Consider the following 55,607-nt stretch of genomic DNA (forward strand, 5'->3'; position numbering starts at 1 on the left):
CGGTGACCGAAGCAACTGTTATGGCTGAAGGTTTGGCTTTTTGGCGGACACTGATGGACACGGTGGACAAATAGCCGACCGCCCGCCAGACAAAAACAAAAAGGGGCGATGCATTCGCATCGCCCCCTCTTTATCGGTGTCGGCTTTTGAAACTTTAGGCGAAAGATACTTTGGCAAAGCGGCGCTTGCCTACCTGGATGATGTACTCGCCGCCGCAGGCAATCTCCAGGTTCTCATCGGAGATCTTCTCACCGTTGACTTTGACACCACCGCCCTGAATGGAACGACGCCCTTCGCTGTTGGACTTCACAAGCTGCGCCTCTGCCAGAACCTTGCAGAGCAGAACCTTCTCCCCCTCAGCCTTGAGACTGAACTCTGGCATCTCATCAGGGGTCTCGTTGTTCTTGAAGCGTTTGACGAAATTCTCATCTGCCTGAGTTGCCGCCTCGGCCCCATGGTAACGGGTGACCATCTCACGCGCCAACTGCTTCTTGGCTTCCATCGGATGCACCGCCCCGCTCTTCAGGTCGGCTTTCAGCTTCTCGAAGTCGGCCATAGTGAGGTCGCTCAGGAGCTCGTAGTAACGAATCATCAGTTCATCGGAGATGGACATTACCTTGCCATAGATCTCGTCGGCAGGCTCGTTGATGCCGATGTAGTTGCCAAGCGACTTGCTCATCTTGTTGACGCCGTCGAGACCTTCAAGCAGCGGAACGGTGATGACACACTGCGGCGCCTGCCCCCACTCCCTCTGCAGTTCACGTCCAACTAGGAGATTGAACTTCTGGTCGGTGCCACCCAACTCGACGTCGGCCTTCAGTGCCACGGAATCGTAGCCCTGTACCAGCGGGTACATGAACTCGTGGATGCTTATCGGCAACTGGTTCGAGAAGCGGTTGCTGAAGTCTTCGCGCTCGAGCATACGGGCAACGGTGTACTTGGAGGCAAGACCGATCATGTCCGATGCAGTCATTTTCCCAAGCCACTCCGAGTTAAAGACTACCTTGGTGAGCTTCGGATCGAGAACTTTGAAGACCTGCTCCTTGTAGGTCTCGGCGTTCTTGAGTACGTCTTCACGGGTGAGAACCTTGCGGGTCTCGGACTTGCCGGTGGGGTCCCCGATCATGCCGGTGAAGTCGCCGATGAGAAAGTACACCTCGTGGCCGAGCTTCTGGAATTGACGCATCTTGTGCAGCAGCACGGTGTGCCCCAGATGCAGGTCGGGCGCGGTAGGATCGAAACCGGCCTTGATCTTGAGCGGCACGCCGGTCTTGGCGGATTTCTCGAGCTTCTCGACCAGCTCCTTCTCCACCAGGATTTCTACCGCGCCCCTCTTGATGATTTCCATCTGCTCTGCAACAGTCATCACTTTCCCTCCAGATTGTATTTCACCCACCTTCGCACAAGGCTACGGTGGGCAAGCTCCACCAGGGCATAGGCTATGATGGGGCAGTCATTCCAATATCACTTTCAGCCTAGCCGCAGGCTATGTTGATGCGCTCGATGTTCAGCGCGAGCCCGGTCCTTTCGTCGACCTCGATGGCAACGGCATTGATCCGGATGTCTTTCTTCGCCACCTCGAACTTAGAGGGACGTTGGGTGACGAATTTGAGGATCGCCTCTTCCTTCTTCACACCGATGACGGAATCGAAAGAGCCAGTCATGCCGGCATCGGTCATGTAGGCTGTGCCGGCGGTCAGGATACGCTCGTCGGCGGTCTGCACGTGGGTGTGGGTTCCAATGACCGCGGCAACCCTCCCGTCCAGGTACCACCCCAGCGAGACCTTCTCGCTGGTGGCCTCGGCGTGGAAGTCGACGAAGATGATAGGCGTCTCTTCCTTGAGCTTGGCGATCTCTTTGTCGGCGCAGCGGAAAGGACAGTCGAGGTTGTTCATGAAAACCCGCCCTTCCAGATTGAGGATACCGACCTTGACCCCGCCGGGGGTCTTGACGATGGTCGTCCCCTTGCCGGGAGTGCCGTCCGGATAGTTGGCCGGACGCACGATGCGGTCCTCGCGCTTGATGTACTCCAGCGCGTCCTTCTTGTCCCAGATGTGGTTGCCGGAAGTAATCATCTGGACGCCACACTTGAAGAGATCCTGCGCGGTCTCCTCAGTCAGGCCGAAACCGCCTGCGGCGTTTTCGCCGTTGGCTATCACGAGATCGACCATATGTCGATCGACGATCCGGTGCAGTTCACGGGAGAGCGCCTCACGACCGGGCTTGCCGATCACATCTCCTATGAAGAGAAGCTTAACGGGCATATTCGGTGGCCCTGGTTTCCCTGATCACGTTGACCTTGATCTGCCCCGGGTAGGTCATCTCGGTCTCGATCTTCTTGGCAATGTCCTTGGCGAGGACCAAGGCACGGTCATCGGTCACCTGGTCGCTGGAAACCATGACGCGGATCTCGCGACCGGCCTGGATGGCGAAGGAGGTCACGACGCCGTCGAACGAGGTGGCGATCCTCTCCAGATCATCCAGACGCTTCACGTAGGTTTCCATCATCTCGCGGCGCGCACCGGGGCGCGCACCGGAAAGAGCGTCCGCGGCCTGAACCAGGACGGCAAGAACGGTGGCCGGCTTTTCGTCCTCGTGGTGCGCCATGATGGCGTGGACGATCTTGGGCGACTCGCCGTACTTCTTGGCGATGTCGGCGCCGATGACGGCGTGGGAGCCCTCGATCTCGTGGTCAACGGCCTTGCCGAGGTCATGCAGCAGCCCCGCCCTTTTCGCCTGCTTCACGTTGATGCCGAGTTCGGCAGCCATGATGCCGCAGAGGAAGGCGACTTCCAGCGAGTGCTGATAAACGTTCTGGCTGTAGGAAGTGCGGTATTTCAGGCGCCCGATGAGCTTCAGGATCTCCGGATGGATACCGTGCACGCCCAGATCGAAGGCAGCCTGCTCCCCTGCCTCCTTCATGGCCTGCTCGATCTCTTCCTGGGATTTCGCTACGACTTCCTCGATGCGGCCGGGGTGAATCCTGCCGTCGGCGATGAGTTTCTGCAGCGACAGCTTGGCAACTTCCCTCCTGACCGGGTTGAAGCCGGAAAGGATGACCGCTTCGGGGGTGTCGTCGATGATGAGGTCGATGCCGGTGGCGGCTTCGAGGGCCCTGATGTTGCGCCCCTCGCGGCCGATAATGCGTCCTTTCATCTCGTCGGAAGGCAGGGTTACAACGGAGACGCTGCGCTCGGCGACGTACTCGCCCGCGTAACGCTGCATCGCCAGGGCCAGGACTTCCTTGGCCTTCTTGTCGGCGGTCTCCCTGGCCTCCTCTTCCATCGCCTTGATCAGCTTAGCGACGTCGAGCTTTGCCTCGTCTTCCATGGAGTCCATCAGGAACTTCTTGGCCTCGGCAGCGGTCATGCCGGCGATCTGCTCCAGCTTCGCCTTCTGCTCGCCCACGAGGGCGTCCAGCTTCTCTTCCTTCTGGGTCAGCCCCTGCTCCTTGTTGGACAGGGACTGCTCGCGCTGCGCGAGACCCTGTTCCCTCTTTAAGAAGTCGGCATCACGCTGGTCGAAAAGGTTGGTCTTCTTGTCGAGGTTCTCTTCTTTTTGCTGCAGCCTCTTCTCGAGGGTCTGCAGGTCGCGACGCTTCTCGCGGCTTTCTTGTTCAAATTGCCTTTCCAGTTCTTCCTTTGCCTGGTACACCACGTCCTTCGCCTGGACGGCGGCCTCCATGGCCACAACCTCGGCCTGGCGCTTGGCATCCTCGATCATCTTGGCAGCCAGCGTTTCCGCATTGGTTACCAACGAATCCGAGAGTTTCTTGCGCAGGATGTTGCCTATCACGTACCCGATGGCGGCCGCGACAAGCACCAGCAAAATGGCAATAGTTATGTCGACTTTCACTGTTGCTCCCCCTCACATATATGTTTATTAACGCGAACTACCCGACTTTCGGTGACGATCAAGTCCATCGTCACATCGTGCGGTTCGCCGGCTATCTCCTGAAGCAGTTGGAAGTCGTAGCAAAACGCCACCAGCTTCCCGCTCCCTTCCAGACGGTGCAAGGACCGGTCATAGTACCCCTTGCCGTAACCTATGCGGCGTCCGCACAGGTCGAAAGCAACTCCGGGCACCACGATGAGGTCCGCTTCCGCCGGATCGCACCCCTCGCCTTCGGGCTCGTGGATGCCGTACCTGCCTGGGGCGAGCTCGCTGAGAGCGGCCACCTTGCAGAACTTCAAATCGTCGCCCACCACGGCCGGATAGAGCAGTCGCTTCCCTGAGGCCAAGGCCGCAGCGGCAACCGTTTCCGTATCCACTTCGTGGTGGATCGGCGCATACAGCACCAGCGTCCTGGCAGCCTGATACTCGGGCAGATCGAGGAAACGCTGTTGCAGGGCCAAGCTCAACGACGCCACCTGATGCTTGGACAGCTCCCGGCGTCGGGCAAGGGTCGCGGCTCTATGGGCACGCTTGGGCATAACGCTTTAATTCCGTGTTGGTTCAGAAGGTGGACGGCAGGGCCGCCCGTCGAGACAGATGCTCTGGTGGGGGAGTGCTAATGGGTGTGGCGGGTGCCGCGTTGACAGGTTTTGATAGAGTGGGCCGCGTTCAAATGAAGCGCCAAATTTGAACTTTATGTAAATGCAGCCATTAACCCCTGGACATGCTGCTTAACGTCTTTAGGCTACTATCAGCAAACGCGGAGCAACCAACTCTCCACGCAGGTTCTGGCAAAGCTTTGCAACCGTACAACCAACCAGCTATATGTTGAATCTCCCGCAAGAGACCTGAAACTCTAAAACTGTTGCCGGTCCAGCCGTTCAATGAGCCCCGCGACCCGCTCGCTGCAGGTGCGCTGCTCTTCTGCCAATTGCTTCCGGGCATCCAGGCAGGCTTCTGCCAAATTCATCAACGCCAGGATTACTACCAGTTGGGTATCGCCACCGCTGACCTTGGCTTCCGCCTCCGCCAGCTTTTCGTTGACCAGAGCCTCGACTTGAGCCACGTGCTCAGGTGTCGCAACACTCTTCACCTGGAGTTCTCGCCCCAGGACCCTGATGCTGTGCGTGGCGATCAAGCGGTCAGACCCCTTCCAACTTTTTCAGTATCGCATCTATCCGGGCCTTGAAACCGACCCGTTCTTCATGAAGCCGGGAATTCTCTTTTCTCAGCCGGTCGTTCTCGAGTTTCAACTCGCTCACGACATTAATTAGAGAATTAAGCCGCCCTTCTAGTTCATTAAACAGCTCATCACTCATTATTCCACCTTTTGCGGCAAAATCATATGCGATAAGTACCGAAAAGTCAAGGCTATCATTGGAAAAGAGCGTCTACGAACTGGATCGGATCGAAGGCCCGCAGGTCCTCTACGGACTCCCCCACGCCAATGAATCTAACCGGAAGGGCGTATTCATGACTAACCGCTACGACGATACCCCCTTTGGCACTACCGTCGAGCTTGGTCAGTACGACGCCGGTGACGTCCGCGGCCTCCTTGAACAGCTTAGCCTGGGAGAGCGCGTTCTGACCAGTAGCGGCATCCAGAACCAGCAGCGTTTCGTGCGGCCCGTCCGGAATTTCGCGGGTCAGCACCCGGCGGATCTTCTTCATCTCCTCCATGAGGTTGACCTTGGTGTGCATCCGGCCGGCGGTGTCGATGATAAGGACATCGGTGCCACGTGCGATGGCAGCCTTGCAAGCATCGAAAACGACCGCCGAGGGGTCGGCCCCTTCCTTGTGGCGCACGATGTCGGCGCCCACGCGCTTGGCCCAGGTTTCCAACTGTTCAGCGGCGGCGGCGCGGAAGGTGTCGGCGGCGGCCAGCAAGACCTTCTTGCCTTCCCCGGCGTAGCGTGCGGCCAGCTTGCCGATGGTTGTGGTTTTGCCGACGCCGTTCACCCCGATCACCATGATGACGAAGGGTTTCTTGTCCGTTACCACCAGCGGTGCATGGTGCTCCAAGAGGCGCAACTGGATCTCTTCCTTCAGCGCCCTCTTGAGGGCGGCGCCGTCCTGCAGTTCGTCGCGCTTGAGGCGCTGCTCCAGGGTGCGGACCAGGTCGACCGTAGTCTTGACGCCCAAGTCCGCGGTGATCAGGATCTCCTCCAATTCCTCGAGGGTATCGGTATCAATCTGCTTCTTGCCCAGCAACAGGGTGTCGACCCGCCCGATGATGGTCTCGTGGGTCTTGCTCAAACTGCGCTTGAGGCGATCGAAGAAGCTCGGTTTGGACTGTTCGACGGGTTCGGATACCGGGGCGGGCGCCGGAGCGGTGGGCTCGGTCCAAACTTGGCGCGGGGCCGGGGCGGAAGGTTCGGGGACAGAGGGGGTGGGGACTACAGGCTGGGCCGACTGTGCCTGTGCCGGAGGCGCAGAAACGGGGGGCTGCGGAGGGGTTGCTGCCTCCTGCTGCTCCTGCTCTTCAACAGATTGCTCGCCGGCGGTGTCGGCAGGCTCCTCGGCGCCGAGACCGAGCTTTTTGAAAAGACCTTTGAAAAATCCTTTATTTTCTTCGGCCATCAGTAAATCTCCTTATGCAAAAGCTGCGCGGTGTCCCGGAACTTCTTCAGGGCCAGCAGCGGAAGGGCATTGCGGTCCATGGTCATCACCAAGGCATAGTCCTCACCTATGGCGCCCACGATGACATATTGCTCGTCCGTGCTGATGACGGTTTCCTGCACGGCACCGGTGGTGAACTTCTCGTGCAATCCCTTGAGCTGGGTTAGCAGGATGCCCCAGTGCGCAGCCGTCACCTTCATCTCGAAGGGATCGCCATGGGAAAATTGCTCGACGGCCTCCCCTTCCCAGTCAGCTAGGATGGCACCATTGCCACCAGGCACGGATTCAACCAGTGTAGTCAACAGTCTCTTGAAGGGCACGTCAAGCTCCTACGGCAGAAAATGTGTCTTTAGTCTTGCCCCTCCCTTGCATCTCCACAGCAAGGACGGGAGCATGTGCTGGGCGAATGATTATTCGCCCCTACGGTGAGCCGCGTTCCTATTAACGGTTCAGGCGCACCGATACCAGTTTGGAAACGCCGGGCTCTTCCATGGTGACGCCGTACAGTGTGTCGGCGACGGCCATGGTGGCTCGGTTGTGGGTGATGATGATGAACTGGGAGTTGGCACTCATCTCCCGCACCATGTCGTTGAACCGACCGATGTTGGCGTCGTCGAGCGGCGCGTCGACCTCGTCCAGCAGACAGAAGGGCGATGGCTTGATCAGGAAGATGGAGAAGATGAGCGCAACGGCTGTCAGCGCCTTCTCGCCACCGGACAACAGCGACACGTTCTGCAGCTTCTTACCCGGGGGCTGCACCACGATCTCAAGACCCGTGTTGAGCAGGTCCTCTTCGTCGGTCAGGCGCAGTTCGGCATGACCGCCGCAGAACAGCCGCGGGAAGATCTGCTGGAACTTCTCGTTCACCATCTGGAAGGTCTCCAGGAAGCGCTTTCTCGTGGTGCGGTTGATGCGCTGGATCGCCTTCTGCAAGGCGTTCATCGACTCCTCGAGATCGTCCTTCTGGCTTGAGAGGAAGGAGAAACGCTCCTCCATCTCCTTGAACTCTTCGATGGCCATGAGGTTCACTTCGCCCATTTCGTTGATGGTCTTCTGCAGCTCGGCCTGGCGTTTCGTGCTTTCGACCTCGTCCCACTCCACCTTGGAATAGTTGAGCAGGGCGTCGGCGATCTCCATGCGGTGCTTTTCCTTGAGAGTTTCCTCCAGATGGGCGAGCCGCATGCTCACCTCGGTGAGACGAAGACTTTTCGCGTTCAGTTGCTCCCTTACAGCGACGGCATCGGCACGCAGTCCTTTCAGCAGCGCCTCTTCTTCCTGAACCTTGGCGGCTTCGGCTTCGTAGCGATCCTTCACCTGCAGGAGGGCCTGCTCGCTGGCCAGCTGCCGCTTGACCACCGCGCGCAGCGCCTCTTCACCTTCCGCAATGGCAGCCAGGAGGCGGGTACGCTCGTCGCCCGAACCTTCCAATTCGTTGGTGCGCGAGGCAATGCGGTTGGCGAGGTCGGTGCAGAGCCCTTCGACGCGGCGCAGCGCCCGCTCGGTGGACTCCCCTTTCTCCCTCAGCGCGGCGACACGCACCTTCATGGAGGTGACCATTTCGCGCGCCTCTTCCATCTCGAAGCGGGAGCCTTCCAGGCGCCCCTGCAGCGCTTCGACAGTCTTTTCCAAGGCGGTCTTGCGCTCCTCGGCTTGAACCCTTTTGGCATCGGCCTGGGCTAGTTCCCCGGAAACCAGGGCCTGCTCCTCGGCCAACTGTTCTTCCTCCGCCTCGCGCACCGCCCCGTTTTCCTCGATGCGATGACACTCGGACAGCGCGGTCTGCAGATCCTTTTCCGCGTTCACGATCCGGATATCGAGACGATGCAGGGTCTGGCGCAGCTCGACGCGGTGCGCCTCAGCCTCGGCGATCTCCCCTCTCCTCTTCTCGCGCGCGGTGCCCAGCTCCTGCACCTCAGCTTCCAGGCGCTCGACTTCTGCCCCCAGCGCCTTGATCTCACGTTTCTTATGGATGATCCCCTGCTGGGCGGGCTCGGCCGAACCACCGTTGACGATACCGCCGCCGTGGGCCAAATCGCCTTCCAGGGTGACAAAGGTGGAGGCAGGAAAGGACGCGGCCAAGTCGAGGGCGTGATTCAGGTCGCGGGCAAGGTAGGCACCCGAAAGAAGCGGCTCCACCAGGTGGGCGTGCTGCTTCGGTACGGTGACCCGCTCCCAAAGCGGCGCGGCACCCGGCGGCGTTTCCTTGGCCGTTTGCCTCCAGGGGGGTGCGGTCACGAAGCTGCAGCGACCGCCGGCGCTCCCTTTGAGGTGCGCAACCGCGTCCAGCGCAGTGGCGGAAGATTCGCACAGCAGGTACTGCAAGCGGTCACCAAGCACAGCTTCCAGGGCAACCTCGAACTCCTCCTCGACCTCGAGCGCATCAGCGATCATGGTGAGGGAGGCGTTTTTGAAAGGCTCGGCAAGGAGCAGGTTACGCACGCCCTGGCCGTACCCGGCGAACTGCGCCTCCAATTCCTGGAGCGACTTCAGGCGGGAAGCAGCGGCCGAAAGTTGGTCGCGACTCTGCTGCAGCAGCTTATCCCCCGCCTCCTGGGCGTGCTTGAGTTCGGCTTCGCGGCTCCCAGCCATAGTCAGTTCTTCGTCCGCCTGTGCCTTATCCCGGGCAAGTTGCTCGCGCTCCTGCTTGAGGGCATCTACCTTGGCGTTGGCCTCGAACAGTCGCTCACCCAGAAGGACGCGCTCTCTCTGACTTGCCTGGAGGCGATCGGCGAGGCCGGTCAAGCGCTTTTGCGCAGCGGCGTGCTGGTTAGCGGCCTGCGCACCTTCGGAGAGGGCGGCAAACATGGCGCGTCGGGTCTCGTCCAACTCCCGGGTTACGCCAGCCTCGCCGGCAGCCATCTCCTCAAGCAGCGACTCGCGGTATTCGAGCGACTCGCTCTCGCGGGCCAGGTCCTCTTGCAGTGATACGCGCTGCGCCTGCAGGGTCCCAATTTCTTTCTCTGAGTTTGCCAGCTGGTCGCGCAGCCCCTGAAGTTCCTCTTCGAAGCGGGCACCGTGGCGCTCCAAGTTGACCAGTTCCTTGCGCTGGAATTCGAGGCGGTTTTCGCCCCCCTGCAGTTCGCTCTTCCAGCGGAAGATCTCCTCCTGGGCGGCGGTGAGCTGGCGCTCGGTTTCCAACAGGGCAAGCCGCTTCTCCTCGACGGAGAGTTCGGCATCGTTGAGCTTAGCGGTCACATCCACGAGCTTCGATTCGAGCTCGGTGATCTCACGCTCCAGTCCGTTGCGCTCTTTCTCCACCCCCGCGTATCCCTTGGCGGCGAAGAGGAGTTCGATCTCCTTGAGCTCCTGCCTGACTTCGCGGAAACGTTCCGCCTTCTTGGCCTGGCGCTGCAGGCCGTTCATCTGCCGTTTAATCTCGGAGATGATGTCGCCGATGCGCAGCAGGTTCTGGCGGGTCGCCTCCATCTTCTTCATGGCGACGACCTTGCGCGCCTTGAACTTGGTGACCCCGGCGGCCTCTTCGATCAGGAAGCGGCGCTCCTCGGGCTTGGCGTGCAGGATCATGCCGATCTTGCCCTGCTCTATGATCGAGTAGGCCTTGGCGCCGATGCCGGTGTCCATGAACAACTCGGCGATGTCGAGCAGACGGCAGGGGGTCTTGTTCAGGAGGTAGTCGCTCTCGCCGTCGCGGTAAAGGCGGCGGGTGACCTGGATCTCGGAGAAGTTGAGGTATTTCGCGGGGACGCGGCCGTCCTCGGTGGAGAAAAAGAGGGAAACTTCGGCCATACCGAGCGGTTTGCGGAACTCGGTGCCGTTGAAGATGATGTCTTCCATCGACTTGCCGCGCAGGTTCTTGGCGGACTGCTCCCCCATGACCCAGCGGATCGCGTCGACCACGTTGGACTTGCCGCAACCGTTGGGACCAACTACGCCGGTGATGGGCTGGTTGAAGTCCAGAACGGCCTTATCTTGAAAGGATTTGAATCCGTGGATTTCGAGTCTTTTGATTTTCATGAGCAGCGCATCTTATCAGAGAGGGGGTTTTAATGTAAAGGGGAAAGGCGGGAGGGACGGCAAGGGGGAAAGCCCCCTCCCTGTCCCTCCCCCTCCGGGGGCGGGGACGCTTCGGTCATGGACGGAGGAGTGGACGGAGGCGATGGCCCAAGCGCGAACAAAAAAAGGGACACGGTTTCCCGTGTCCCTCTTTCACTCTGTGCAACCGGAAGCAATTACGCCTCGGTTTTCTCCTCGGCGGCCTCGGCTGCCGGCGCTTCTGCTACCGGTGCTTCTTCCACAACCGCGGCTTCTTCAGCAGCCGGAGCTGCCTCGACTGCCGGAGCAGCCTTCGGAGCTTTGGCGGCTTTGGGAGCCTTGGCAGCCGGCTTAGCGGCTTTCTTCGGAGTCATTTCAGCTTCAACCAGCTCGATCACGGACACCGGAGCGGTGTCGCCCGGACGGATGCCGAGCTTGATGATCCTGGTGTAGCCGCCGGGACGCTCTGCGTAACGCGGTGCGATCTCGGTGAAAAGCTTGGTCACGACTTTCTTGTCGCGGATGTAGGCCGCTGCCTGCCTGGTGGCGTGAAGGTCGCCCTTCTTGCCCAGGGTGATCATCTTCTCGGCGATGGAGCGAAGCTCTTTTGCCTTGGCATCGGTCGTGGTGATCTTTTCATGCTGGAGAAAGGAAGTCACCATGTTCCTGAACATAGCGATCCTATGGCTTGTGGTCCTACCTAATCTTCTACCCGCGCTGTTGTGACGCATATCTTTTCACTTCCTTTCGATCTATAAATGAAGTCGTATGGACTATTCTTCTTTCTGCTCGCCGCGCAGACGCCTCATGATCTCGGGATCCGGGAAGTTCTCCAGTTTCATGCCGAGGGTGAGGCCCATGTCGACCAGGATGTCCTTGATTTCGTTCAGCGATTTCCTGCCAAAGTTCTGGGTCTTCAGCATCTCTGCCTCGGTCCTGGAGACCAGTTCACCGATCAGCTTGATACCGGCGTTCTTCAGGCAGTTGGCGGAGCGAACCGAGAGCTCCAGCTCGTCGACCGAGCGGTAGAGGTTCTCGTTGAAGCGCTCGCGCTCTTCTTCCGGCTCCGCCTCCTCCTGGGGCTCCACGTCCTCATCGAAGTTGATGAAGATGGAGAGCTGGTCCTTGAGGATCTTGGAAGCGTAGGCCACCGCGTCCTGCGGTTTCACGCTGCCGTCGGTCCAGACTTCGATAGTAAGCTTGTCGTAGTCGGTGATCTGACCCACGCGAGCGTTGGTGACGGTGAAGTTCACCTTGTGAATCGGGGAGAAGATCGCGTCGATCGGGATGGTCCCGACCGGTGCCTTCTCGTCACGGTTGCGGTCAGCCGGGACGTAACCCTTGCCGACTTTCACCATGAGGTCCATCTCCAGGTTGGCGTCCTTGGAGCAGGTTGCGATGTGATGTTCCGGGTTCAGGATCTCGACGTTGTTGTCGGTGATGATATCCTTCGCCTTGACCACCCCTTCACCCTTCTGCACGATCCGGATCATCCGGGACTCGTTGCCGTGCACCTTGAGGCGCACCCCTTTCAGGTTGAGGATGATATCCGTCATGTCCTCGGTAACGCCCGGGACAGCGGAGAATTCGTGCAGCACGCCCTTGGCCTTGACGGAGACGATGGCCGCCCCCTGCAGGCTGGAGATGAGGACCCTACGCAGCCCCGTTCCCAGGGTGGTACCGAACCCCCTTTCGAAAGGCTCGGCGTAGAACTTGCCGTATGTATTAGTCAGCGATTCTGTCTCAACCTGAAGCTTCTTCGGCCTGATCAGATCGCGCCAATTTCTATACATTTAGATCCCCCTGTATCGGTTGTTGGTCAGCCTTTACTTGGAGTAGAGCTCGACGATCAACTGCTCCTGAATCGGCATGGTGATGTCTTCGCGCACCGGGCTGGTCTTGACGGTGCCTTTGAAGGCGTCCTTGTCCAGCTCGAGCCACTGCGGGATACCGCGGCGAACCACGGCCTCGAGGGACTCGGTGATGACAGCGATCTTGCGGCTCTTCTCGCGCAGCTGGATCACATCGCCCGCCTTCACCTGGATGGAGGGGATGTTAGCCTTACGCCCGTTGAGGGTGAAGTGGCTGTGACGCACCAGCTGACGTGCCTCGTCGCGCGAAGCGGCGAAACCGAGACGGTAGACGACGTTGTCGAGCCTTCTCTCCAGGAGGAAGAGGAGGTTTTCGCCGGTGACACCTTTCATCCGGTCTGCGGTCTCGAAGTACCCGCGGAACTGGTTCTCAAGGATGCCGTAGATACGACGTACCTTCTGTTTTTCGCGCAGCTGAACACCGTAATCAGAAACTTTTATGCGACCCTGCCCGTGCTGTCCCGGCGGATAGCTCCTTCTCTTGATGGCGCATTTGTCGGTGTAGCAACGCTCGCCTTTAAGAAAAAGTTCCGATCCTTCGCGCCTGCACAGCCTGCATGAGGGCCCTGTATACCTAGCCAATGAAGACCTCCTATGATCCTAACTGATAGTTCCGTAACGCCAGGTCCGTCGATACGGTCCTAGACTCTTCTTCTCTTCGGGGGACGGCAGCCGTTGTGCGGAATCGGCGTTACGTCGCGGATGAAGCTGACGGCGAAGCCGGCAGCCTGCAGTGCGCGCAGCGCGGACTCGCGGCCGGAGCCGGGGCCCTTCACGTACACTTCGATGGTGCGCATGCCATGCTCCTGGGCCTTCTTGGCGGCATCCTCGGCAGCCATCTGGGCTGCGAACGGGGTGCTCTTCCTGGAGCCTTTGAAGCCCTTGGCACCGGAGGTGCACCAGGCAACCACGTTACCGACCGGGTCGGTGATGGTGATCATGGTATTGTTGAACGTAGCCTGGATGTGCGCCACGCCAGTGGGAATATTCTTTCTCTCTTTTTTCTTCTTAACGACCTTCTTAGCCGGGCTCGCCATTATCCCTCCAGAATCTTATTTCTTCTTGCCAGCGACCGTACGAGCCGGCCCTTTCCTGGTGCGTGCATTGGTCTTGGTACGCTGCCCGCGGCAGGGAAGACCTTTCCTGTGACGAAGACCACGGTAGCAGCCGAGATCCATGAGACGCTTGATGCTCATGGAGATGTCGCGGCGCAGGTCGCCTTCGACCTTCACGTTCTTATCGATATACTCCCTGATCTTCGAGACTTCCGCCTCGGTCAGGTTGTCGCAACGGGTGTTCATGTCCACGCCGGTTGCCGTAAGAATTTCCTGGGAGAGAGACCTGCCGATGCCGTAGATGTAGGTCAGTGCGATCTCTATTCTCTTATTCCTGGGTAAATCTACCCCTGCGATACGTGCCAATGCCAGCTCCTCCTATTAGCCCTGTCTCTGTGAATGCTTGGGGGTCTCGCAGATGACGCGGACTATGCCCTTGCGCTTGACAATCTTGCACTTTACACAGATCTTCTTAACCGATGCCCGAACCTTCATAGTTCACTTCCTTTTGAAGACGTTTTGCCAATCTAGATTTTCGTAAGTATCAGCGGACCGTTGTCCGTTATTGCTACCGTGTGCTCGAAGTGCGCCGAGAGTCCGCCGTCGACGGTCACCGCCGTCCAGCCATCCTCCAGCACCTTCACGTCGTAACCCTTCTCGTTGATCATCGGCTCGATGGCGAGCACCATGCCGCTTTTCAGTTTGGGTCCCTTGCCCGCCACGCCGAAGTTCGGGATCTGGGGCCCCTCGTGCAGTTCCTTGCCGATGCCGTGCCCCACGAAGTCGCGCACTACCGAAAAGCCGCGCGCCTCGACGTGAGACTGAACCGCGTGGGCGATGTCGGACAACCGGTGCGCGGTGTCGGCGACCTCGATGGCACGGTAGAGCGACTCCTCGGTGGCCTTGATCAGCCTGGCGGCTGCCTCGGAGACCTTGCCTACCGGAACCGTGATGGCGGAGTCACCGTAGAACCCGTTGTGGAGGACACCGAAGTCGAGGCTGACGATGTCCCCTTCGACCAGGGCGCGCTGCGTGGCGAAGCCGTGTACCACCTGCTCGTTCACCGAGCAACAAAGCGAAAAGGGGAAGCCGCTGTAACCCTTGAAGGCTGGCTTCGCCTTCCTCTTCAGCGTTTCCCTCTCGGCATATGCATCCAGCTGTGCCAGGGTTACCCCCGGGGCCACCATCTCTCTCAGGCCGGCGAGTATCTCGGCGACCATCCTGCCGGCAGCCGCCATCTTCTCGATCTCGGCCCGGGATTTGAGTACTATCACCGTGCGCCCTGCAGTACGGAGACGATCTCGGCCTGGATCCCTTCCACGCTCCCAAGACCGTTGACCGAACGGAGCAAGCCGGCGGTCTGGTAGTAGGAGATCAGCGGGGAGGTCTGGGCCTCGTACACCGCGAGACGGTTCAGGATGGTCTCTTCCTTGTCGTCCTCGCGCTGGAACAGCTCGCCGCCGCAGGCGTCGCAGATACCTGCCGCCTTGGACGGAGCGAAGTCGACGTGGTAACCGGCACCGCACTTGGAGCAGGCGCGCCTGCCGGTGAGACGCTTCAGGAGCTCGGCCTTGTCGACGGAAAGGGAGACCACATGGTCAATCTTCTTGCCGATGCCGGTGAGAACCTGGGAGAGCGCGTCGGCCTGGGGCACGGTGCGCGGGAAACCATCCAGGATGAAACCCTTCTGGCAGTCCGGCTGCGCCAGACGCTCTTCCACGATGCCTATGACGACCTCGTCGGGAACCAGTGCGCCGGAGTCCATGAACCCCTTGGCTTTGATCCCCATCGGGGTGAGCTCTTTAACGGCAGCCCGCAGTATATCGCCTGTCGATATCTGCGGGATACCAAACCTGTCTATGAGGAGTTTCGCCTGGGTCCCCTTGCCTACGCCCGGGGGTCCAAGGAGGATGAGGTTCATCGGGGCCTCCTATTTTCTACCCTGGATGCGAACACCTTTCATGAACCCTTCGTAGCTGCGCGTGATCAGGTGCGCCTCGATCTGGGCCAGGGTGTCCATGCCGACACCGACCGCGATCAGCAACGACGTGCCGCCGAAGTAGAAGGGAAGGTTGAACTTCCCGATCAAGATCGAGGGGAGCACACAGACCGCGGAGATGTAAATCGCACCCGCGAAGGTCAGCTTGGTGAGCACCGCGTCGAGGAAGTCGGAGGTCTCTTTGCCGGGACGGATCCCGGGCACGTAACCACCCTGCTTCTTCACGTTGTCGGCGACATCAACCGGGTTGAAAGTCACAGCCGTGTAGAAATAGCAAAAAAAGACGATAAAGGCAACAAATAAAATCTCGTAGAGCAACTTTCCGGGAGCCAGCTGCTTCGATGCCGCCTGCACCCAGGGGATGTCGATGAAGTTGCCGACCGTGGCCGGGAACATGATGATCGACGAGGCGAAGATCGGCGGGATGACCCCGGCCATGTTCACCTTGAGGGGCAGATGCGAGCTCTGCGCACCAACCGTCTTCAGCCCCACCACCCTTTTCGCGTAGTGGATCGGAATCCTGCGCTGGCCGCGCTCCATGAAGACGACGGCAGCGATAACCAGGAACATCACGGCAAGCACCAGCAGCAGCACGAACAGGGAGAGTTCGCCGGTCTTGATGAGACGGAAGCTGTTGCCGATCGCGTTCGGGATGCGGGCCACGATGCCGGCGAAGATGATCAGGGAGATGCCGTTACCGATCCCCTTCTCTGACATCTGCTCACCCAGCCACATGATGAAGGCGGTACCCGCGGTCAGCGTGATAACGGTCATCAGGCGGAAGCTCCAGCCCGGGTTCGGGACCACCAGCTCGCCGGCCGGTCCACGCATCGCCTCGAGGCCGATGGAGATGCCGAAGGACTGCACCACCGACAGCACCACGGTGCCGTAGCGGGTGTACTGGATGATCTTCTTCCTGCCCGCGTCACCCTCTTTGGAGAGTTTCTCGATGGCCGGAACCACCACGGTCAAAAGCTGGAAGATGATGGAGGAGGAGATGTACGGCATGATGCCGAGGGCGAAGACGGTGAGCTTCTCGAGAGCCCCGCCAGAAAACATGTCGAACATACCGAGCAGCGTGCCCTGGGCAGCCTTGAAGAACTGCGAGAGGGCCTGGGCGTCGATGCCCGGAGTAGGGATGTGACACCCTACCCGGTAGACGGCCAGCATGGCCAGCGAAAAGAGAACCTTCTTTTTAAGCTCGGGGATCTTGAAAATGTTCTGGAAGGCTTCTATCAAGACTAGATCTCCTCGATGGAACCACCTGCCGCAGTGACTTTTTCGCGAGCGGAGGCGCTGAATTTGTGAGCCTTGATGGTCAGAGCGCGGGTCAGTTCGCCGGTGCCGAGCACCTTGATGCCGTCGCGTACGCCGGAGATCAGGCCGCTCTTCAGAAGCGCCTCTGCGTCCACCACGCTGCCGGCTTCGAAGATCTCGAGCTGGCACAGGTTCACCAGTGCGTACTCCTTCTTGGAGAGCGGGGTGAAGCCGCGCTTGGGAAGCCTTCTGTGCATCGGCATCTGGCCGCCCTCGAAGCCGGGCTTCACGGAGCCGCCGGAGCGTGCCTTCTGGCCCTTGTGACCCTTGGTAGCGGTCTTGCCGTGGCCGGAGCCCGGGCCCCTACCGATGCGCTTTCTATTCTTGGTCGACCCGATGGCCGGTTTGATGGTATTCAATTGCATGATTGTCACCTTTAGGGGGAATTACTCTTCGACGCGTACCAGGTGGGCGACCTTGGCGATCATCCCACGGACTTCCGGGGTATCCTTCAGGGTCACGGTCTTCTCACGCTTGGTGAGCCCCATGCCGAGCAGGCGGCCCTTCATTTTCTCGCATTGACCGATGGAGCTCTTGACGAGCGTAACCTTCAGTTCAGACATATTCAGCTCCTTAAGTACTATTCGGTGATGCCGCGGCGCGCCATCAGCTCTTCCGCAGTCTTCAGCTGGGAAAGACCTGCAAATGCGGCCTTGACCACGTTGTGCGGGTTGTTGGAGCCCAGGCACTTGGCAAGGATGTTGTGCAGGCCCGCGGACTCGAATACCGCACGGGCAGCACCGCCGGCGATGACGCCGGTACCTGCGGAGGCCGGCATCATGAGCACCTTGCCTGCGCCGAAGTGGCCGAGGATTTCGAACGGGATGGTCTGGCCGGCAACGATGGGAACCCTGATCAGGTTCTTCTTGGCCTGCTCGACGCCCTTGCGGATCGCCTCGGGAACCTCGTTGGCCTTGCCCAGGCCGTAACCTACCACGCCGTTACCGTCGCCAACCACCACGAGTGCGGAGAAGGAGAACCTGCGACCACCCTTGACAACCTTAGCTACGCGGCTGATATGGACGACCCTATCGGTAAGATTCATTTCACTGGCATTGATCTTAAGCAAACTAATTCCTCCTTACCTGCCCTAGAAGGACAGACCGTTTTCGCGTGCGGCTTCAGCCAGAGCTTTGATCCTACCGTGGTAGAGGAAACCGTTACGGTCGAAGACGACCGCTTTGATGTCCTTTTCCAGGGCCTTCTTGGCGATGGCGGCGCCAACCTTGGCGGCTGCCTCGATGTTGCCGGTGTACGAAAGCCCTTCGGCTACCTCGCCCACCAGGGTGGAGGCGGAGGCGAGCGTCGCACCAGTGGTATCGTCGATCAGCTGAGCGTATATGTGACGAGCACTCTTGAAGACGTTCAGTCTCGGGCGTGCCGGCGAACCGGTAATTTTCTTCCTGACCCTGGTCTGTCTCTTAAGACGAGCTACCTGTTTTTGGGCTAAAGAACTCAAGGCACTTCTCCTTAGCAATTGCTATTTTTTGCCGGTTTTGCCGGCTTTTCTGAGGATGGTTTCGTCAGCGTACTTGATACCCTTGCCCTTGTAGGGCTCCGGACCACGGAAATCGCGGATCTTGGCGGCGGTCTGCCCCACCAGCTCCTTGTCGATCCCCAGCACCTTCAGCTTGGTCATCTTGTCGACTTCGACAGTGATCCCGGCCGGAAGCTCGAAGTTGATCGGGTGGGAGTAACCCAGGGCCAGGTTCAGCACGTTGCCCTTCACCTCGGCACGGTAACCGACGCCGTTGATCTCGAGCGCGGTTTCGAAGCCTTTGGAGACACCGGTGACCATGTTGTTGATCAGGGTCCTGGTCAGGCCGTGGGCCGAGCGGGACTTGATGGTATCGTCCTTGCGGGTCACGGTGACCGCGTCGCCGGTCACGTCGATGCTGACGGCGTCGCCCACGAGAGTGCGGGAGAGTTTCCCTTTCGGGCCCTCAACCTTGATCTCCGGCGCGCTGTATATGACTTTCACCCCCGCAGGGATCGCGATGGGAAGTTTTCCTATTCTAGACATGCAAAGCTCCTTAAAGCGAAAATGACTACCAGACCGTGCAAAGGACTTCGCCGCCGATGCCCAGCTCGCGCGCGGTCTTGTCGGTTACCAGCCCCTTCGAAGTCGAGAGGATGGCGACGCCCAGTCCGTTTTTCACCTGCTTGATCTTGTCGGAGTGGACATAGACCCGGCCGCCCGGCTTGCTGATCCTCTTGATCTCGTTGATGACCGGCTCTTTCTCATCGATGAACTTGAGGTATACCCGCAGAATCCCCTGCTTGCTGTCGGCGATGACCTTGAAGTTCTTGATGAACCCTTCGGCGCGCAGCACCGTGGCGAGGCTCACCTTCAGGTTCGACGAAGGGATGTCAACTTTCTGGTGTTTTGCCATACCAGCGTTCCTGATTCTGGTCAGCATGTCGGCAACTGGATCTGTCATGCACATATGAAACTACTCCTCTTTCCTAAATCGGAATCTTTTTACCAACTGGACTTTATTACACCGGGGATCTGGCCGGAGTTAGAGAACTTCCTCAGGCAGATCCTGCACATATCGAATTTCCGGTAGTATGCTCTGGGACGACCGCAGACAGCGCAACGATTGCGCTCGCGCACTTTGTACTTGGCCCTCTGAGCTTTTATGATCATAGATGTCTTAGCCACGGAATTCCTCCAAACCCTTTATTAGTTCCTGAACGGCAGGCCCATGAGCTTGAGAAGCGCCTTGCCCTCAGCGTCGGTCTTTGCCGTGGTCACGATCGTGATGTTGAGTCCCTTGATCTTGTCGACCTTGTCGTAGTCGATCTCGGGGAAGATCAGCTGCTCCTTGATGCCCAGGGAGTAGTTACCCTTGCCGTCGAAGCCCTTGCCGTTGATCCCCTTGAAGTCACGCACGCGCGGCAGCGAAACGCTGATCAGGCGGTCGAGGAACTCGTACATCTTTTCGCGACGAAGCGTGACGGAGCAGCCGATCGGCATGCCCTGGCGCAGCTTGAAGCCCGCGATGGACTTCTTGGCCTTGGTGATCACCGGCTTCTGGCCGGCAATCGCGCCCAGTTCCTCGGCGGCGGAATCCAGGATCTTGACGTTCTGGATCGCCTCGCCAAGACCCATGTTCAGCACGATTTTCACGAGTTTGGGGACTTCCATGATGTTGTTGTAGTTATGGTCCTTCATCAGTTGCGGGACCATCTCTTTATTGTAAAGCTCAGCCAGCCGTGCCATTGAATCCTCCAAAACTATTTGTCAAAGGACTCGCCGCATTTGACACAGCAGCGCGCCTTCTTTCCGTCTTCCAGAACGGTGGTCCTGGTCCTTACCGGCTTGTTGCACTTCCCGCAGAGCAGCATCACGTTGGAGATGTGCACCGGCGCCTCCTTCTCCAGGATGCCCCCCTGCTCGGAACCGCGGGGCTTCACGTGGCGCTTCACCACGTTGATCCCCTCGACGATAACGCCGTCCTTCTTCGGATGGATGGAGAGCACCTTGCCGCTCTTGGAACGATCCTTACCCGTGGTGATAACGACGGTATCGTTTTTCTTTACATGTAATTTTTTGCCCAGCATCTCTATTCTCCAGGATCTAGTCTTAAAGTACCTCGGGGGCGAGGGATATGATCTTCATGAACTTCTTGGCGCGAAGTTCCCTGGCGACCGGTCCGAAGATACGAGTGCCGACCGGCTCCTTGGCGTTGTTGATGACCACGCCGGAGTTGGTGTCGAAACGGATGTAGGAGCCGTCAGGGCGCCCTACAGCCTTGGCGGTACGCACCACGACAGCCTTCACCACGTCGCCCTTCTTCACCTTCGAATTGGGGAGAGCTTCCTTGACGGAAGCGACGATGATGTCGCCAATCCCGGCGTAACGGCGCTTGGAGCCGCCGAGCACCTTAATGCAAAAGAGCTTCTTCGCGCCGGAGTTGTCCGCCACGTCCAATATGGTCTGCATCTGAATCATTGTTTAACTCCCGGCGAGCCCTTAAGCCTTGGACTCGATAATCTGTCTGATCTTCCAGCGCTTGTCCTTGGAAAGCGGACGGGTTTCCACGATAAGAACACGGTCGCCGATCTTGGCGGAGTTATCGATATCGTGCGCCTTGTACTTGGCGGAGCGCTTGATGTATTTGTTGTAGACGGGGTGCTTCACCAGGCGGTCGACCTTTACCACTGCGGTCTTGTCCATCTTGTCAGAGACGACCACGCCGATCTGAGTTTTCCTGTTGCCTCTTTCGCTCATATCTATCTCTTAGCCTCTCTTTTCGCGGAGTATGGTCTTCACGCGGGCGATGTCTTTTTTGAGATTGGCCACCTTGGCGGTGTTCTCGAGACGCCCGGTGTGAAGCTGAAACTTCACGTTGAAGAGTTCCTTGGTAAGCTCGGCGCTCTTGGTCTCAAGCTCTGCTGCCGTCGCGTTTTTAAGTTCGTTAGCCTTCATTGATTTCCGCCCTCGTGATGTACTTGGTGGCTACGGGGAGCTTGTGCGCCGCAAGCCTGAATGCCTCGCGCGCCACTTCCTCGGTGACCCCTTCCATTTCATACAGGACGCGGCCAGGCTTGATGACGCAGACCCACGAGTCCGGGGAGCCTTTCCCCTTACCCATACGAGTCTCGGCGGGTTTCGCGGTGAGCGGCTTGTCGGGGAAGATGCGGATCCAGATCTTGCCGCCCCTCTTGATATAACGGGTCATGGCGATACGAGCAGCCTCGATCTGGCGGGAATCCAGCCAGCCGCACTCGGTAGCCTGCAGACCGAAGTCACCGAAAGCGAGCGATACGCCGCGCTCCGGGGTGCCGGTCATGCGCCCTTTCATCTGTTTTCTATGCTTAACTTTCTTGGGCATTAACATCGCAAAAAACTCCTGTTCCTATTTTTTAGCGGAGAGCACTTCACCCTTGAAGAGGAGCACTTTTACGCCGATGATACCGTAGGTGGTCTTCGCCTCGGCGAAACCGTAGTCGATGTCAGCGCGCAGCGTGTGCAGCGGCACCCGACCTTCGCGATACCATTCGGTCCTCGACATCTCTGCCCCACCCAGACGACCGGAGCAGGTGATCCTGATCCCCTTGGCGCCGAACTTGAGCGTCGAGGTGACGCTCTTCTTCATAGCGCGGCGGAAAGCGATACGGCGCTCGAGCTGCATGGCCACGTTCTCGGCTACCAGCTGTGCGTCCAGCTCCGGCTTCCTGACTTCCTGTATGTTAAGGTAGACCTCTTTGTCGGTGAGCTTGGCCAGCTCCTTCTTCAGAGTCTCAACCTCGGAGCCCTTCTTGCCGATGATCAGGCCCGGACGTGCGGTGAAGATGTTGATCTTCGCCTTGCCCGCAGCGCGCTCGATCTCGATCTTGGAGACGCCGGAATGATACAGCCTTTTCTTAAGGAAATTGCGCAGCTTCAGGTCTTCGTGAAGAAGCTTTGCATAATCTTTCTCTGCGTACCATTTGGAATCCCAGGTTTTGATAACCCCGAGCCTGAAACCTATAGGATTTACTTTCTGACCCAAAACATCACCTCCGACCCGTTCTTATTTCTTTTCCGCAAGGACCACGGTAATGTGGCTCGTCGGTTTTCTGATCTTGCTAGCCCGGCCCATGGCGCGGGGGGTGAAGCGCTTAAGCACTGCGCCGCCGTCGACGAAAATCGTCTTGACGAAGAGCTTGTCCACATCGGAGCAGCCCTTCTGCTCGGCGTTGGCAACGGCCGAGGAAAGGAGCTTCGAGATAAGCTTCGCCGACGGTTGCGGCGAGAAACGCAGGGTGTTAAGCGCAGTCTGAATGCCCTTGCCCCTGACGAGGTCCACGACCAGGCGTGTTTTCCTCGGGGAGAGGCGGACAGAGGATAATTTAGCGGATGATTCCATTACAAAACTCCTTTAGGACCTTACTTCTTCTTGAGCTTGCTCTTCTTGTCAGCAGCGTGGCCGTAGAAGGTTCTGGTAGGTGAGAACTCGCCCATCTTGTGGCCGACCATGTTCTCAGTGACGAACACAGGGATGAACTTCTTGCCGTTGTGCACCGCGAAGGTGAGCCCGATGAAATCCGGGGTGATGGTCGAGCGACGCGACCAGGTCTTGATCACCTTCTTGCTGCCGGCCTGTTCTGCCTGGGCTTTCGCTTCCAGATGTGCGTCAACGAAAGGCCCCTTCTTTATAGATCTTGCCATCTTTTAAAATCCTCTATCCAGATGAGTTATTTGCTGCGCTTCTTCACGATGAAGGCGGTGGACCGCTTGTTGGTGCGCGTCTTGTAGCCCTTGGTGGGGATACCCCACGGGGTTACCGGGTGACGACCACCGGAGGTCCTGCCCTCGCCACCGCCGTGCGGGTGGTCGACCGGGTTCATCGCGACGCCCCTCACGTGCGGGCGGACGCCGAGCCAGCGGGAACGGCCGGCCTTGCCGATGGAGACGTTCTCGTGATCCACGTTGCCCACCTGGCCGATAGTGGCCTTGCAGTCCATGAGGATCATGCGAACTTCCGAAGAAGGAAGCTTCACCTGGGCGTACTTGCCTTCCTTGGACATGAGCTGTGCGAAGGTGCCGGCGGAGCGGGCCAGCTGGGCGCCCTTGCCGATCTTCAGCTCGATGTTGTGGATGATGGTACCCAGCGGGATGCACCTGATGGGGAGCGTGTTGCCCGGCTTGATGTCGGCCTGCTCACTGGAGATAACGGTGTCACCCACTTTCAGGGAGAGCGGAGCCAGGATGTAGCGCTTCTCGCCGTCGGCGTAGTTCAAGAGCGCGATGCGTGCGCTGCGGCACGGGTCGTACTCGATGGTGGCAACCTTGGCCGGGATGTCGGTCTTGTCGCGGCGGAAGTCGATGATCCTGTACTTCTGCTTGTGACCGCCACCGACGTTCCTGGAAGTGACGCGGCCGTTCGAGTTCCTGCCGCCGCTCTTCTTGAGGTTCTCAACAAGAGATTTCTCAGGCTTGCAGGCAGTGATCTCCTCGAAGGTCGAGCAGGTCTGAGCCCTTCTACCCGGAGAAGTAGGTTTGTAAGTTTTGATAGCCATTATCTAAATCCCCACAGAATTTTTATGCTTCGAAGAAGTCGACGTTGGAGCCCTCTTTCAGGGTCACGTACGCTTTCTTCCAGTTGGAACGCTTGCCGATGCCCCTCACGGTGCGCTTGGTCTTACCGGCCACGTTGACGGTGTTAACGGCGGCAACCTGCGCGTTGAAGAGCTGCTCGACGGCGGCCTTGATCTCGATCTTGTTGGCGGCGCCGTTCACCACGAAAGCGATGACGTTCTTGTCGTCCTTCTCTACCGTGGTCTTCTCAGTGATGAGCGGTTTCTTTATGACGTCATAGATGTTCATGACTGTAATGCTCCTTCAACACGACGAACGGCGGCCTCGGTAAAGACGACGCTCTGGTATTTCATGATGTCGAAAATGTTGAGACCTTCGGGACCCAGCACCTTGACGTTTTTCACATTGCGGGCGGAAAGCTCCAAAACAAGATTCGCAGTATCTGTGATAACGAGCGTCTTGTCAAGGTTAAAAGCATTTAGTACCTCGACAAATGCTTTTGTCTTGATGGAAGGAAGCTCAAAGCTATTGAGAACTGTGATCGCCTCTTTCTTATAGAGCATGGAGAGTGCGCTTCTGAGAGCAGCTTTCCTCGCCTTCTTGTTCATGGAGAGGTTGTATGTCTTCGGCTGCGGGCCGAAGGCAACCCCGCCGCCCGGATACTGGGGAGCGCGGCTGCAGCCCTGACGGGCCTGGCCGGTACCCTTCTGCTTGAAGGGCTTCTTGCCGGAACCGGAAACCGCGGCGCGGTTCTTGACGGCGACGGTGCCCTGCCTGCGGTTAGCGAGCTGGATCTTGACGGCCTCGTGGATCAGGTACTCACGTACGTCGTCGTTGAAGACGGCGTCGGAGACTTCGATCTCACCGACCTTTGCTTTTTTGATGTCAAATACGTCTAACTTTGCCATGTCTATCTCCAGCCCCCGTTATCTCGTCGCCTTGACGGAGTCCTTGATCAGGACCACGCCGTTGGCGGAACCGGGGATCGCTCCACCGAGCAGAATCAGATTGTCAGCAGCGTCCACGCGTACAACTTTCAGGCGCTGCACGGTCACCTTCTCGTTACCGAGCTGGCCCGGCATCTTCTTGTTCTTGAAAACCCTGGAGGGGGTTGCAGAGCAGCCGATGGAGCCCGGGGCACGGTGGAAACGGGAGCCGTGGCTCGACCGACCGCCTTTGAAGCCCCAGCGCTTGATAACGCCGGCGAAACCCTTACCGATGGAGGTGCCGGTCACGTCGACCAGGTCGCCCTCTGCGAACACGCCGGCTTCGATCACGTCGCCCACGTTGTAAGCGCTGGTATCGTCCATGCGCAGTTCGCGGTAGGTGGTGAACACGCCCGCGCCGGCGCCTTTGCAGTGGCCTACCTGGGCCGCGTTGGCCTTGGAGGCGTCCTTCGCGCCGAAACCGACCTGGATGGCGCTGTAGCCGTCCTTCTCAACGGTCTTTTTCTGCAGGACGACGCACGGCCCAGCCTCGACGACGGTCACGGCGATACGCCTGCCGTCCTCGGCAAATATCTGGGTCATGCCCAGTTTTTTCCCAATCAATCCCTTATTCATGGTCGACTTCCTATCCTTGTATTAAAGCTTGATCTCGACGTCCACACCGGCGGAGAGGTCGAGTTTCATCAGAGCGTCGACAGTCTGCTGAGTCGGCTCGAGAATGTCGATCAGGCGCTTGTGGGTCCTGATTTCGAACTGCTCGCGCGACTTCTTGTCGACGTGCGGTCCACGCAGCACGCAGTACTTGTTGATGACGGTCGGCAGCGGAATCGGGCCGGCAACGCGTGCGCCGGTCCTCTTAGCGGTGTCGACGATCTCGCCAACGGAAGTATCAAGGAGCTTGTGGTCGTATGCTTTCAAGCGGATTCTAATTTTCTGACTAGGCATCTCTTCCTCGTGATGAAACAAGTTTTTCAGTTTACAGCCGAAGATTTCCGGGAGGGACACTCGTGTGCCCGCCCGGAAACCCGGACCTGAAAACCGTATGTTTTTCTATTTTTACTCGATGATGGAGGCGACGACCCCTGCACCGACGGTACGGCCGCCTTCGCGGATAGCGAAACGCAGACCTTCGTCCATTGCGATCGGGGTGATCAGGTTGACGGTTACCGAGACGTTGTCGCCCGGCATAACCATCTCGACACCGGCTTCGAGGTCAACCACGCCGGTAACGTCGGTGGTCCTGAAGTAGAACTGCGGACGGTAGCCGTTGAAGAACGGGGTGTGACGGCCGCCCTCTTCCTTGGACAGGATGTAGGCTTCGGCTTTGAACTTGGTGTGCGGGGTGATGGAGCCCGGCTTGGCGAGAACCTGGCCACGCTCGATCTCCTCACGCTTCACGCCGCGGAGCAGTGCGCCGATGTTGTCGCCGGCACGCCCCTCGTCGAGGAGCTTACGGAACATCTCGACGCCGGTAACGGTGGTCTTGGTGGTGGCCTTGATGCCGACAACCTCGACCTCCTCGCCGACCTTGATGATGCCGCGCTCGACACGACCGGTAGCGACGGTACCACGACCGGAGATGGAGAACACGTCCTCGACCGGCATCAGGAACGGACGGTCGATGGCGCGCTGCGGCTCCGGGATGTAGGTGTCGACGGCTTCCATCAGCTTCATGATGGCCTGCTCGCCCAGCTCGCCTGCATCGCCCTCGAGGCCTTTCAGAGCGGAACCCTTGATGATCGGGATATCGTCGCCCGGGAAGTCGTAGGAGGAGAGCAGTTCGCGCACTTCCAGCTCGACCAGCTCGAGGAGCTCCTCGTCGTCCACCATGTCGGCCTTGTTCAGGAACACGACGATGTAGGGGACGCCGACCTGACGTGCGAGCAGGATGTGCTCACGGGTCTGCGGCATCGGGCCGTCAGCTGCGGAAACAACCAGGATCGCGCCGTCCATCTGCGCTGCACCGGTGATCATGTTCTTTACGTAGTCGGCGTGGCCCGGGCAGTCGACGTGTGCGTAGTGACGCTTGTCGGTCTCGTACTCGACGTGGGCGGTAGCGATGGTGATACCACGCTCACGCTCTTCCGGGGCGTTGTCGATCTGGTCGAACGCCTTGAACTCAGCCTGGCCTTTGCCTGCGAGCACCTTGGTGATGGCAGCGGTCAGGGTGGTCTTGCCGTGGTCGACGTGGCCGATGGTGCCGATGTTTACATGCGGCTTAGTTCTTTCAAATTTAGCTTTTGCCATTTCGGAATCCTCCTAGTAGGGAAATTGAATTATCTTAGCCTTTGGCCTTCGCAACTATTTCCTCGGCAACCGACTTCGGTACCGGCTCGTAATGATCGAAGGTCATGGAGTAGGTAGCACGACCCTGGGTTGCGGAACGCAGGTCGGTGGAGTAACCGAACATCTGCGCCAGCGGCACCATCGAGTTGACCACCTGCGCGCCTGCGCGCCCTTCCATGCCCATGATGCGGCCACGGCGGGAGTTCAGGTCGCCGATGACGTCGCCCATGTACTCTTCCGGAACCACGACCTCTACCGACATGATCGGCTCGAGAATGATCGGGGCAGCCTTGGCGCAGCCCTCTTTGAAGCCCATGGAACCTGCGATCTTGAACGCCATCTCGGAGGAGTCGACCTCGTGGTAGGAACCGTCGACCAGGGTGACCTTGACGTCGACCACCGGGAAGCCTGCCATGACGCCGTTGTCGAGAGACTCCTTGATGCCCTTGTCGACCGCGGGGATGTACTCGCGGGGAACGACGCCGCCCTTGATGGCGTCGACGAACTCGTAGCCCTTGCCGGCCTCCTGCGGCTCGATCTCGAGCCAGACGTGACCGAACTGACCGCGGCCGCCGGACTGACGTACGAACTTACCTTCAGCCTTGACCTTCTTGGTGATGGTCTCGCGGTAAGCAACCTGCGGCTTGCCGACGTTGGCCTCAACCTTGAACTCGCGGAACAGACGGTCCACGATGATCTCGAGGTGCAGCTCGCCCATGCCGGAGATGATGGTCTGGCCGGTTTCCTCGTCGGTCTTGACGCGGAAGGACGGGTCCTCGGAAGCGAGCTTGCCGAGGGACAGGCCCAGCTTCTCCTGGTCAGCCTTGGTCTTCGGCTCGATGGCGATGGAGATAACCGGCTCGGGGAACTCGATGGACTCGAGGATAACCGCGTGGTTCTCGTCGCACAGGGTGTCGCCGGTGGTGGTGTATTTGAGGCCTACCGCGGCGGCGATGTCGCCGGCGTAGACTTCCTTGATCTCTTCACGCTTGTTGGCGTGCATCTTCAGGATGCGGCCGATCCTCTCGCGCTTGCCCTTGGTGGCGTTGTACACGTAGGAGCCGGACTGGATCACGCCGGAGTAGACACGGAAGAAGCAGAGCTGGCCCACGAACGGGTCGGTCATGATCTTGAAGCCCAGTGCCGAGAACGGCTCGTCGTCGGAAGCATGACGCTCGATGGGAGCCTCGGTGTTGGCGTCGACGCCCTGGATAGCGGGGATGTCGGTCGGGGCCGGCATGTAGTCGAGGACCGCGTCGAGCAGGTGCTGCACGCCCTTGTTCTTGAAGGCGGAGCCGCAGATGACCGGGCAGATTTTGATGTCGAGGGTTGCCTGGCGGATGGCCGCCTTCAGCTCGGCGTTGGAGATCTCCTCGCCACCCAGGTATTTCTCCATCAGCGCGTCGTCGTGCGAGGAGACTTCTTCGATCAGGTACTCGCGGTACTCGTTGGCCTGGTCGACCAAGTCGGCCGGGATGTCGACCACGTCGTACACGGCACCCATGGTCTCGTCGTTGAAGACGATCCCTTTCATCTCGATCAGGTCGACGAGGCCCTTGTAGTTCTCCTCGGAGCCGATCGGGATCTGCAGGGCTACCGGGTTCGCCTTGAGGCGGTCCTTGATCATGGCGATGCCGCGGAAGAAGTCTGCGCCGATACGGTCCATCTTGTTGATGAACGCGATACGCGGAACGCGGTACTTGTCGGCCTGGCGCCAGACGGTCTCGGACTGGGGCTCAACGCCGCCGACCGAGCAGAACACGGCGACAGCGCCGTCAAGAACACGCAGGGAACGCTCGACCTCGATGGTGAAATCGACGTGACCCGGGGTGTCGATGATGTTGATACGGTGGTCTTTCCAGTTGCAGGTGGTAGCTGCGGAGGTGATGGTGATACCACGCTCCTGCTCCTGCTCCATCCAGTCCATAGTAGCGGCGCCGTCATGGACCTCGCCGATCTTGTGGGAAACACCGGTGTAGTAGAGAATACGCTCCGTGGTGGTGGTCTTCCCTGCATCTATGTGAGCCATGATCCCGATATTACGGGTCATTTCCAACGAAACCTGACGTGCCACTTACTGTTCCTCCGAGTTGCTTTCTAAGCCTTAAAGGGTGCCGCCTGAAACTACCAGCGGTAATGGGCGAAGGCGCGGTTGGCCTCTGCCATCTTGTGGGTGTCCTCACGCTTCTTCACCGCGGAGCCGCGGTTGTTGTAGGCGTCAAGGATCTCGCCGGCGAGCTTGTCGGTGACAGTCTTCTCGCTGCGGGCGTTGGAGTACTTCACCAGCCAGCGCATGGCCAGGGACATGCGGCGCTCCGGACGGACTTCGACCGGAACCTGGTAGGTGGAGCCGCCGACCCTGCGGGATTTCACTTCCAGCATCGGCTTGATGTTGTCGAGGCACTTCTTGAGCACCTTGACCGGCTCGTCGCCGGCCTTGCCGGCCGCGATCTCGAGGGCACCGTAGAGAGCTTTCTCGGCGGTGGACTTCTTGCCGTCCAGCATGATTATATTGATCAGCTTGGCAACCACCCTGTCACCGTATTTCGGATCCGGGAGGATCACCCGCTTTGCTACTTCTCTTCTTCTTGGCATGTCTTAACCTCTCACTTAAAATCGGTTACTTGGGTCTTTCTGCACCGTACGGTTACTTGGGCCTCTTCGCACCGTACTTGGAACGGCTCTTCATACGACCCTTGACGCCGACGGAGTCGAGCGTACCGCGGACGATGTGGTAACGAACACCCGGAAGGTCCTTTACCCTGCCGCCCCTGATCAGGACGACGGAGTGTTCCTGGAGGTTGTGACCAACACCCGGAATGTAGGAGGTCACCTCGACGCCGTTGGTAAGCCTAACCCTGGCGACTTTACGAAGCGCGGAGTTCGGTTTCTTCGGGGTTGTGGTGTAAACCCTGGTGCAAACGCCCCTCTTCTGCGGGCAGCTCCTGAGTGCCGGAGCAGTGGATTTTTCACCCTTTGACTCCCGACCATGACGAATAAGCTGATTAATAGTTGGCATACATTCCTCTCACGCGTTTCTTCTCCGCACGCAGACGTACCCCGCGCGCGGAAGCGACGAAAATAGCAACAACGTACGTGCTTGTCAAGTTTTATTTGATAAAAGTGAGACGCCGGCCAGTGAAAGCGAGGAACCCGCTCTCACTGGCCGGATACTGGACTAGGCTTCTTCTTCGTAGATCTCTTCATCTTCCGGTTCAACTGGCTCCGGAATGATTACTGGCTCCTCAGCAACCATGCGCAGGTTGCGGTAAAGAGCCAATCCCGTACCCGCCGGGATCAGGCGGCCCATGATCACGTTTTCTTTCAGACCACGCAGACTGTCGACCTTACCTTCAATTGATGCCTGTGTCAAGACTTTTGTTGTTTCCTGGAAGGAAGCAGCAGAAATAAATGACTCAGTCGAGAGCGATGCCTTGGTTATGCCAAGGAGCAGGGACTCTGCAGTGGCAGGACGCCCGCCTTTGTCCATCGCTTTCTCGTTCTCTTCCTCAAAGACCCAACGCTCGATCTGATCGTCGATCAGCAGGTTGGTATCGCCCACATCCTTCACCCTGACGCGGCGCAGCATCTGACGCACGATGGTCTCGATGTGCTTGTCGTTGATCTTGACGCCCTGGAGACGGTAAACCTCCTGGACCTCGTCGACCAGGTACTTGGCCAGTTCTTTCTGACCCAGTACGCGCAGGATGTCGTGCGGGTTGGAGGAGCCGTCCATGAGCGCCTCGCCGGCGCGGACATGGTCCCCTTCGTGTACGCTGATGTGCTTCCCTTTGGGGATGAGGTATTCCTTCGGCTCGCCCACTTCCGGGGTGACGATGACTTTCCTTTTGCCCTTGGCATCCTTGCCGAAGGCGACCACACCGTCGATCTCGGTGATGACCGCGAAGTCTTTCGGCTTCCTGGCCTCGAAGAGCTCGGCGACGCGCGGCAGACCACCGGTGATGTCCTTGGTCTTGGTGGTTTCGCGCGGGATCTTGGCGATCACGTCACCCGCGGCGACCACGGTGTCTTCCATCACGTTGATGTTGGAGCCCACCGGCAGGTAGTAGCGCGCCATGCTCTCGCCGATCTTGGCGGTCTTGCCGGACTCGTCCTTGATGGTGATGCGCGGACGCTTGTCGGCGTCGCGGGTTTCGATGATGACCTTCCTGGAGAGGCCGGTGACTTCGTCGACCTGCTCCTCCATGGTGACGCCCTCGATGACATCCCCGAACTTGATGCGGCCGGAGATCTCGGTGAGGATCGGCATGGTGTACGGGTCCCACTCTGCCAGCGACTGCCCCTGGGTGACCTTCTCTTCCGGGCTCACCTTGATCTTGGCGCCATAGACGATGCCGTACTTCTCGCGCTCGCGCCCGGTCTCGTCCACGATGGCCAGCTCACCGTTACGGTTCATAACGATGTGGTGCCCCTCGGAGTTGGTTACGTAGTGCAGGTTGATGAACTTGGCGTAGCCCTCGTTCCTGGCATCCATGGAGGTCTGCTCGGCGCGACGGGATGCGGTACCACCGATGTGGAAGGTACGCATGGTCAGCTGGGTGCCCGGCTCGCCGATAGACTGGGCGGCGATGACACCGACCGCTTCGCCGCGGTTCACCAGGTGACCGCGCGCCAGGTCACGACCGTAGCACTTGGCGCAGATGCCGCGACGGCTCTCGCAGGTGAGCACCGAACGGATCTTGACCTTCTCGAGACCTGCCGCCTCGATCTTGGAGACCAGGGTCTCGTCGATCTCCTGATTGGCAGGTACCAGCACGTCGCCGGTGACCGGGTCGAGGATGTCGTCCAGGGCCACACGGCCGAGGATACGGTCGCCGATGTGCTCGATGACCTCGCCACCCTCGGTGAGGGAGGAGACAGTCAGGCCGTCGATGGTGCCGCAATCCTCCTCGGTGATGATGGCGTCCTGGGCGACGTCGACCAGACGGCGGGTGAGGTAACCGGAGTTCGCCGTCTTGAGCGCGGTATCGGCCAGACCTTTACGTGCACCGTGGGTGGAGATGAAGTACTGGAGCACGGTGAGGCCTTCGCGGAAGTTCGCGGTGATCGGGGTCTCGATGATCTCGCCGGACGGCTTGGCCATGAGTCCCCTCATCCCGGCCAGCTGGCGGATCTGCTGGGCACTACCCCTCGCACCGGAGTCGGCCATCATGTGGATCGCGTTGAAGGACGGCACCTTCACTTCCTTCCCTTCCGGGTCGGTGATGGTATCGCGGGAGAGGTTGTCCAGCATCTCTTTCGCGATGTCCTCTGTCGATTTCGCCCAGATGTCGATGACCTTGTTGTAACGCTCGCCGTCGGTGATGAGACCCTCGGTGTACTGGTTCTGGATCTCCTGCACCTCTTCGGTGGCGCGGTTGATGATGGCGGGCTTCCCTTCCGGGATGACCATGTCGTTGATGGAGATGGAGATACCCGCCTTCGCCGCGTAGCGGAAGCCGATGGACTTCAGCTTGTCGGCGAGGATGACGGTCTCCTTGTTGCCGGCCAGACGGTAGCAGGTGTCGACCAGGTTCGAGAGCTCCTTCTTGGTCATTACCTTGTTGACCGCCGAGAACGGCACCAGGTCGGGCAGGATCTCGCGCAGCAGCACGCGCCCGACCGTCGTTTCGATGATGGCCGGTTTCTCGTCGCTGACGAGGTTCTTCATCCTTACCTTGATGCGGGCCTGGAGGTGCACCTCTGCTGCGTCCCAGGCGATGGAGACCTCATCAGGGGAGGCGAATACCTTCCCGTCGCCCTGCGCGAAGTGCTTCTCGCGGGTCATGTAGTAGATGCCGAGGACCATGTCCTGGCTCGGCACGATGATCGGCTTGCCGTGCGCCGGCGACAGGATGTTGTTGGTCGACATCATGAGAACGCGCGCCTCCACCTGGCTCTCAATGGAGAGGGGGAGGTGGACTGCCATCTGGTCACCGTCGAAGTCGGCGTTGAAGGCGGTGCAGACCAGCGGGTGGAGCTGGATCGCCTTGCCCTCGATGAGCACCGGCTCGAAGGCCTGGATGCCGAGGCGGTGCAGGGTCGGTGCGCGGTTCAAGAGAACCGGGTGCTCCTTGATGACCTCCTCGAGCACGTCCCAGACTTCCGGCTTCTCCTTCTCCACCATCTTCTTCGCGCTCTTGATGGTGGTGACGAAACCGCGCTCCTCGAGCTTGTTGTAGATGAACGGCTTGAAGAGCTCGAGGGCCATTTTCTTCGGCAGACCGCACTGGTGCAGGCGAAGCTCAGGACCGACGACGATAACGGAACGGCCGGAGTAGTCGACACGCTTACCGAGAAGGTTCTGGCGGAAGCGGCCCGACTTGCCTTTGAGCATGTCGGAGAGCGACTTGAGCGGACGCTTGTTGGGGCCGGCGATAGCGCGGCCGCGGCGGCCGTTGTCGAACAGCGCGTCGACCGCCTCCTGCAGCATGCGCTTCTCGTTCCTGATGATGACCTCGGGGGCCTGCAGTTCCATCAGGCGCTTCAAGCGGTTGTTACGGTTGATGACGCGACGGTACAGGTCGTTGAGGTCGCTCGTAGCGAAGCGGCCGCCGTCCAGCGGTACCAGCGGGCGCAGTTCCGGCGGCAGCACCGGGATGCACTCGAGGATCATCCACTCCGGCTTGTTGCCCGAGTTTTTGAAGGCCTCGATGACCTTGAGGCGCTTGGCGGTCTTCTTGCGCTTGGCCTCGGAGGTTGCCTCCTGCATCTCGACACGGAGCTGCTCGGAGAGCTGGTCCAGGTCCATGGAGGTCAGGCAGGTGCGGATTGCGGCCGCGCCCATGCCGGCCTCGAAGCCGTAGTTGTACTCCTCGAGCGCCTTCTGGTACTGGTCCTCGGAGAGCACGGTGCCGAACGGCATGCCGGTTTCCTTCGGGTCGGTCACCACGTAGGCCTCGAAGTAGAGCACCTTCTCGAGGTCCTTCAGGGTGATGTCCATCAGGTTGCCGATACGGGACGGCAGGGACTTGAGGAACCAGATGTGCGCCACCGGGGTGGCCAGGTCGATGTGACCCAGGCGCTCGCGGCGCACCTTGGACGGGATGACCTCGACGCCGCACTTCTCGCAGACGATGCCGCGGTGCTTCATGCGCTTGTATTTGCCGCAGTTGCACTCGTAGTCCTTGGTCGGTCCGAAGATCTTGGCGCAGAAGAGGCCATCGCGCTCCGGTTTGAAGGTGCGGTAGTTGATGGTTTCCGGCTTCTTCACTTCCCCGAAGGAACGCTCGCGGATCTTGTCCGGCGAGGAGATCGAGATCTTGATGGACGAGAAGTGGAGCGGATCTTTCGGCTTATCGAAAAAATTGAAAATATCTTCCAAAGTATTTTCCTCCTTGGCGGTAGGAGTTACGTTATCTGTTTCAAGCTGCGTCGGACGGTCGGACTGTCGGACTCGGACCGGTCGGACTAGTCAGACTAGTCGGACCGGTCCGACAGACAAACCTAGTCCTCTTCGGTCTCCAGCAGTTCCACGTCGAGACCAAGGGACTGCAGTTCCTTGATGAGGACGTTGAACGACTCGGGCAGACCCGGCTCCAGGGTGTGCTTCCCTTTGACGATGGCCTCGTACATCCTGGTGCGGCCGGCGACGTCGTCGGACTTGACGGTGAGGAACTCCTGCAGCGCGTATGCGGCGCCGTAGGCCTCCATCGCCCAGACCTCCATCTCCCCGAGTCGCTGGCCACCGAACTGCGCCTTGCCGCCCAGCGGCTGCTGGGTGACCAGGGAGTAGGGACCGATGCTCCTGGCGTGGATCTTGTCATCGACCAGGTGGTGCAGCTTCAGGAAGTACATGATGCCGACGGTGACCTGGTGCATGAACTTGTCGCCGCTCTTGCCGTCGTACAGGGTGACCTGGCCGGTGGTGCTGAAGCCGGCGTGGGTCAGCATCGACTGGATCGACTCCTCGCTCGCCCCCTCGAAGACCGGCGACGACATCGGGATGCCGCGCTTGAGGCGCCGCGCCACGTTGAGAAGCTCCTCCCCTTCCAGGGTGTCGAGGAAGCGGTCCATTTCCGGGTTGTCGTAGACGCCCTTCAGGAACCTCTTGATCTCATCGTGCGGAGTGTTCTTCTCGAGGAACTCCTCGATCTTCCAGCCAAGGCCTTTGGCGCCCCAGCCGAGGTGCATCTCGAGGATCTGCCCCACGTTCATACGGGAAGGTACGCCCAGCGGGTTCAGCACGATCTCGACCGGACGACCGTCTTCCATGTACGGCATGTCCTCTTCCGGAAGGATCCTGGAAACGACACCCTTGTTACCGTGACGGCCTGCCATCTTGTCGCCCACCTGGAGCTTACGCTTGATGGCGATGTAGACCTTGACCATCTTGATGACGCCCGGCGGCAGGTCGTCGCCGCGACGCAGTTTCTGCACCTTGTCGTCGAAGACGTACTTGATGATGTCGATCTGCTGGTTCAGTGTGGACAGGGTCTGGGCCACTTTCTCGTCGATGGTGTCGTCATCGGCGATGGAGATCTCGTCCCAGCGGTCCATGGAGAACGACTTCAGCATCTCCTCGGTGATGACTGCCCCTTTCGGGATCAGCACCTTGCCGTCGGTACCCTCTATCTTCACGGCGGCGGTCTTGCCCACCAGGAGTTTTTTCAGCTTGCCGATGGCCGAGTCGCGGATGATGCGGATCTCGTCCTGCTCGTCCTTCCTGAGGCGCTGTTCTTCGGCCTTCTCGATGATCTCGGTACGGGCGTCCTTGTCGGCACCCTTCCTGGAGAAGATCTTGGCGCCGATGACGGTGCCCTCGACCCCCGGCGGCACGCGCAGCGAGGTGTCGCGTACGTCGCCGGCCTTCTCGCCGAAGATGGCGCGCAGCAGCTTCTCTTCCGGGGAGAGCTGGGTCTCGCCCTTCGGAGTGATCTTACCGACCAGGATGTCGCCCGGACGAACCTCGGCGCCGATCCTGATGATGCCCGACTCGTCGAGGTCCTTGAGGGTCTCCTCGCCGAGGTTCGGGATGTCGGAGGTGATCTCTTCCTTGCCGAGCTTGGTGTCGCGGGCCACGGCCTCGAACTCCTCGATGTGGATCGAGGTGTAGCGGTCGTCTTTTACCAGGCGCTCCGAGATGAGGATGGAGTCCTCGTAGTTGTAGCCGCCCCACGGCATGAACGCGATCAGCACGTTCTGGCCCAGGGCCAGCTCGCCCATGTCGGTGGAGGGGCCGTCGGCGATGATGTCGCCGGCCTTGACATGGTCGCCCACCTTCACCACCGGCCTCTGGTTGATGCAGGTGTTCTGGTTGGAACGGGCGAACTTGATCAGGTTGTAGATGTCGACACCGGTGCCGGTAGCGTCGTACTGGTCCTCATCGATCTTGACGACGATGCGGGAGGCATCGACGCTCTCGACCACGCCGTTGTGGCGGGCGACCGAGGAAACACCCGAGTCGCGGGCCACGACGCGCTCCATGCCGGTACCAACCAGCGGGGAGTCGGCGCGCAAGAGAGGTACCGCCTGACGCTGCATGTTGGAGCCCATGAGTGCGCGGTTCGCGTCGTCGTTCTCGAGGAACGGGATCAGCGATGCCGCGACCGAGACCAGCTGCATCGGGGCGACGTCCATGAGCTCCAGCTCGTCGCGGCCGACCAGCACGAACTCGCCGGACTTCCTGGCGGAGATGTAGTCGGCCATAAAGCGGCCGGTCTCATCCATCTCGGCGTTGGCCTGGGCGATGGCGTGGCCTTCCTCCTCCAGCGCGGAGAAGAAGCGGACCTCGTCGGTCACCCTCCCCTCTTTCACCACGCGGTACGGCGTCTCGACGAAGCCGTGCTCGTTGATGCGTGCGTAGGTGGAGAGCGACGCGATCAGACCGATGTTCGGACCCTCCGGGGTCTCGATCGGGCAGACGCGGCCGTAGTGAGTCGGGTGTACGTCGCGAACCTCGAAGCCCGCGCGCTCGCGGGTAAGACCACCCGGTCCAAGAGCCGAGAGACGACGCTTGTGCGTGACCTCGGAGAGCGGGTTGGTCTGGTCCATGAACTGCGACAGCTGCGAGGAACCGAAGAACTCCTTGACCACGGCCGAAACCGGCTTGGAGTTGATCAGGTCGTGCGGCATCAGGTTCTCGACTTCCTGGAGGCTCATGCGCTCCTTGATGGCGCGCTCCATCCTCACCAGGCCGATGCGGTACTGGTTCTCGAGGAGCTCACCCACGGCGCGCACGCGGCGGTTGCCCAGGTGGTCGATGTCGTCGATGTTGCCCTTGCCGTTTTTCAGCTCGATCAGGTAACGCACCACCTCGAGGATGTCCTCGCGGGTGAGCGTCATGCAGTCAAGCGGCACGTCCACGCCCAGCTTGTAGTTGAGCTTTAAGCGGCCGACGGCGGAGAGGTCGTAGCGCTCCGCGTTGAAGAACAGGTTCTCGAACAGAACCAGCGCGCTCTTCAGGGTCGGCGGATCGCCCGGACGCAAACGACGGTAGATCTCGATCAGCGCCTCGTCGGTGGAGCCGATCTTGTCGATCAGGATGGTGTCGCGGAAGCTGGAGGTGACGTGCAGGTTGTCGATGAAGAGGACCTGGAAGGAGGTGATCCCCTTCTGGGTCATTTCCTCGAGCTTGGCCTGGGTGATCTCCTCGTTGCACTCGACCACGATCTCGCCGGTAGCGGGGTCGTAGATGTCGTGGGAAGCGACCTTGCCGACCACTTCCTCCTCGGAGATCGGGATCTCCTTGATGCCGTGCTCGGCCATCTTGCGCAACGCCGCCTTGGTGAACTTGCGGTTCGCCTTGAGGATGACCTCTGCGGTGCCCGGGTCCACGATGTCAGCGGTGGCCTTCTGGTTGGACAAAAGTTCCGCGTCCACGAGCTTCGTCATGGCGCCGTTGTCGCCGACCTTCACTTCCTCGGACTTGTAGAAGTAGTTGATCAGCGCGTCGTTGGAGTAGCCAAGGGCCTTGAGGAGCACGGTGGCCGGCATCTTGCGACGCCTGTCTATGCGAACATAAAGGATGTCTTTATGGTCAAATTCAAAGTCAAGCCACGAACCGCGGTACGGGATCACGCGGGCCGAGTAGAGCACCTTGCCACTGGAGTGGGTCTTGCCCTTGTCGTGGTCGTAGAACACGCCCGGCGAGCGGTGCAGCTGGCTCACGATAACGCGCTCGGTGCCGTTTATGATAAAGGTCCCGTTGTCGGTCATCAGCGGGATTTCGCCGAAATAAACCTCCTGCTCCTTGATGTCGCGGATCGATCTGGTACCGGGGTCCTTCGCCACATCCCACACAACCAGCCGTACCTTCACCTTCATCGGCGCGGCAAAGGTCATCCCCCTCTGGTGGCACTCTTCCACGTCGTACTTCGGCGCGCCCAGCGAATACGAAACGTACTCAAGCGAGGCGGTGTCGCTGAAGTCCCTGATCGGGAACACGCTGCGGAACACGGCTTCCAGGCCGGAGTTCTTGCGTGCGTCTACGGGAGTGTCGAGCTGGAGGAATCTCTTGTAGGAATTTTTCTGGATGTCGATGAGGTTCGGTATGTCGATGATCTTGTGGATCTTGGCGAAGTTCTTGCGCAACAGGGGGTTATTCGCGATTGAATAAGCCATATCTTCTCCTTGTGGTGAACGCCTTGGAAGACCTCCACCCCCTTGAATTTCCTGCTGTTCTGGTCGGACGGGGCTGCGGGGTGAAGCGGCCTCAAACTAAAATAGAACAGCCAAGGCCGCAAAAAGCGACCTTGGCTTTGGTAAAGATCGGTGCGAAGCTGCTTACTTAACTTCCACTTCTGCGCCTGCCTCGACCAGCTGCTTCTGTGCGTCGGCAGCTTCTTCTTTGGAGATGCCAGTCTTGACCGGCTGCGGAGCGCCGTCGACCAGGTCCTTGGCTTCTTTGAGGCCCAGGGAGGTCAGGCCGCGAACGACCTTGATGACGCCGATCTTGTTGGCGCCAGCGGACTTCAGGATGACGTCGAACTCGGTCTTCTCTTCAGCAGCTTCAGCAGCGGCAGCCGGAGCGCCAGCAGCAGCAACGGCAACCGGAGCGGCTGCGGATACGCCGAACTTCTCTTCGAGCTCTTTCACGAGGCCGGCAAGTTCGAGGACGGACATGTTCTCAATGAAGCTGATTACTTCTTCTTTGGTGATAGCCATTTCTTTCTCCTCCAGAGAATATTGTTAGATGTTTAAAGCGAAAATTGTCGGTGACTGCGACTAGGCAGCCTTCTGGATCCTGATCTGCTCCAGCGCGCGTACGAAACCGCCCGGGACAGCCGCGAGAACGCGTACGAAGTTGCTTGCCGGTGCCTGCATGCTGCCCAGCATCTTGGCGATAAGCACTTCGCGGCTCGGCAGGTCTGCCAGAGCCTGGATCTCAGCCACGTTGATGGTCTTGCCGGTGAGCACGCCAGCTTTCAAGGTAAACGGGTTAGTGTTTTCCTTGTTGAAGCGGGACAGCACCTTGGCCGCCGCGACGGGATCGTCGTAGCAAAGGGCGATAGCGGTGGGGCCTGCGTAGTACTGCGACAGACCTTCCTTGTCGGTCCCCTTGGAAGCGATCTCGAGCAGGGTGTTCTTGACGACCTTGTACTCCGCGTTGGCTTTCCTGAGCTCGTTTCTGAGCTCGGTGGCCTGGCCGACGTTCATCCCGCGGAAATCCGCCAGGAATACCGCCTGCGCCCTCTGGAGCTTGTCGTGCATTTCGGCAACAAGTTCTTGCTTGTTTTCCTTATTCAAGCGCCTTCCTCCTTTCTTTTGGTATACGGGTACGGAACCCCGCCAAAGTCAGGAAGTTGCGGAACGTGCATTTTCGCGCAACATCTGCAAGTCTCGGTTGGCCGCCCGGAAGCGTTTAAGCGCCGACGATACAACTGGCACACCCACTGTCTTTGACTTTGGCTTTACAGCTAGTACTGCTCTTTATTTCAAGATCGCGCTGATGTCAGCGAGATCGATGGTGACGCCCGGGCCCATGGTGGAGGACACGGCAACCTTCTTCATGTAGGTCCCTTTTGCAGCAGCCGGCTTCGCCTTCTGGAGTGCTTCCACCAGGGCGACCACGTTCTGCCTCAGGGTCTCGGCGGTGAAGGAGACCTTGCCGACCGGGGCATGGATGATGCCGGCCTTCTCGACGCGGAACTCGACCTTACCGGACTTGGACTCCTTGATGGCGCGGGCCAGGTCGAAGGTCACGGTGCCGACCTTCGGGTTCGGCATCAGGCCGCGGGGTCCGAGGAGCTTACCGATCTTACCGACCACACCCATCATGTCCGGGGTAGCGATGGCGGTGTCGAACTCGAACCACCCTTCCTGGATCTTGGCGACCAGGTCGTCGGCACCGACGTAATCGGCACCGGCCTCGCGGGCCTCTTTCTCCTTCTCACCCTTGGCGAAAACCAGGACGCGCACATCCTTGCCGAGACCGTTGGGGAGTACCACGGCGCCGCGGACCATCTGGTCGGCGTGACGCGGGTCAACGCCCAGCTTCACCACCAGGTCGACGGTCTCGTCGAACTTCGCATAAGCCGCGCTCTTCACGAGCTCAAGGCCGTCGGTCAGGGGATAGGTTTTGGTCCTGTCGACCTTGGCGCGAGCCTCTTTAAGCTTTTTTGTCATAGACATTTCTGATAACCCTCTCTTTAACTTAAGCTATTTCAACGCCCATGCTGCGCGCGGTACCTTCGATGGTCTTCATGGCAGCCTCAAGGCTCGCGGCATTGAGGTCGGGCATCTTCTTGGTAGCGATCTCGCGTACCTGCTCCTTGGTCAGCTTGCCCACCTTGGTCTTGTTGGGGGTAGCGGAACCGCTCTGGAGGCCGAGAGCTTTCTTGATGAGAACCGGAGCCGGCGGAGTCTTGGTGATGAAGGTGAAGGACCTGTCGGCGTAGACAGTGATGACGACCGGAGTGATGGTCCCTTCGTCTGCCTGGGTCTTCGCATTGAAGGCCTTGCAGAATTCCATGATGTTGACGCCGTGCTGACCGAGTGCGGGACCGATCGGGGGAGACGGGTTTGCCTTCCCTGCGGGTACCTGCAGCTTTATGTAACCGGTGATCTTTTTCGCCATTTTCCTACTCCTTTTTCATTCCTTCGAACTGCCGGAAGCTTCTATCAATAACAGAGGGTCGCCCCTACTGCTTTTCTACCTGCATGAACTCGAGCTCGACCGGGGTCGCGCGCCCGAAGATGCTTACCATGACCTTGAGTTTCCCCTTGTCCGGCTTGACGTCCTCGACCACACCCGAGAAGTTGAGGAAGGGACCGTCGATGACCCTGACCGTCTCGCCAACTTCGAAGAGGACCTTGGGACGGGGCTTTTCAGCACCCTCTTCCATCCTCTTGGTGATCTTGTTGACTTCGTCGTCCGGGATCGGGAAGGGATTATTGCCACCGACGAACCCGGTAACCTTCGCGGTCTCTTTGACCACGTGCCAGGTGTCGTCGTTCAGTTCCATGTTCACCAGGATGTATCCGGGGAAGAACTTCCTGGAAGAAGTCTTCTTCTCCCCCTTCTTAAGTTCGACGACGGTTTCGCACGGGATCAGGATCTCGCCGAAGAACTCCTCCATCTCGAGGTTCTTGATGCGCTCTGCCAGAGAGAGTCGCACCTTGTTCTCGAAGCCGGAGTAGGTATGTACGCCGTACCATTTGTGTGCCATTTGATGAGTCCTCTAGCGGATAATCGACTTGATGAGCTTAGTAAGGACCACGTCGCAGACGCCAAGGTAAAGTGAGATGATCACGATGATGACGACAACTACCTGAGCAGTAGAGAAGGTCTCTTTACGGGTCGGCCAAGTCACCTTGGCGAGCTCCGCCTGTACATCCTCAAAAAAAGTCTTGGCTTTCGCGAGCACTTGTCACTCCTCACTTCGTGAAGATAAAAAAAATGGCAGGCCAGGAGGGATTCGAACCCCCAACACCCGGTTTTGGAGACCGGTGCTCTAGCCGTTAGAGCTACTGGCCTGCGGCGGGGGTTCCCTGACAGTTCAGGGAACCCCAAATCAAATTATTTGGTTTCCTTGTGCGGCGTGTGCTTCTGGCAGAAGCGGCAGTACTTGTTGAACTCCAGCTTCTGGGGCGTATTCTTCTTGTTCTTCGTGGTGGTATAGTTACGCTGTTTGCACTCGGTGCAGCCAAGGGTGATGATGTCTCTAGGCATTTTCTTTCGTCCTTTTCAAACTATTTTCTTGTCCCGATACTTCCGGAACTCAAAGAACCCGTCAGGTCCTACTCGATGATGGAGGCGACGACGCCTGCACCGACGGTACGGCCGCCTTCGCGGATAGCGAAACGCAGACCTTCGTCCATTGCGATCGGGGTGATCAGGTTGACGGTTACCGAGACGTTGTCGCCCGGCATAACCATCTCGACACCGGCTTCGAGGTCAACCACGCCGGTAACGTCGGTGGTCCTGAAGTAGAACTGCGGACGGTAGCCGTTGAAGAACGGGGTGTGACGGCCGCCCTCTTCCTTGGACAGGATGTAGGCTTCGGCTTTGAACTTGGTGTGCGGGGTGATGGAGCCCGGCTTGGCGAGAACCTGGCCACGCTCGATCTCCTCACGCTTCACGCCGCGGAGCAGTGCGCCGATGTTGTCGCCGGCACGCCCCTCGTCGAGGAGCTTACGGAACATCTCGACGCCGGTAACGGTGGTCTTGGTGGTGGCCTTGATGCCGACAACCTCGACCTCCTCGCCGACCTTGATGATGCCGCGCTCGACACGACCGGTAGCGACGGTACCACGACCGGAGATGGAGAACACGTCCTCGACCGGCATCAGGAACGGACGGTCGATGGCGCGCTGCGGCTCCGGGATGTAGGTGTCGACGGCTTCCATCAGCTTCATGATGGCCTGCTCGCCCAGCTCGCCTGCATCGCCCTCGAGGCCTTTCAGAGCGGAACCCTTGATGATCGGGATATCGTCGCCGGGGAAGTCGTAGGAGGAGAGCAGTTCGCGCACTTCCAGCTCGACCAGCTCGAGGAGCTCCTCGTCGTCCACCATGTCGGCCTTGTTCAGGAACACGACGATGTAGGGGACGCCGACCTGACGCGCGAGCAGGATGTGCTCACGGGTCTGCGGCATCGGGCCGTCAGCTGCGGATACAACCAGGATCGCGCCGTCCATCTGCGCTGCACCGGTGATCATGTTCTTTACGTAGTCGGCGTGGCCCGGGCAGTCGACGTGAGCGTAGTGACGCTTGTCGGTCTCGTACTCGACGTGGGCGGTAGCGATGGTGATACCACGCTCACGCTCTTCCGGGGCGTTGTCGATCTGGTCGAACGCCTTGAACTCGGCCTGGCCTTTGCCGGCGAGCACCTTGGTGATAGCTGCGGTCAGGGTGGTCTTGCCGTGGTCGACGTGACCGATGGTCCCTATGTTCACATGCGGTTTAGTTCTTTCGAATTTAGCTTTAGCCATGAGGAATCCTCCCTGATGTTTCTACTACAGCTGTTATGTGAATGTTTTTTCTAGAAGGGATGGAGCCCACAACCGGATTCGAACCGGTGACCTCTTCCTTACCAAGGAAGTGCTCTACCTACTGAGCTATGTGGGCGTATTCTGTTTTTGGAGCGGGAAACGGGACTCGAACCCGCGACCCTCAGCTTGGAAGGCTGATGCTCTAGCCAACTGAGCTATTCCCGCCAATTCCCTGCTTTGAAGTTTTTTGACTCGACTTGCACTCCACTCAACCAGTACCAGCGACCCCAAGGATCTCCTGATTTGAGCAGATGCTCATCTCATCTGAAGTATGTATGGTGGAGGGAGGAGGATTCGAACCTCCGAAGTCGATGACGACAGATTTACAGTCTGTTCCCTTTGGCCGCTCGGGAATCCCTCCAGACAGAAGTGAGGCTATTAACTTTTCAATCTGGAGCTGACGATGGGACTCGAACCCGCAACCTGCTGATTACAAGTCAGCTGCTCTACCAATTGAGCTACGCCAGCTGATTCGCTACCATCCGCTACCAATTTCGCTGCGCCCTTGTGTTGCGAAGCGAATCCCTGTTCTAAAGCAAAAGGGTCTCGGTGTCAACATCTTTTTTTCAGCGTGCGAATTATTTTTCAAAGGGCGACGTATACAACTGAAGCATTCCATCGACTTGCCGCCGGGGCGGGCAAGAATTCGAGACTATAGCAGTACTTCATTCTCAATGCAAGCTCATTCTTCAATTCTGTTGTCACAGAAGCATTTTCTGCTCTTCGCCAACCAAGTCATCCCCCAGGATCAACAAGCACGGGTACAGTTCCCCCGGTTTCCGGCAGTTACAGCGCATGATTCCCGCAATTGTCATGGCTACAAATCACTTTTCCTGTGTCTGTACTCATTGTTGGAGCGCGGCTATAGTTGATTCACCTAAAGAGAGGGAGGGAGGACGCTATGGAATGTTCACTTGGAAAAGGAGAACTGTTGAACCTGGCCGGAGGAGCTTACGGTATCACCTTGCGCTGCCTGACCGGGACCATCTGGCTTACCAAGGGCGACGGCAGGGACTACCTCATACGCCAGGGAAGCAGCTTTGAACTCACCAAAGGGGAAGCGGCCCTGGCGGAAGCCCTCGAGGCGGCGGAACTGCAGATGAAAGCAGCTGGCGTGATGCAGGAAACCAGGTCCGCGCTGGCCGCTCAGCCGGCGGGACCTTTCCTGCCGCGACTTCTCTAGAGGAAATACTACGGATGGACCGGTGCGCAGGCCTGCTCGCCGACCACGGTATGCCAGCCGCGCACCGTCCACTTGGCCACCAGCCCGTTCAGGACGTACGGGTCTGCCTTGGCGAAGGCCGCCGGTACGTCCGGGGAATCAGCCTTAAAGAGAAGGACGGCGCCGTCGGCCGGATCGGTGAGCGCACCGCCGAGAATCAACTCTCCACGCTGCGCCGACTCCCAGGCCATGGCCAGGTGCTCCCCGCGATACTCGCCCCTGCGCTCCAGGTAATCCGGAGCAACCTCATACAGCAACAGATAATGCATGACTACCTCCTGTTGTTGTGCCCGAACAACTCGGCCGCAGCATCCTCCCGGCCGCATTCCTTCAATGCCGCCAGGCAGTTCTTCTTCTCCTCCGACACGTGGTACAGAAGCAGGGATTTTTGCAGCCCCTTTTCACGGTCCGTCCGTGCCACGTACACCTTCTCCCCGGTAAAGGGATCCACACCCGTGTGATAGATGCAGGTCGACAGCGTCCCGGGCGTCGGCGTGAAATCCTGCACCTGCTCAACCCGCATACCCCAACGCTTCAGCATCAGTGCGAGATCCACCATATCCGACAGGGTGCAGCCGGGATGTCCGGAAATGAAATACGGGACGATGTACTGCCTCTTGCCCGCCTTGACACTTTCCTTCTGGAAAGCGTCCCGGAAGCGGTCGAAGCAGTCGTGCCCGGGCTTGCGCATCACCGAGGTGACGCGATCGGTCAGATGCTCCGGCGCCACTTTCAAGAGGCCGCTTACGTGGTGCGATACCAATTCGCGCAGGTAACGGGGCTGGCGCTCCATCAGGTCGTAACGCACCCCAGACGAAACAGCGACGTTCTTCACGCCTGAAATCCGGCGTGCCTTGGCGAGGAGCCGGGAACTGGCAGCATCGTCGGTGATCAGGTTCTTGCAGATCTGGGGAAACAAGCAGCTGTCGCGACGGCACTTGGCGCCCGCCTCCGCGTTGCCGCAGGAGAGCCCGAACATGTTGGCGGTCGGCCCGCCTATGTCGCTCACGCTGCCCCGGAACCAGGGCAACGCCGCCAGGCGCTCCAGCTCCTGGAGCACACCCTGCTCGCTTCTGGACTGGATCGTCTTCCCCTGGTGATGGGTGATGGCGCAGAAGGCGCAGCCGCCGAAACAGCCGCGATGCGTGGTAATGGAGTTGCGGATCTGCTCGTAAGCGGGGATCGCTTCCTTGTAACTCGGGTGCGGGGCCTTCACGAAGGGGAGCGCGTAGATTGTGTCCAGCGCCTGTTCGCTGAGCGGCCACGCAGGAGGGTTGCACACCAGGTAGCGTTGAGCGTGGCGCTGGATGACGGTCCTGGCGCAGCCGGGATTCTGCTCCCCCGACAGCAGGCGGAACGAGCGTGCGTAGGCCGCCTTATCCGCAGCCACCTCCTCGTAACTCGGGAGTTCCACCAGGTCGGTGCCCGGGTCCGGCGCGGTCGAAGACGGGTAAGCCGTACCACGGATGTCGCGAATGGAAGCGAAGGCTTCACCCTTTTGCAGCCGCTGCACCAGTTCCAGCAGCGGGCTCTCCCCCATCCCGTAGACCAGCAGGTCCGCCTTGGCATCGAAGAGTGCGGAGCGGCGCACCTTGTCTTCCCAGAAGTCGTAATGGGCGAAACGCCTGAGGCTCGCCTCAATGCCACCGATCACCACCGGCACGTCGCGGTAGGCTTCCTTCAACCGTGAGGTGTAGATGATGGTGGCGCGGTTGGGGCGCGCACCGTGGCGGTTGCCGGGAGTGTAGGCGTCGTCGCGGCGCAGTTTCCTGGCCGGGGTGTAGTGCGCCACCATGGAATCCATGGCACCTGCGGCGACCGCGAAGAACAGGCGCGGGCGCCCGAGCGCCATGAACGGCTCCTTGCTGCGCCAGTCCGGTTGCGGAATGATGCCGACCCGGAGCCCCTTCGATTCCAGGAGCCGCGCCAGCAGCGGCACACCGAACGAGGGGTGGTCCACGTAGGCGTCGCCGGAGACGAAGATGACATCGAGCTCGTTCCAGCCGCGAGCCTTTGCTTCGGAAAGTGAGATGGGGAGAAACCGGGAAGGAGACTGCTTGGGGCGTGCGTGTTTCATATAAACCTTAAAACCGTTGGCCACGGAGAAAATCTGAGGACATCTGAGAAAGTCAAAACCAAAAGGCTTCTATCTTTGCTTCTCTCAGATTTTCTCCGAAGTTCTCCGTGGCTAATGGTTTTGACTTTACGGGAAGATCCCCAGGAAATCGAGGCCGAGAGTCTCGGGAAGCCCGCACATGAGGTTCATGTTCTGAACCGCCTGCCCGGACGCGCCTTTCACCAGGTTGTCGATGGCGGAGACCACGATGATCCTACCGGTCCTTTCGTCGACCACGATACCGATGTCGCAGAAGTTGGATCCCCTGACGTGCGCCGTCGACGGGAGCACTCCCTCGGGCAGCACCCTGACGAACGGCTCCCCCTCGTAGAAGGTCTCGTACAGGGTAATCAGTTCGGACGCCCTCACCTTCCCGGTCGGGACACTGTAGATGGTGGAAAGGATGCCGCGGTCCATCGGCACCAGGTGCGGCGTGAACGAGATGGTGAGCGGAGTGCCCGCCAGCAGTGCGAGTTCCTGCTCGATCTCGGGGATGTGACGATGCACGCCCCCCACGCCGTAGGCCTTGAAGCCTTCATTCACCTCGCAGTAGAGGTTGTCCACCTTGGCGCTGCGCCCGGCGCCGGAAGTACCGGACTTGGCGTCGACGATGATGCTCTTCGGATCGATCACCTTACCCTTCAATAGCGGCGCCAGGCCGAGGATGACGCTGGTCGGGTAGCAGCCGGGGTTGGCGATCAGGTTCGCCTCGCGGATCGTGTCGCGACGCAGCTCGGGAATGCCGTAGACCGCCTGGGGGAGCAGTTCCGGGGTCAGGTGCTTTTCGTACCACTTGCCGTAGACGTCGGCGTCGTGCAGCCGGTAGTCGGCCGAGAGATCGACCACGTCCTTGCCCATCTTCAGAAAGGTCGGCACGACCGCCATGGCCGCCTTGTGCGGCAGCGCGGTGAAGACCACGTCCGCCTGCTCTGCGATCCCGACCGGCTCGAGGTTCTGAAGCACTAAGTCACACCTGCCGCGCAGGGTCGGGAACACGTCGCTCACCGGGCGACCGGCGCTCTGCTCGGAGGTGACACAGGTGACGGCAACCTCGGGGTGGGCATGAAGGATACGGATAAGTTCGACGCCGGTATAGCCGCTGGCACCGACGATGGCAACCTTGATCATGAAAGGCCTCCCTTCTCAGAACGGAAAAAATGGAAGCTTGATGTTAGCACAGCTTCCAGACAGATTAACACTCAAAACCTCAAAACCGTTAGCCACGGAGAACTTCGGAGAACATCTGAGAGAAACAAAACTTTTTTGGTTTTGGTTTTCTCAGATGTCCTCAGATTTTCTCCGTGGCCAATGGTTTTGCTTCTAAGGTTTTTGAAACAGCAAAAGGAGGAACCCTGACGGATTCCCCCTTTGCAATACTGAGACAGCAATTGCCTCCAGCAGCGGATTAACGCTTGGAGAACTGGAAGCTGGCGCGTGCCGCCTTCTTGCCGTACTTCTTTCTTTCCTTGATGCGCGAGTCGCGGGTGATGAACCCGGCCTTCTTCAAGGTGCCGCGCAGGTCGGCATCGGCCTCGATGAGGGCCTTGGTGATGCCGTGCTTGATGGCGCCGGCCTGGCCGGAGTCGCCACCGCCCTTGACGGTGCAGAAGATGTCGAACTTGCCGACATTCTCGGTCAGCTCGAGGGGCTGCATGACCACCATCTTGGAGGTCTCGCGGCCGAAGTAGCTGTCAAGAGTCTTGGTATTTACAATGATCTCACCATTGCCCGGCTTGATCCAAACCCTGGCGATGGAAGACTTCCTTTTCCCGGTTGCGTAAAAGCTTGCTGCCATTTTCTATCTCCTGATGAACGAATTAAATGTTCAGATCTTTCGGATTCTGAGCCGCATGCGGATGAGCGCTGCCGCTGTAGATCTTCAGCTTCTTGATCATGTGGCGGGCAAGCTTGTTCTTGGGCAGCATGCCTTTCACGGCTTTCTTGATCAGATCTTCCGGCTTCTTGTCGAGGAGCTTGCCGGCAGAGATCTCTTTCAGGCCGCCCGGGAAAGCAGAGTGGCTGTAGTAGGTCTTGTCGGAAAGCTTCTTGCCGGTGAGGGCGATCTTCTCAGCGTTCACGACGATGACGAAGTCGCCGGTATCAACGCTCGGGGTAAAGGTCGGCTTGTTCTTGCCACGCAGCACGTTGGCGATCTCGGTCGCTACACGGCCGAGGACCTTATTATCCACATCAACCAGGTACCAATCCCTGGTCACTTCTTCTTTTTTGGCAACTTGCGTCTTCATTGAAACCTCACAGCTATCTGGAATTAGCACATTAACTTACAGAAGATTGAGAATTTAATCGATTCGTCCGTTCATGTCAAGACAAAAAACCGCGGAGAGAATTAACGCTCTATTAAAGAGGCATCATTCCCCGCTCTGCCCCGGGTAGAAAACCTGCATGAGACAGAGCCCTTGCGGCGGCACTGTCATTCCCGCGTTCTGCCGGTCGCCCCCCTTGAGCAGACGCGCCACGTCGGCCGCGCTCAACCTGCCCTGCCCCACTTCGATGAGCGTCCCGGTGATGATGCGCACCATGTTCTTCAGAAAACCGCTACCGTTGATGTCGAGGTGCAACAGGCGCCCCTCCTGCACCAATTCCATGCTGTAGATACGGCGCACGGTGGTCTTGGCGGCACAGTTGGCGCCGCGGAAGGCGGCGAAGTCATGCTCGCCGACGAAGAGCTTGCAGGCGGCGCGCATCGCCTCGACGTCGAGCTTGCCCTTGACGCGCCATGCCGTGTGACGCACCAGCGGCGAACGGAGGTCGTCGAGCAGCATGGTGTAGCGGTAGTGCTTTGCCTGCGCGTTGAAGCGCGCGTGGAAGTCGAGCGGCACCTCGGCAGCGTCGCGCACCGCGATATCACTCGGGAGCAGCGAGTTCAGCCCCTCGCGGAAGGCGCGTAGCGGCATGGTGCGCTCGGTCTTGAAGCAGGCCACCATGCCGCGGGCGTGCACCCCGGCGTCGGTGCGGCCGGAGGCGTGCAGGGTGGTGTGCTCCCCGAGCATCTTGGCCAGCGCCTTTTCCATGACCTCCTGGATGGTCAGCCCGTTGGGCTGCACCTGCCAGCCGGCGTAGGCGGTGCCGTCGTATTCTATGATCAGTTTGATGTTGCGCATACCCTTCCTGGTCTGACAGGTCCGCCTAGTCCGACTGGTCTGACGTCCATGACTACTTCAAGTACTGCTCCACCAGAATCTCAGCTATCTGCACGGCGTTGGTGGCAGCGCCCTTCCTAAGGTTGTCGGCCACAATCCAGAGGTTCAGGCCGTTCTTGATGGAGGCGTCCTCGCGGATGCGCCCCACCAGGGTCAGGTCCTCGCCGGCGACGTCCATGGCCATCGGGTACTCGCCGTTGGGCGGATTGTCCACCAGTTCCACGCCCGGCGCATCCTCCAGGAGCTCGCGCGCCTTGGCCACGGTGATCTTCTTCTCGGTCTCGATGTTGACCGACTCGGAGTGGCCGTAGAAGACGGGAACGCGGACGCAGGTCGCGGTGGTGGCGATGTCCGCCTCCATGATCTTCCTGGTCTCGTTGACCATCTTCATCTCTTCCTTGGTGTAGCCGTTGTCGCAGAAGGAATCGATCTGCGGCAGGCAGTTGAAGGCGATGCGGTGCGGATAGACCTCGTTCTTGGGCGGGCGGCCGTTCAGAAGCTCCCCGGTCTGGATGCGCAACTCATCGATCGCCTTGTTGCCGGTGCCGGAAACGGCCTGGTAGGTGGAGACCACGATCCTCTTGATGGTGCCGAAGTCGTGCAGGGGCTTGAGCGCCACCACCATCTGGATGGTGGAGCAGTTCGGGTTGGCGATGATCCCCTTTTTGCGATAGTCGGCGATAGCGTGCGGGTTCACCTCCGGGACCACCAGCGGCACGTCCTTGTCCATGCGCCACGCACTGGAGTTGTCGATGCAAACCGCTCCCGCCTTGGCCGCGGACGGACAAAACTCTTCGGAGCGCGCCCCACCTGCCGAGAAGAGGGCGATATCGATCCCGTCGAAGGAATCGTGCTTCAGCTCCTCCACAGTCACCGGTTTGCCGTTGAACTCCAGCACCTGTCCCGCGCTCCTCGCGCTCGCCAGGAACTTGATCTGCCCCACCGGGAACTTGCGCTCCTCCAGGCACTCGATCATCTGGGTTCCCACGGCACCGGTCGCGCCTACCACTGCTACATTCCACGTCTTCTTCATGCTTTTACATCTCCTCAAGACAAAAACGGGAGCGCGCCCCCTGGCTGCCGGGGACGCGCTCCGCTTCTCGCTGCATAAAATTCAGAAACTAAGTCAACGGCATCTCACACGGAACAACACGGAGAAGACGGAAAGAGCACGGATCTAAAGCCTGGTTTCCCCAAAATGCTTTTGCCTTATCTGCCTTTATCCGTACGTTCCCGTAAAATCCGTGTGCGACGCCTTTGACCTTGACCTTACCTCTCCTTCAGGATCTGCAGCATGCGGCGCAGCGGCTCGGCGGCGCCCCACAGCAGCTGATCGCCGCAGGTGAAGGCGGAGAGGTACTGCGGCCCCATCTTCATCTTGCGCACGCGGCCGACCGGGACGGTGAGCGACCCGGAAACGGCTGCCGGGGTGAGCCCCGCCAGGGAGTCGGCCTTGTTGTTCGGGATGAACTTCACCCACTGGTTGTCGTTCTTGATCATGTCCTCGATCTCGGCGATCGGGATGTCCTTGGTCAGTTTCATGGTGATCGCCTGGCTGTGGCAGCGCATCGCGCCCACGCGGACACAGATGCCGTCCACCGGGATCGGGTTCACGGCGCCGAGGATCTTGTTGGTCTCGGCGTAGCCTTTCCACTCCTCGCGGCTCTGCCCGTCCTCGACCTCGCGGTCGATCCAGGGGAGCACGCTGCCGGCCAGCGGGAAGCCGAACTCCTTGGTCGGCATGTCACCGCTTCTCAGGGTGTCAGTGACCTTCTTATCGATCTCGAGGATCGCGGAACCCGGGGTGGCCAACTGCTGGGCAACGGAACCATGCAGCACGCCCATCTGGGAGAGAAGCTCACGCATGTTCGGTGCGCCGGCACCGGAGGCTGCCTGGTAGGTCATGGAGGAGAGCCACTCGACCACGCCCGCCTTGAACAGCCCGCCCAGGCCCATGAGCATGAGGCTCACGGTGCAGTTGCCGCCGACGTAGTCCTTGATCCCCTTGGAGAGGGCCGCGTCGATGACGTTGCGGTTGATCGGATCGAGGATGATGACGGCGTCGTCTTCCATACGCAGGGTGCTGGCGGCATCGATCCAGTAGCCGTTCCAGCCGGCCTTCTTCAGCTCCGGGCGGACGGCCTTGGTGTAATCGCCCCCCTGGCAGGTGATGATCACGTCCAGCTTCTTCAGCTCGTTGATGTCCGATGCATCCTTCAGCGTCCCCGCGTTCAGCGGGGCGGGCTGCCCCACCTGCGAAGTGGTGAAGAATACCGGCTCAACACCTGCGAAATCGTTCTCTTCCTGCATGCGCTGCATGAGAACCGAGCCAACCATGCCACGCCAACCGACCATACCGACTTTCATAGGCGACCTTCCTTTCTATTTATATGGTGTGAATGTGTGGCGGGGTCTCCCCCGCCTTGTTTGTGCCGTTACTTACAGGTTGGCGATGATGGCGTCGCCGATCTCCTTGGTGTTGACCAGCTTCTCGCCGGCCTTCTCCTGATAGATGTCGCGGGTGCGGTAACCCTGGTCCAGCACCTTGGCGACGGCGTTGTCGATGGCGTCGGCCGCCTCGACCATGCCGAAGGAGTAACGCAGCATCATCCCCGCGGAGAGGATCTGGGCGATCGGGTTGGCGATCCCCTGCCCCGCGATGTCCGGGGCGCTGCCGCCGGAGGGCTCGTACATGCCGAAGGTCCCCTCGGCCAGCGAAGCCGACGGGAGCATCCCCAGGGAGCCGGTCAGCATGGCGGCCTCGTCGGAGAGGATGTCGCCGAACATGTTCTCGCACAGGATGACGTCGAACTGCTTGGGCCACCTTACCAGCTGCATCGCCGCGTTGTCCACGTACATGTGGGAAAGCTCGACGTCCGGGTACTCCTTGGCGATGTTGATCACGATCTCGCGCCAGAGCACGGAGGTGGAGAGAACGTTGGCCTTGTCGATGGAGCAGACCTTCTTGCCGCGCTTCTGGGCGGCCTGAAAGGCGACGTGCGCGATGCGCTCGATCTCGGGCACGCTGTAGCGCATGGTGTCCACGCCGACGCGGTCACGGCCGGCCCCGTCGATCCCCTTGGGCTGGGAGAAGTAGATGCCACCGGTCAGCTCGCGGATCACCAGGATGTCGAATCCGCCGGCGATGACCTCTTCCTTCAGGGAGGAGGCGCTGGTCAGCGACGGGAAGATGATGGCGGGACGAAGATTGGCATAGAGACCGAAGATCTTCCTCAGCGGCAGCAGTGCGCCGCGCTCGGGCTGCTCGTCCGGCGGCAGGGTCTCCCACTTGGGACCGCCCACCGAACCGAACAGGATGGCGTCGGCTGCCTTGCATATATTCACGGTAGTCTCGGGAAGGGCACGCCCCTCCAGGTCGATCCCGGCGCCGCCTACGTTGGCGTGGGTGCGCTCGAATTTCACGTCGTAGCGTTTCTCGACCGCATCCAGTACCTTCAGTGCTTCTGCCATAACCTCCGGGCCGATGCCGTCACCCGGCAGCACCGCCACTTTAAAAAGCTGTCCCATTGCACAACCTCCGATATGTATTAAATTAGCGATTCTATTTGCGAGACAGTGATATTGTCAACATAAAAAAGGCCGTCAAACATACGTTTAGCGCCCCAAACCATGACTATGAGTTAATGCTCGGCCGGCTGGTTCAGTTCCGGCACGAAATGAATCCTCGATGCAGAGTTTTATTAGAGAATAATAAAACTTTCGGTTTATCTTCATGAGGTGTTGTGGTACATTCCGAGGAAACCGCTGGGGCTGAACCGGCCCCAGGAGGCTTATCGGCGGCTGCGCCGCCAAAACTTCCCTAACGAGAAGCGCCGACTGGACAAATTCATTAGAGAAGGTAATATTCCTTGGCCAGCGAAAGACACCAATCGCGCAAAGGGAGAGGCACCCGCGCAGCCAGCAAAAGGAGGCCCGCAAAGGGGACAGGCACCTGCGGAGCCAGTCCCCGGGAGCCGTGACCGACATGACCGCATCCCGCGTAGGAACATCATATTTTCAGGAGAAGAAATGCTACTCATCGCTCGTCTCGCACAGTGTGCCGCTGTGCTTTCCCTGCTCACCATGACCGCCTGCTCGACGCCCCGCGCCGGCAAACCCGTGCTCGGAGACCCGGAAAACCCGTATCCCATGCAGAAAGCCGCCGAGATCGGCGACATCATCCACCTCCCCACCGGGACGCTGGTGACGCCGCAGCAGATGTTCGACGTGGTCACCGACGCCCGGGTGGTCTACGTCGGCGAGACGCATGACAACCCGGCCGCGCACCGCCTGGAACTGGACACGCTGAAGGCTATGGAGCAGCGCTACCCCGGCAAGGTCGCGCTCGGCATGGAGATGTTCGTGAGGTCGCAGCAGCCGGTCCTCGACCGCTGGGTGGCGGGCGAACTGGATGAGAAGGCGTTCTTGAAGGCCTCACGCTGGTACGACAACTGGAAGATGGACTTCGCGTACTACCGCGACCTGCTCCTCTACGCCAGGGAAAAGCGGATCCCGGTCGTCGCGCTGAACGCGGAGAAGGAACTGGTGCAGGCCGTGCGCATGAAACCGCTCGAGGAGCTGACTCCTGAGCAGAAAGCGCAGCTGCCGCAGATGGACCTCTCCGATCCGTACCAGCGCGCCCAAACCGAGAGCATCTTCAGCGGACACAACAGCCACGGCAAAATGGCCATCGAGGGCTTCATCCGGGCCCAAACCCTGTGGGACGAGACCATGGCGGAATCCGCCGTGCGCTACCTCACCAGCGCCTCAGGAAAGGATCGGCGCCTTCTCGTTGTCGCAGGCGGCAATCACGTCGGCTACGGCTTCGGCATCCCGCGCCGTGCCTTCCGCCGTCTCCCCGCCTCCTACGCCACCATCGGCGGCCATGAGGTTGTGGTGCGGCGCGCCGAGAAGCCGGTGATGATGGATGTGGAGACCCCGGACTTCCCCACCGTCTCCTTCGACTTCCTGGTGAACTACGCCTACGAGGGGCTCCCCGCACCGGGCGTGCTGCTCGGCGTCATGTTCGAGCCCGACCCGAAAGGGCGCGGCTTGGTGGTGAACACGGTGGTGCCCGACTCCAACGCCTCCCGCGCCGGGGTGCAAAAGGGTGACCTGCTGCTCGCCATGGACAACGAGCCGTTAAAGGAAAGCCTCGATCTGGTCTACGCGGTGAAACAGAAGCACGTGGGAGACAAGTCCACCCTGAAGCTGGAACGAAAGGGTGAAGTGATGGATATAGAGGTGGTCTTCAAAATAGGAGAGGCGCCCAAGCACGGCAAGCCCTGACACCGGCGGGATGATGTCCCGACGCTTAACTGGAGGAAAGCTATTGTATGTACGCCATGAGTAATGTCGGCAATACCATCGCCATGGTGCTTGCCGGTGGCAAAGGGGAGCGCCTGAGCCCCCTCACCATCAGAAGGGCCAAGCCGAGCGTCATGTTCGGCGGCAAATACAAGATCATCGACTTCGTCCTGAGCAACCTCTTCAACTCCGGGATCAAGAAGGTCTACATCCTGACCCAGTACCGCGCCTACTCCCTCAACAAGCACATCAGGGAGTCGTGGGGCAAATGGACCGGCCTGGGCGAGTTCTTCGTCGCCATCTCGCCGGAGACCAGTTCGGAGAACGAGGACTGGTTCAAGGGGACAGCCGACGCCATC

65 protein-coding genes and 5 tRNA genes (1 of these 70 cut by a window edge) are annotated in these 55,607 nt (G+C 59.6%); 3 read left to right on the top strand and 67 right to left on the bottom strand.

What is annotated here, in order from left to right:
• Positions 1-154 precede the first annotated feature (154 nt).
• The 58 genes from tyrS to KP004_RS15695 all read right to left on the bottom strand — a co-directional run bounded on the left by tyrS (position 155) and on the right by KP004_RS15695 (position 43,910).
• Complete coding sequence (tyrS, locus tag KP004_RS15410) at positions 155-1,366, bottom strand: tyrosine--tRNA ligase (protein ID WP_216799363.1); 1,212 nt, start codon at positions 1,364-1,366, stop codon at positions 155-157.
• A 109-nt stretch (positions 1,367-1,475) separates the two neighbouring features.
• Entirely contained in the window at positions 1,476-2,264 is a 789-nt protein-coding gene (locus KP004_RS15415) for a TIGR00282 family metallophosphoesterase (protein ID WP_216799364.1), read from the bottom strand.
• A complete protein-coding gene (gene rny / locus KP004_RS15420) occupies positions 2,254-3,843 on the bottom strand; it encodes a ribonuclease Y (RefSeq protein ID WP_437178153.1) in 1,590 nt (529 codons plus the stop codon). Before rny ends, KP004_RS15415 begins: the two co-directional genes overlap by 11 nt.
• Positions 3,844-3,851: 8 nt before the next feature.
• A complete protein-coding gene (locus KP004_RS15425) occupies positions 3,852-4,433 on the bottom strand; it encodes a 5-formyltetrahydrofolate cyclo-ligase (protein ID WP_216799366.1) in 582 nt (193 codons plus the stop codon).
• Between the two features lie 317 nt (positions 4,434-4,750).
• Entirely contained in the window at positions 4,751-5,032 is a 282-nt protein-coding gene (locus tag KP004_RS15430; protein ID WP_216799367.1) for a cell division protein ZapA, read from the bottom strand.
• Between the two features lie 4 nt (positions 5,033-5,036).
• On the bottom strand, positions 5,037-5,213 hold the full coding sequence (gene zapB, locus KP004_RS15435) for a cell division protein ZapB (protein WP_216799368.1): 177 nt from the start codon (positions 5,211-5,213) through the stop codon (positions 5,037-5,039).
• Positions 5,214-5,268: 55 nt separating this feature from the next.
• Positions 5,269-6,474, bottom strand: a complete 1,206-nt coding sequence (gene ftsY / locus KP004_RS15440) for a signal recognition particle-docking protein FtsY (RefSeq protein WP_216799369.1) — start codon at positions 6,472-6,474, stop codon at positions 5,269-5,271.
• Positions 6,474-6,833, bottom strand: a complete 360-nt coding sequence (locus KP004_RS15445; protein WP_216799370.1) for a roadblock/LC7 domain-containing protein — start codon at positions 6,831-6,833, stop codon at positions 6,474-6,476. The genes ftsY and KP004_RS15445 overlap by 1 nt, the downstream gene beginning before the upstream one ends.
• A 121-nt stretch (positions 6,834-6,954) precedes the next feature.
• Positions 6,955-10,488, bottom strand: a complete 3,534-nt coding sequence (smc, locus tag KP004_RS15450; protein WP_216799371.1) for a chromosome segregation protein SMC — start codon at positions 10,486-10,488, stop codon at positions 6,955-6,957.
• 215 nt (positions 10,489-10,703) lie between these two features.
• Positions 10,704-11,237 carry a 50S ribosomal protein L17 gene (gene rplQ, locus KP004_RS15455; RefSeq protein WP_216799372.1) on the bottom strand — a complete coding sequence of 178 codons (534 nt, stop codon included), beginning with the start codon at positions 11,235-11,237 and terminating at the stop codon, positions 10,704-10,706.
• 42 nt (positions 11,238-11,279) lie between these two features.
• Entirely contained in the window at positions 11,280-12,299 is a 1,020-nt protein-coding gene (locus tag KP004_RS15460) for a DNA-directed RNA polymerase subunit alpha (RefSeq protein ID WP_129128519.1), read from the bottom strand.
• Between the two features lie 33 nt (positions 12,300-12,332).
• A complete protein-coding gene (gene rpsD, locus KP004_RS15465; protein WP_183351005.1) occupies positions 12,333-12,959 on the bottom strand; it encodes a 30S ribosomal protein S4 in 627 nt (208 codons plus the stop codon).
• A gap of 59 nt (positions 12,960-13,018) precedes the next feature.
• The gene (gene rpsK / locus KP004_RS15470) at positions 13,019-13,414 is read right to left on the bottom strand and encodes a 30S ribosomal protein S11 (RefSeq protein WP_183351003.1); all 396 of its coding nucleotides are present in this window, start codon (positions 13,412-13,414) and stop codon (positions 13,019-13,021) included.
• Between the two features lie 15 nt (positions 13,415-13,429).
• Positions 13,430-13,798, bottom strand: a complete 369-nt coding sequence (gene rpsM / locus KP004_RS15475) for a 30S ribosomal protein S13 (RefSeq protein ID WP_183351001.1) — start codon at positions 13,796-13,798, stop codon at positions 13,430-13,432.
• Between the two features lie 15 nt (positions 13,799-13,813).
• Positions 13,814-13,927 (bottom strand): 50S ribosomal protein L36, encoded by a 114-nt coding sequence (gene rpmJ, locus KP004_RS15480; RefSeq protein ID WP_012529389.1) that lies wholly within the window; start codon positions 13,925-13,927, stop codon positions 13,814-13,816.
• Between the two features lie 32 nt (positions 13,928-13,959).
• Positions 13,960-14,706, bottom strand: a complete 747-nt coding sequence (gene map, locus KP004_RS15485) for a type I methionyl aminopeptidase (RefSeq protein ID WP_216799373.1) — start codon at positions 14,704-14,706, stop codon at positions 13,960-13,962.
• On the bottom strand, positions 14,703-15,353 hold the full coding sequence (locus KP004_RS15490; RefSeq protein ID WP_216799374.1) for an adenylate kinase: 651 nt from the start codon (positions 15,351-15,353) through the stop codon (positions 14,703-14,705). The genes map and KP004_RS15490 overlap by 4 nt, the downstream gene beginning before the upstream one ends.
• A gap of 9 nt (positions 15,354-15,362) precedes the next feature.
• Positions 15,363-16,670, bottom strand: a complete 1,308-nt coding sequence (gene secY / locus KP004_RS15495; RefSeq protein ID WP_216799375.1) for a preprotein translocase subunit SecY — start codon at positions 16,668-16,670, stop codon at positions 15,363-15,365.
• 2 nt (positions 16,671-16,672) lie between these two features.
• Entirely contained in the window at positions 16,673-17,113 is a 441-nt protein-coding gene (gene rplO / locus KP004_RS15500) for a 50S ribosomal protein L15 (RefSeq protein WP_183350994.1), read from the bottom strand.
• Between the two features lie 21 nt (positions 17,114-17,134).
• Positions 17,135-17,311, bottom strand: a complete 177-nt coding sequence (gene rpmD / locus KP004_RS15505) for a 50S ribosomal protein L30 (RefSeq protein WP_183350992.1) — start codon at positions 17,309-17,311, stop codon at positions 17,135-17,137.
• 17 nt (positions 17,312-17,328) lie between these two features.
• A complete protein-coding gene (gene rpsE / locus KP004_RS15510) occupies positions 17,329-17,817 on the bottom strand; it encodes a 30S ribosomal protein S5 (protein ID WP_183350990.1) in 489 nt (162 codons plus the stop codon).
• A gap of 21 nt (positions 17,818-17,838) precedes the next feature.
• Complete coding sequence (gene rplR, locus KP004_RS15515) at positions 17,839-18,207, bottom strand: 50S ribosomal protein L18 (RefSeq protein WP_183350988.1); 369 nt, start codon at positions 18,205-18,207, stop codon at positions 17,839-17,841.
• A 21-nt stretch (positions 18,208-18,228) separates the two neighbouring features.
• A complete protein-coding gene (rplF, locus tag KP004_RS15520) occupies positions 18,229-18,771 on the bottom strand; it encodes a 50S ribosomal protein L6 (RefSeq protein ID WP_216799376.1) in 543 nt (180 codons plus the stop codon).
• A 25-nt stretch (positions 18,772-18,796) separates the two neighbouring features.
• Positions 18,797-19,195, bottom strand: coding sequence for a 30S ribosomal protein S8 (gene rpsH / locus KP004_RS15525; protein WP_183350984.1), 399 nt, complete (start codon positions 19,193-19,195; stop codon positions 18,797-18,799).
• Between the two features lie 35 nt (positions 19,196-19,230).
• Positions 19,231-19,413, bottom strand: a complete 183-nt coding sequence (locus KP004_RS15530; RefSeq protein WP_183350982.1) for a type Z 30S ribosomal protein S14 — start codon at positions 19,411-19,413, stop codon at positions 19,231-19,233.
• A gap of 21 nt (positions 19,414-19,434) precedes the next feature.
• The gene (gene rplE / locus KP004_RS15535) at positions 19,435-19,974 is read right to left on the bottom strand and encodes a 50S ribosomal protein L5 (RefSeq protein ID WP_183350980.1); all 540 of its coding nucleotides are present in this window, start codon (positions 19,972-19,974) and stop codon (positions 19,435-19,437) included.
• Positions 19,975-19,988: 14 nt separating this feature from the next.
• Complete coding sequence (gene rplX, locus KP004_RS15540; RefSeq protein WP_183350978.1) at positions 19,989-20,315, bottom strand: 50S ribosomal protein L24; 327 nt, start codon at positions 20,313-20,315, stop codon at positions 19,989-19,991.
• 22 nt (positions 20,316-20,337) lie between these two features.
• Positions 20,338-20,706 (bottom strand): 50S ribosomal protein L14, encoded by a 369-nt coding sequence (gene rplN / locus KP004_RS15545; protein WP_129128535.1) that lies wholly within the window; start codon positions 20,704-20,706, stop codon positions 20,338-20,340.
• Between the two features lie 21 nt (positions 20,707-20,727).
• Positions 20,728-20,985 carry a 30S ribosomal protein S17 gene (gene rpsQ / locus KP004_RS15550; RefSeq protein WP_183350975.1) on the bottom strand — a complete coding sequence of 86 codons (258 nt, stop codon included), beginning with the start codon at positions 20,983-20,985 and terminating at the stop codon, positions 20,728-20,730.
• A 9-nt stretch (positions 20,986-20,994) separates the two neighbouring features.
• Entirely contained in the window at positions 20,995-21,183 is a 189-nt protein-coding gene (gene rpmC / locus KP004_RS15555) for a 50S ribosomal protein L29 (protein ID WP_216799377.1), read from the bottom strand.
• A complete protein-coding gene (gene rplP, locus KP004_RS15560) occupies positions 21,173-21,595 on the bottom strand; it encodes a 50S ribosomal protein L16 (protein WP_183350971.1) in 423 nt (140 codons plus the stop codon). The genes rpmC and rplP overlap by 11 nt, the downstream gene beginning before the upstream one ends.
• Before the next feature lie 18 nt (positions 21,596-21,613).
• Positions 21,614-22,249 carry a 30S ribosomal protein S3 gene (rpsC, locus tag KP004_RS15565; RefSeq protein ID WP_012529372.1) on the bottom strand — a complete coding sequence of 212 codons (636 nt, stop codon included), beginning with the start codon at positions 22,247-22,249 and terminating at the stop codon, positions 21,614-21,616.
• 21 nt (positions 22,250-22,270) lie between these two features.
• Entirely contained in the window at positions 22,271-22,606 is a 336-nt protein-coding gene (gene rplV / locus KP004_RS15570; protein ID WP_012529371.1) for a 50S ribosomal protein L22, read from the bottom strand.
• A gap of 20 nt (positions 22,607-22,626) precedes the next feature.
• A complete protein-coding gene (gene rpsS / locus KP004_RS15575; RefSeq protein WP_129128539.1) occupies positions 22,627-22,908 on the bottom strand; it encodes a 30S ribosomal protein S19 in 282 nt (93 codons plus the stop codon).
• A 26-nt stretch (positions 22,909-22,934) separates the two neighbouring features.
• On the bottom strand, positions 22,935-23,759 hold the full coding sequence (gene rplB, locus KP004_RS15580; protein ID WP_183350969.1) for a 50S ribosomal protein L2: 825 nt from the start codon (positions 23,757-23,759) through the stop codon (positions 22,935-22,937).
• 22 nt (positions 23,760-23,781) lie between these two features.
• The gene (locus KP004_RS15585) at positions 23,782-24,066 is read right to left on the bottom strand and encodes a 50S ribosomal protein L23 (RefSeq protein WP_129128541.1); all 285 of its coding nucleotides are present in this window, start codon (positions 24,064-24,066) and stop codon (positions 23,782-23,784) included.
• Positions 24,063-24,686 carry a 50S ribosomal protein L4 gene (rplD, locus tag KP004_RS15590; RefSeq protein ID WP_199390452.1) on the bottom strand — a complete coding sequence of 208 codons (624 nt, stop codon included), beginning with the start codon at positions 24,684-24,686 and terminating at the stop codon, positions 24,063-24,065. Before rplD ends, KP004_RS15585 begins: the two co-directional genes overlap by 4 nt.
• An 18-nt stretch (positions 24,687-24,704) precedes the next feature.
• Entirely contained in the window at positions 24,705-25,340 is a 636-nt protein-coding gene (gene rplC / locus KP004_RS15595; RefSeq protein WP_183350963.1) for a 50S ribosomal protein L3, read from the bottom strand.
• Between the two features lie 21 nt (positions 25,341-25,361).
• The gene (gene rpsJ / locus KP004_RS15600; RefSeq protein ID WP_012529365.1) at positions 25,362-25,670 is read right to left on the bottom strand and encodes a 30S ribosomal protein S10; all 309 of its coding nucleotides are present in this window, start codon (positions 25,668-25,670) and stop codon (positions 25,362-25,364) included.
• A 111-nt stretch (positions 25,671-25,781) separates the two neighbouring features.
• Positions 25,782-26,972, bottom strand: a complete 1,191-nt coding sequence (tuf, locus tag KP004_RS15605) for an elongation factor Tu (RefSeq protein WP_216799378.1) — start codon at positions 26,970-26,972, stop codon at positions 25,782-25,784.
• Between the two features lie 34 nt (positions 26,973-27,006).
• On the bottom strand, positions 27,007-29,085 hold the full coding sequence (gene fusA, locus KP004_RS15610) for an elongation factor G (RefSeq protein ID WP_216799379.1): 2,079 nt from the start codon (positions 29,083-29,085) through the stop codon (positions 27,007-27,009).
• Positions 29,086-29,135: 50 nt separating this feature from the next.
• Positions 29,136-29,606: a 30S ribosomal protein S7 gene (gene rpsG / locus KP004_RS15615; protein WP_129128342.1), complete on the bottom strand. Its 471-nt coding sequence runs from the start codon at positions 29,604-29,606 to the stop codon at positions 29,136-29,138.
• A gap of 52 nt (positions 29,607-29,658) precedes the next feature.
• Positions 29,659-30,030: a 30S ribosomal protein S12 gene (gene rpsL, locus KP004_RS15620; protein WP_015719175.1), complete on the bottom strand. Its 372-nt coding sequence runs from the start codon at positions 30,028-30,030 to the stop codon at positions 29,659-29,661.
• Positions 30,031-30,189: 159 nt separating this feature from the next.
• Positions 30,190-34,335, bottom strand: a complete 4,146-nt coding sequence (rpoC, locus tag KP004_RS15625) for a DNA-directed RNA polymerase subunit beta' (RefSeq protein WP_216799380.1) — start codon at positions 34,333-34,335, stop codon at positions 30,190-30,192.
• Between the two features lie 122 nt (positions 34,336-34,457).
• Positions 34,458-38,573, bottom strand: coding sequence for a DNA-directed RNA polymerase subunit beta (rpoB, locus tag KP004_RS15630; RefSeq protein ID WP_216799381.1), 4,116 nt, complete (start codon positions 38,571-38,573; stop codon positions 34,458-34,460).
• Between the two features lie 162 nt (positions 38,574-38,735).
• Positions 38,736-39,116 carry a 50S ribosomal protein L7/L12 gene (gene rplL / locus KP004_RS15635; RefSeq protein WP_183350953.1) on the bottom strand — a complete coding sequence of 127 codons (381 nt, stop codon included), beginning with the start codon at positions 39,114-39,116 and terminating at the stop codon, positions 38,736-38,738.
• A 60-nt stretch (positions 39,117-39,176) separates the two neighbouring features.
• Positions 39,177-39,698 carry a 50S ribosomal protein L10 gene (gene rplJ, locus KP004_RS15640; RefSeq protein ID WP_183350951.1) on the bottom strand — a complete coding sequence of 174 codons (522 nt, stop codon included), beginning with the start codon at positions 39,696-39,698 and terminating at the stop codon, positions 39,177-39,179.
• Between the two features lie 183 nt (positions 39,699-39,881).
• Positions 39,882-40,583 (bottom strand): 50S ribosomal protein L1, encoded by a 702-nt coding sequence (rplA, locus tag KP004_RS15645; RefSeq protein ID WP_199390447.1) that lies wholly within the window; start codon positions 40,581-40,583, stop codon positions 39,882-39,884.
• Between the two features lie 22 nt (positions 40,584-40,605).
• The gene (gene rplK / locus KP004_RS15650) at positions 40,606-41,028 is read right to left on the bottom strand and encodes a 50S ribosomal protein L11 (protein WP_183350948.1); all 423 of its coding nucleotides are present in this window, start codon (positions 41,026-41,028) and stop codon (positions 40,606-40,608) included.
• A 64-nt stretch (positions 41,029-41,092) separates the two neighbouring features.
• Entirely contained in the window at positions 41,093-41,620 is a 528-nt protein-coding gene (nusG, locus tag KP004_RS15655) for a transcription termination/antitermination protein NusG (protein WP_183350946.1), read from the bottom strand.
• Between the two features lie 12 nt (positions 41,621-41,632).
• Positions 41,633-41,818, bottom strand: coding sequence for a preprotein translocase subunit SecE (gene secE / locus KP004_RS15660; protein WP_183350944.1), 186 nt, complete (start codon positions 41,816-41,818; stop codon positions 41,633-41,635).
• 33 nt (positions 41,819-41,851) lie between these two features.
• Positions 41,852-41,928 (bottom strand) — tRNA-Trp (locus KP004_RS15665).
• 42 nt (positions 41,929-41,970) lie between these two features.
• Complete coding sequence (gene rpmG, locus KP004_RS15670) at positions 41,971-42,123, bottom strand: 50S ribosomal protein L33 (protein WP_183350942.1); 153 nt, start codon at positions 42,121-42,123, stop codon at positions 41,971-41,973.
• A gap of 68 nt (positions 42,124-42,191) precedes the next feature.
• Positions 42,192-43,382, bottom strand: coding sequence for an elongation factor Tu (gene tuf, locus KP004_RS15675; protein WP_216799378.1), 1,191 nt, complete (start codon positions 43,380-43,382; stop codon positions 42,192-42,194).
• 60 nt (positions 43,383-43,442) lie between these two features.
• Positions 43,443-43,518: transfer RNA gene (locus KP004_RS15680), tRNA-Thr, on the bottom strand.
• A 12-nt stretch (positions 43,519-43,530) separates the two neighbouring features.
• A tRNA-Gly gene (locus KP004_RS15685) sits at positions 43,531-43,607 on the bottom strand.
• 111 nt (positions 43,608-43,718) lie between these two features.
• A tRNA-Tyr gene (locus KP004_RS15690) sits at positions 43,719-43,803 on the bottom strand.
• 31 nt (positions 43,804-43,834) lie between these two features.
• Positions 43,835-43,910 (bottom strand) — tRNA-Thr (locus KP004_RS15695).
• A 433-nt stretch (positions 43,911-44,343) separates the two neighbouring features.
• On the opposite strand from KP004_RS15695, the gene KP004_RS15700 reads away from it, so the two are divergent.
• Positions 44,344-44,625, top strand: a complete 282-nt coding sequence (locus tag KP004_RS15700) for a DUF2917 domain-containing protein (protein ID WP_216799382.1) — start codon at positions 44,344-44,346, stop codon at positions 44,623-44,625.
• 8 nt (positions 44,626-44,633) lie between these two features.
• Here KP004_RS15700 and KP004_RS15705 read toward each other — a convergent pair whose 3' ends face one another.
• The 9 genes from KP004_RS15705 to leuB all read right to left on the bottom strand — a co-directional run bounded on the left by KP004_RS15705 (position 44,634) and on the right by leuB (position 53,469).
• Positions 44,634-44,933, bottom strand: coding sequence for a YciI-like protein (locus tag KP004_RS15705; protein WP_216799383.1), 300 nt, complete (start codon positions 44,931-44,933; stop codon positions 44,634-44,636).
• Between the two features lie 2 nt (positions 44,934-44,935).
• Positions 44,936-46,741, bottom strand: coding sequence for a YgiQ family radical SAM protein (locus KP004_RS15710; protein WP_216799384.1), 1,806 nt, complete (start codon positions 46,739-46,741; stop codon positions 44,936-44,938).
• Positions 46,742-46,867: 126 nt separating this feature from the next.
• Entirely contained in the window at positions 46,868-47,908 is a 1,041-nt protein-coding gene (gene argC / locus KP004_RS15715; protein ID WP_216799385.1) for an N-acetyl-gamma-glutamyl-phosphate reductase, read from the bottom strand.
• A gap of 277 nt (positions 47,909-48,185) precedes the next feature.
• Positions 48,186-48,575 (bottom strand): 30S ribosomal protein S9, encoded by a 390-nt coding sequence (gene rpsI / locus KP004_RS15720; RefSeq protein WP_183349858.1) that lies wholly within the window; start codon positions 48,573-48,575, stop codon positions 48,186-48,188.
• Positions 48,576-48,597: 22 nt separating this feature from the next.
• Positions 48,598-49,026: a 50S ribosomal protein L13 gene (rplM, locus tag KP004_RS15725; protein ID WP_183349856.1), complete on the bottom strand. Its 429-nt coding sequence runs from the start codon at positions 49,024-49,026 to the stop codon at positions 48,598-48,600.
• Between the two features lie 123 nt (positions 49,027-49,149).
• The gene (gene truA / locus KP004_RS15730; protein WP_216799386.1) at positions 49,150-49,902 is read right to left on the bottom strand and encodes a tRNA pseudouridine(38-40) synthase TruA; all 753 of its coding nucleotides are present in this window, start codon (positions 49,900-49,902) and stop codon (positions 49,150-49,152) included.
• Between the two features lie 52 nt (positions 49,903-49,954).
• Complete coding sequence (locus KP004_RS15735; protein ID WP_216799387.1) at positions 49,955-50,974, bottom strand: aspartate-semialdehyde dehydrogenase; 1,020 nt, start codon at positions 50,972-50,974, stop codon at positions 49,955-49,957.
• Between the two features lie 236 nt (positions 50,975-51,210).
• Positions 51,211-52,308: an aspartate-semialdehyde dehydrogenase gene (gene asd, locus KP004_RS15740; RefSeq protein WP_216799388.1), complete on the bottom strand. Its 1,098-nt coding sequence runs from the start codon at positions 52,306-52,308 to the stop codon at positions 51,211-51,213.
• Positions 52,309-52,380: 72 nt separating this feature from the next.
• On the bottom strand, positions 52,381-53,469 hold the full coding sequence (gene leuB / locus KP004_RS15745) for a 3-isopropylmalate dehydrogenase (RefSeq protein ID WP_216799389.1): 1,089 nt from the start codon (positions 53,467-53,469) through the stop codon (positions 52,381-52,383).
• 501 nt (positions 53,470-53,970) lie between these two features.
• Here leuB and KP004_RS15750 point away from each other — a divergent pair.
• Together KP004_RS15750 and glgC are read left to right on the top strand one after the other, a co-directional pair.
• On the top strand, positions 53,971-55,230 hold the full coding sequence (locus tag KP004_RS15750) for a ChaN family lipoprotein (protein ID WP_216799390.1): 1,260 nt from the start codon (positions 53,971-53,973) through the stop codon (positions 55,228-55,230).
• Positions 55,231-55,277: 47 nt separating this feature from the next.
• Positions 55,278-55,607, top strand: the start of a protein-coding gene (glgC, locus tag KP004_RS15755) for a glucose-1-phosphate adenylyltransferase (protein ID WP_216799391.1). It continues 912 nt past the right edge of the window; the window shows 330 of its 1,242 coding nt (coding positions 1-330); its start codon is at positions 55,278-55,280; its stop codon lies beyond the right edge, outside the window.

Origin of the sequence: Geomonas oryzisoli (assembly GCF_018986915.1) — a bacterium.
In the GTDB taxonomy this organism is placed as follows: Bacteria; Desulfobacterota; Desulfuromonadia; order Geobacterales; family Geobacteraceae; genus Geomonas; species Geomonas oryzisoli.

Bases quoted from the DNA above. Each gene is read 5' to 3' on its own strand.
- tyrS (WP_216799363.1), bottom strand. From the start codon at position 1,366: ATGACTGTTGCAGAGCAGATGGAAATCATCAAGAGGGGCGCGGTAGAA.
- KP004_RS15415 (WP_216799364.1), bottom strand. From the start codon at position 2,264: ATGCCCGTTAAGCTTCTCTTCATAGGAGATGTGATCGGCAAGCCCGGT.
- KP004_RS15425 (WP_216799366.1), bottom strand. From the start codon at position 4,433: ATGCCCAAGCGTGCCCATAGAGCCGCGACCCTTGCCCGACGCCGGGAG.
- zapB (WP_216799368.1), bottom strand. From the start codon at position 5,213: ATGAGTGATGAGCTGTTTAATGAACTAGAAGGGCGGCTTAATTCTCTA.
- ftsY (WP_216799369.1), bottom strand. From the start codon at position 6,474: ATGGCCGAAGAAAATAAAGGATTTTTCAAAGGTCTTTTCAAAAAGCTC.
- smc (WP_216799371.1), bottom strand. From the start codon at position 10,488: ATGAAAATCAAAAGACTCGAAATCCACGGATTCAAATCCTTTCAAGAT.
- rplQ (WP_216799372.1), bottom strand. From the start codon at position 11,237: ATGCGTCACAACAGCGCGGGTAGAAGATTAGGTAGGACCACAAGCCAT.
- KP004_RS15460 (WP_129128519.1), bottom strand. From the start codon at position 12,299: ATGTATAGAAATTGGCGCGATCTGATCAGGCCGAAGAAGCTTCAGGTT.
- rpsK (WP_183351003.1), bottom strand. From the start codon at position 13,414: ATGGCGAGCCCGGCTAAGAAGGTCGTTAAGAAGAAAAAAGAGAGAAAG.
- rpmJ (WP_012529389.1), bottom strand. From the start codon at position 13,927: ATGAAGGTTCGGGCATCGGTTAAGAAGATCTGTGTAAAGTGCAAGATT.
- KP004_RS15490 (WP_216799374.1), bottom strand. From the start codon at position 15,353: ATGAACCTCATCCTCCTTGGACCCCCGGGCGTAGGCAAGGGGACCCAG.
- rplO (WP_183350994.1), bottom strand. From the start codon at position 17,113: ATGCAATTGAATACCATCAAACCGGCCATCGGGTCGACCAAGAATAGA.
- rpmD (WP_183350992.1), bottom strand. From the start codon at position 17,311: ATGTCTGAACTGAAGGTTACGCTCGTCAAGAGCTCCATCGGTCAATGC.
- rplF (WP_216799376.1), bottom strand. From the start codon at position 18,771: ATGTCTAGAATAGGAAAACTTCCCATCGCGATCCCTGCGGGGGTGAAA.
- rpsH (WP_183350984.1), bottom strand. From the start codon at position 19,195: ATGTGCATGACAGATCCAGTTGCCGACATGCTGACCAGAATCAGGAAC.
- rplE (WP_183350980.1), bottom strand. From the start codon at position 19,974: ATGGCACGGCTGGCTGAGCTTTACAATAAAGAGATGGTCCCGCAACTG.
- rplX (WP_183350978.1), bottom strand. From the start codon at position 20,315: ATGCTGGGCAAAAAATTACATGTAAAGAAAAACGATACCGTCGTTATC.
- rplN (WP_129128535.1), bottom strand. From the start codon at position 20,706: ATGATTCAGATGCAGACCATATTGGACGTGGCGGACAACTCCGGCGCG.
- rpsQ (WP_183350975.1), bottom strand. From the start codon at position 20,985: ATGAGCGAAAGAGGCAACAGGAAAACTCAGATCGGCGTGGTCGTCTCT.
- rpmC (WP_216799377.1), bottom strand. From the start codon at position 21,183: ATGAAGGCTAACGAACTTAAAAACGCGACGGCAGCAGAGCTTGAGACC.
- rplP (WP_183350971.1), bottom strand. From the start codon at position 21,595: ATGTTAATGCCCAAGAAAGTTAAGCATAGAAAACAGATGAAAGGGCGC.
- rplV (WP_012529371.1), bottom strand. From the start codon at position 22,606: ATGGAATCATCCGCTAAATTATCCTCTGTCCGCCTCTCCCCGAGGAAA.
- rpsS (WP_129128539.1), bottom strand. From the start codon at position 22,908: ATGGCAAGATCTATAAAGAAGGGGCCTTTCGTTGACGCACATCTGGAA.
- rplB (WP_183350969.1), bottom strand. From the start codon at position 23,759: ATGGCTATCAAAACTTACAAACCTACTTCTCCGGGTAGAAGGGCTCAG.
- KP004_RS15585 (WP_129128541.1), bottom strand. From the start codon at position 24,066: ATGAACATCTATGACGTCATAAAGAAACCGCTCATCACTGAGAAGACC.
- rplD (WP_199390452.1), bottom strand. From the start codon at position 24,686: ATGGCAAAGTTAGACGTATTTGACATCAAAAAAGCAAAGGTCGGTGAG.
- rplC (WP_183350963.1), bottom strand. From the start codon at position 25,340: ATGAATAAGGGATTGATTGGGAAAAAACTGGGCATGACCCAGATATTT.
- rpsJ (WP_012529365.1), bottom strand. From the start codon at position 25,670: ATGCCTAGTCAGAAAATTAGAATCCGCTTGAAAGCATACGACCACAAG.
- tuf (WP_216799378.1), bottom strand. From the start codon at position 26,972: ATGGCAAAAGCTAAATTTGAAAGAACTAAGCCGCATGTAAACATCGGC.
- rpsG (WP_129128342.1), bottom strand. From the start codon at position 29,606: ATGCCAAGAAGAAGAGAAGTAGCAAAGCGGGTGATCCTCCCGGATCCG.
- rpsL (WP_015719175.1), bottom strand. From the start codon at position 30,030: ATGCCAACTATTAATCAGCTTATTCGTCATGGTCGGGAGTCAAAGGGT.
- rpoB (WP_216799381.1), bottom strand. From the start codon at position 38,573: ATGGCTTATTCAATCGCGAATAACCCCCTGTTGCGCAAGAACTTCGCC.
- rplL (WP_183350953.1), bottom strand. From the start codon at position 39,116: ATGGCTATCACCAAAGAAGAAGTAATCAGCTTCATTGAGAACATGTCC.
- rplA (WP_199390447.1), bottom strand. From the start codon at position 40,583: ATGTCTATGACAAAAAAGCTTAAAGAGGCTCGCGCCAAGGTCGACAGG.
- rplK (WP_183350948.1), bottom strand. From the start codon at position 41,028: ATGGCGAAAAAGATCACCGGTTACATAAAGCTGCAGGTACCCGCAGGG.
- nusG (WP_183350946.1), bottom strand. From the start codon at position 41,620: ATGGCACACAAATGGTACGGCGTACATACCTACTCCGGCTTCGAGAAC.
- rpmG (WP_183350942.1), bottom strand. From the start codon at position 42,123: ATGCCTAGAGACATCATCACCCTTGGCTGCACCGAGTGCAAACAGCGT.
- tuf (WP_216799378.1), bottom strand. From the start codon at position 43,382: ATGGCTAAAGCTAAATTCGAAAGAACTAAACCGCATGTGAACATAGGG.
- KP004_RS15700 (WP_216799382.1), top strand. From the start codon at position 44,344: ATGGAATGTTCACTTGGAAAAGGAGAACTGTTGAACCTGGCCGGAGGA.
- KP004_RS15705 (WP_216799383.1), bottom strand. From the start codon at position 44,933: ATGCATTATCTGTTGCTGTATGAGGTTGCTCCGGATTACCTGGAGCGC.
- KP004_RS15710 (WP_216799384.1), bottom strand. From the start codon at position 46,741: ATGAAACACGCACGCCCCAAGCAGTCTCCTTCCCGGTTTCTCCCCATC.
- argC (WP_216799385.1), bottom strand. From the start codon at position 47,908: ATGATCAAGGTTGCCATCGTCGGTGCCAGCGGCTATACCGGCGTCGAA.
- rpsI (WP_183349858.1), bottom strand. From the start codon at position 48,575: ATGGCAGCAAGCTTTTACGCAACCGGGAAAAGGAAGTCTTCCATCGCC.
- rplM (WP_183349856.1), bottom strand. From the start codon at position 49,026: ATGAAGACGCAAGTTGCCAAAAAAGAAGAAGTGACCAGGGATTGGTAC.
- truA (WP_216799386.1), bottom strand. From the start codon at position 49,902: ATGCGCAACATCAAACTGATCATAGAATACGACGGCACCGCCTACGCC.
- KP004_RS15735 (WP_216799387.1), bottom strand. From the start codon at position 50,974: ATGAAGAAGACGTGGAATGTAGCAGTGGTAGGCGCGACCGGTGCCGTG.
- asd (WP_216799388.1), bottom strand. From the start codon at position 52,308: ATGAAAGTCGGTATGGTCGGTTGGCGTGGCATGGTTGGCTCGGTTCTC.
- leuB (WP_216799389.1), bottom strand. From the start codon at position 53,469: ATGGGACAGCTTTTTAAAGTGGCGGTGCTGCCGGGTGACGGCATCGGC.
- KP004_RS15750 (WP_216799390.1), top strand. From the start codon at position 53,971: ATGCTACTCATCGCTCGTCTCGCACAGTGTGCCGCTGTGCTTTCCCTG.